Origin of the sequence: Lacticaseibacillus salsurae (assembly GCF_045862175.1) — a bacterium.
Classification (GTDB): domain Bacteria; phylum Bacillota; class Bacilli; order Lactobacillales; family Lactobacillaceae; genus Lacticaseibacillus; species Lacticaseibacillus salsurae.
Genome location: NZ_BAAFZI010000008.1, coordinates 1 through 56,899 on the forward strand (window position 1 = coordinate 1; position 56,899 = coordinate 56,899).

Annotated in this window: 58 protein-coding genes and 1 pseudogene; 12 read left to right on the forward strand and 47 right to left on the reverse strand. The window is 49.6% G+C overall.

The genetic code is table 11. From position 1 onward, the window contains the following. Positions 1–161 precede the first annotated feature (161 nt). From ACKTSG_RS04280 to ACKTSG_RS04325, 10 genes and pseudogenes are all read right to left on the reverse strand, one after another. A pseudogene (locus ACKTSG_RS04280) lies at positions 162–1,802 on the reverse strand (peptide ABC transporter substrate-binding protein). A 260-nt stretch (positions 1,803–2,062) separates the two neighbouring features. Continuing rightward, the gene (locus tag ACKTSG_RS04285; protein ID WP_407892287.1) at positions 2,063–4,117 is read right to left on the reverse strand and encodes an AAA family ATPase; all 2,055 of its coding nucleotides are present in this window, start codon (positions 4,115–4,117) and stop codon (positions 2,063–2,065) included. Between the two features lie 287 nt (positions 4,118–4,404). Beyond that, positions 4,405–4,905: a QueT transporter family protein gene (locus ACKTSG_RS04290; RefSeq protein ID WP_407892289.1), complete on the reverse strand. Its 501-nt coding sequence runs from the start codon at positions 4,903–4,905 to the stop codon at positions 4,405–4,407. Positions 4,906–4,993: 88 nt separating this feature from the next. Beyond that, entirely contained in the window at positions 4,994–5,701 is a 708-nt protein-coding gene (locus tag ACKTSG_RS04295; protein ID WP_407892291.1) for a 3-oxoacyl-ACP reductase, read from the reverse strand. Continuing rightward, on the reverse strand, positions 5,698–5,916 hold the full coding sequence (locus ACKTSG_RS04300; RefSeq protein ID WP_407892293.1) for a DUF2829 domain-containing protein: 219 nt from the start codon (positions 5,914–5,916) through the stop codon (positions 5,698–5,700). Before ACKTSG_RS04300 ends, ACKTSG_RS04295 begins: the two co-directional genes overlap by 4 nt. A gap of 81 nt (positions 5,917–5,997) precedes the next feature. After that, a complete protein-coding gene (locus ACKTSG_RS04305; RefSeq protein WP_407892295.1) occupies positions 5,998–6,801 on the reverse strand; it encodes an ABC transporter ATP-binding protein in 804 nt (267 codons plus the stop codon). A gap of 3 nt (positions 6,802–6,804) precedes the next feature. Next, positions 6,805–7,704: an ABC transporter permease gene (locus tag ACKTSG_RS04310; RefSeq protein WP_407892297.1), complete on the reverse strand. Its 900-nt coding sequence runs from the start codon at positions 7,702–7,704 to the stop codon at positions 6,805–6,807. A 27-nt stretch (positions 7,705–7,731) separates the two neighbouring features. Continuing rightward, on the reverse strand, positions 7,732–8,682 hold the full coding sequence (locus ACKTSG_RS04315) for an ABC transporter substrate binding protein (RefSeq protein WP_407892298.1): 951 nt from the start codon (positions 8,680–8,682) through the stop codon (positions 7,732–7,734). Positions 8,683–9,070: 388 nt separating this feature from the next. Beyond that, a complete protein-coding gene (locus tag ACKTSG_RS04320) occupies positions 9,071–10,036 on the reverse strand; it encodes an ABC transporter substrate binding protein (protein WP_407892425.1) in 966 nt (321 codons plus the stop codon). A 294-nt stretch (positions 10,037–10,330) separates the two neighbouring features. Then, positions 10,331–10,984 (reverse strand): histidine phosphatase family protein, encoded by a 654-nt coding sequence (locus ACKTSG_RS04325; RefSeq protein WP_407892300.1) that lies wholly within the window; start codon positions 10,982–10,984, stop codon positions 10,331–10,333. A gap of 57 nt (positions 10,985–11,041) precedes the next feature. Here ACKTSG_RS04325 and ACKTSG_RS04330 point away from each other — a divergent pair, with 57 nt between their 5' ends. After that, the gene (locus tag ACKTSG_RS04330; protein ID WP_407892302.1) at positions 11,042–11,791 is read left to right on the forward strand and encodes a sulfite exporter TauE/SafE family protein; all 750 of its coding nucleotides are present in this window, start codon (positions 11,042–11,044) and stop codon (positions 11,789–11,791) included. Between the two features lie 38 nt (positions 11,792–11,829). On the opposite strand, the gene nagE is transcribed toward ACKTSG_RS04330, so the two are convergent. From nagE to ACKTSG_RS04370, 8 genes are all read right to left on the reverse strand, one after another. Continuing rightward, positions 11,830–13,818, reverse strand: a complete 1,989-nt coding sequence (nagE, locus tag ACKTSG_RS04335) for an N-acetylglucosamine-specific PTS transporter subunit IIBC (RefSeq protein ID WP_407892304.1) — start codon at positions 13,816–13,818, stop codon at positions 11,830–11,832. A gap of 474 nt (positions 13,819–14,292) precedes the next feature. Then, on the reverse strand, positions 14,293–14,847 hold the full coding sequence (gene efp, locus ACKTSG_RS04340; RefSeq protein WP_407892306.1) for an elongation factor P: 555 nt from the start codon (positions 14,845–14,847) through the stop codon (positions 14,293–14,295). A gap of 127 nt (positions 14,848–14,974) precedes the next feature. Continuing rightward, positions 14,975–15,925, reverse strand: coding sequence for a serine hydrolase (locus ACKTSG_RS04345; RefSeq protein ID WP_407892308.1), 951 nt, complete (start codon positions 15,923–15,925; stop codon positions 14,975–14,977). A gap of 94 nt (positions 15,926–16,019) precedes the next feature. Next, a complete protein-coding gene (gene lpdD, locus ACKTSG_RS04350) occupies positions 16,020–16,415 on the reverse strand; it encodes a prenylated flavin chaperone LpdD (RefSeq protein WP_407892310.1) in 396 nt (131 codons plus the stop codon). Further along, positions 16,408–17,016, reverse strand: a complete 609-nt coding sequence (locus tag ACKTSG_RS04355; RefSeq protein WP_407892312.1) for a UbiX family flavin prenyltransferase — start codon at positions 17,014–17,016, stop codon at positions 16,408–16,410. The genes lpdD and ACKTSG_RS04355 overlap by 8 nt, the downstream gene beginning before the upstream one ends. Positions 17,017–17,042: 26 nt before the next feature. Then, the gene (locus tag ACKTSG_RS04360; RefSeq protein ID WP_407892314.1) at positions 17,043–18,521 is read right to left on the reverse strand and encodes a UbiD family decarboxylase; all 1,479 of its coding nucleotides are present in this window, start codon (positions 18,519–18,521) and stop codon (positions 17,043–17,045) included. 159 nt (positions 18,522–18,680) lie between these two features. Beyond that, positions 18,681–18,914 (reverse strand): cytochrome b5 domain-containing protein, encoded by a 234-nt coding sequence (locus tag ACKTSG_RS04365; protein WP_407892316.1) that lies wholly within the window; start codon positions 18,912–18,914, stop codon positions 18,681–18,683. A gap of 111 nt (positions 18,915–19,025) precedes the next feature. After that, positions 19,026–19,901, reverse strand: coding sequence for a LysR family transcriptional regulator (locus tag ACKTSG_RS04370; protein WP_407892318.1), 876 nt, complete (start codon positions 19,899–19,901; stop codon positions 19,026–19,028). A 149-nt stretch (positions 19,902–20,050) separates the two neighbouring features. On the opposite strand from ACKTSG_RS04370, the gene ACKTSG_RS04375 reads away from it, so the two are divergent. Beyond that, a complete protein-coding gene (locus tag ACKTSG_RS04375) occupies positions 20,051–20,782 on the forward strand; it encodes a DUF554 domain-containing protein (RefSeq protein ID WP_407892320.1) in 732 nt (243 codons plus the stop codon). A 115-nt stretch (positions 20,783–20,897) separates the two neighbouring features. On the opposite strand, the gene ACKTSG_RS04380 is transcribed toward ACKTSG_RS04375, so the two are convergent. The 6 genes from ACKTSG_RS04380 to ACKTSG_RS04405 form a co-directional block, all read right to left on the reverse strand. After that, positions 20,898–21,065, reverse strand: a complete 168-nt coding sequence (locus ACKTSG_RS04380) for a hypothetical protein (protein WP_407892322.1) — start codon at positions 21,063–21,065, stop codon at positions 20,898–20,900. A gap of 94 nt (positions 21,066–21,159) precedes the next feature. Beyond that, positions 21,160–21,465 carry a hypothetical protein gene (locus ACKTSG_RS04385; protein WP_056964496.1) on the reverse strand — a complete coding sequence of 102 codons (306 nt, stop codon included), beginning with the start codon at positions 21,463–21,465 and terminating at the stop codon, positions 21,160–21,162. A 66-nt stretch (positions 21,466–21,531) separates the two neighbouring features. Beyond that, positions 21,532–22,395 (reverse strand): L-serine ammonia-lyase, iron-sulfur-dependent, subunit alpha, encoded by an 864-nt coding sequence (gene sdaAA / locus ACKTSG_RS04390; RefSeq protein WP_407892324.1) that lies wholly within the window; start codon positions 22,393–22,395, stop codon positions 21,532–21,534. 11 nt (positions 22,396–22,406) lie between these two features. Continuing rightward, positions 22,407–23,072: an L-serine ammonia-lyase, iron-sulfur-dependent subunit beta gene (gene sdaAB / locus ACKTSG_RS04395; RefSeq protein ID WP_407892326.1), complete on the reverse strand. Its 666-nt coding sequence runs from the start codon at positions 23,070–23,072 to the stop codon at positions 22,407–22,409. 712 nt (positions 23,073–23,784) lie between these two features. After that, positions 23,785–25,191 (reverse strand): C69 family dipeptidase, encoded by a 1,407-nt coding sequence (locus ACKTSG_RS04400; protein WP_407892328.1) that lies wholly within the window; start codon positions 25,189–25,191, stop codon positions 23,785–23,787. A gap of 36 nt (positions 25,192–25,227) precedes the next feature. After that, a complete protein-coding gene (locus ACKTSG_RS04405; RefSeq protein ID WP_407892330.1) occupies positions 25,228–27,057 on the reverse strand; it encodes an OPT family oligopeptide transporter in 1,830 nt (609 codons plus the stop codon). A 273-nt stretch (positions 27,058–27,330) separates the two neighbouring features. Between ACKTSG_RS04405 and ACKTSG_RS04410 the strand changes: the two genes are divergently transcribed. The 5 genes from ACKTSG_RS04410 (at position 27,331) to ACKTSG_RS04430 (ending at position 30,620) form a co-directional block, all read left to right on the forward strand. Further along, positions 27,331–27,741, forward strand: a complete 411-nt coding sequence (locus ACKTSG_RS04410) for a peptide deformylase (RefSeq protein ID WP_407892332.1) — start codon at positions 27,331–27,333, stop codon at positions 27,739–27,741. 197 nt (positions 27,742–27,938) lie between these two features. After that, positions 27,939–28,934, forward strand: a complete 996-nt coding sequence (gene dhaK / locus ACKTSG_RS04415; protein WP_407892334.1) for a dihydroxyacetone kinase subunit DhaK — start codon at positions 27,939–27,941, stop codon at positions 28,932–28,934. A gap of 15 nt (positions 28,935–28,949) precedes the next feature. Further along, a complete protein-coding gene (gene dhaL / locus ACKTSG_RS04420) occupies positions 28,950–29,534 on the forward strand; it encodes a dihydroxyacetone kinase subunit DhaL (RefSeq protein ID WP_407892336.1) in 585 nt (194 codons plus the stop codon). Next, a complete protein-coding gene (gene dhaM, locus ACKTSG_RS04425) occupies positions 29,531–29,899 on the forward strand; it encodes a dihydroxyacetone kinase phosphoryl donor subunit DhaM (protein ID WP_407892338.1) in 369 nt (122 codons plus the stop codon). The genes dhaL and dhaM overlap by 4 nt, the downstream gene beginning before the upstream one ends. A gap of 13 nt (positions 29,900–29,912) precedes the next feature. Next, positions 29,913–30,620 (forward strand): MIP/aquaporin family protein, encoded by a 708-nt coding sequence (locus ACKTSG_RS04430; protein ID WP_407892340.1) that lies wholly within the window; start codon positions 29,913–29,915, stop codon positions 30,618–30,620. Positions 30,621–30,669: 49 nt separating this feature from the next. On the opposite strand, the gene ACKTSG_RS04435 is transcribed toward ACKTSG_RS04430, so the two are convergent. Then, complete coding sequence (locus ACKTSG_RS04435; RefSeq protein ID WP_407892342.1) at positions 30,670–31,143, reverse strand: GNAT family N-acetyltransferase; 474 nt, start codon at positions 31,141–31,143, stop codon at positions 30,670–30,672. Between the two features lie 119 nt (positions 31,144–31,262). Here ACKTSG_RS04435 and ACKTSG_RS04440 point away from each other — a divergent pair, with 119 nt between their 5' ends. Next, entirely contained in the window at positions 31,263–31,799 is a 537-nt protein-coding gene (locus ACKTSG_RS04440; RefSeq protein ID WP_407892344.1) for a GNAT family N-acetyltransferase, read from the forward strand. 85 nt (positions 31,800–31,884) lie between these two features. Here the strand turns inward: ACKTSG_RS04440 and ACKTSG_RS04445 are convergent, their stop codons facing one another. From ACKTSG_RS04445 to ACKTSG_RS04465, 5 genes are all read right to left on the reverse strand, one after another. Continuing rightward, positions 31,885–32,469: a Tim44 domain-containing protein gene (locus ACKTSG_RS04445; protein WP_407892346.1), complete on the reverse strand. Its 585-nt coding sequence runs from the start codon at positions 32,467–32,469 to the stop codon at positions 31,885–31,887. After that, on the reverse strand, positions 32,462–32,803 hold the full coding sequence (locus ACKTSG_RS04450) for a thioredoxin family protein (RefSeq protein ID WP_407892348.1): 342 nt from the start codon (positions 32,801–32,803) through the stop codon (positions 32,462–32,464). Before ACKTSG_RS04450 ends, ACKTSG_RS04445 begins: the two co-directional genes overlap by 8 nt. A 146-nt stretch (positions 32,804–32,949) precedes the next feature. Next, a complete protein-coding gene (locus ACKTSG_RS04455) occupies positions 32,950–33,621 on the reverse strand; it encodes a hypothetical protein (protein WP_407892350.1) in 672 nt (223 codons plus the stop codon). Positions 33,622–33,716: 95 nt separating this feature from the next. After that, positions 33,717–34,409, reverse strand: coding sequence for a 2,3-diphosphoglycerate-dependent phosphoglycerate mutase (locus ACKTSG_RS04460; RefSeq protein WP_407892352.1), 693 nt, complete (start codon positions 34,407–34,409; stop codon positions 33,717–33,719). Between the two features lie 283 nt (positions 34,410–34,692). Continuing rightward, complete coding sequence (locus ACKTSG_RS04465; protein ID WP_407892354.1) at positions 34,693–34,875, reverse strand: hypothetical protein; 183 nt, start codon at positions 34,873–34,875, stop codon at positions 34,693–34,695. A gap of 263 nt (positions 34,876–35,138) precedes the next feature. Between ACKTSG_RS04465 and ACKTSG_RS04470 the strand changes: the two genes are divergently transcribed. Further along, positions 35,139–35,342, forward strand: a complete 204-nt coding sequence (locus ACKTSG_RS04470) for a hypothetical protein (protein ID WP_407892356.1) — start codon at positions 35,139–35,141, stop codon at positions 35,340–35,342. Between the two features lie 154 nt (positions 35,343–35,496). Here ACKTSG_RS04470 and ACKTSG_RS04475 read toward each other — a convergent pair whose 3' ends face one another. From ACKTSG_RS04475 to ACKTSG_RS04540, 14 genes are all read right to left on the reverse strand, one after another. Next, positions 35,497–36,507, reverse strand: coding sequence for an AI-2E family transporter (locus ACKTSG_RS04475; RefSeq protein WP_407892358.1), 1,011 nt, complete (start codon positions 36,505–36,507; stop codon positions 35,497–35,499). 405 nt (positions 36,508–36,912) lie between these two features. After that, positions 36,913–37,608, reverse strand: coding sequence for a class A sortase (locus ACKTSG_RS04480; protein ID WP_407892360.1), 696 nt, complete (start codon positions 37,606–37,608; stop codon positions 36,913–36,915). Positions 37,609–37,641: 33 nt separating this feature from the next. Further along, positions 37,642–38,349 carry a sortase family protein gene (locus tag ACKTSG_RS04485; RefSeq protein ID WP_407892362.1) on the reverse strand — a complete coding sequence of 236 codons (708 nt, stop codon included), beginning with the start codon at positions 38,347–38,349 and terminating at the stop codon, positions 37,642–37,644. A 71-nt stretch (positions 38,350–38,420) separates the two neighbouring features. Further along, on the reverse strand, positions 38,421–39,146 hold the full coding sequence (sfsA, locus tag ACKTSG_RS04490; protein WP_407892364.1) for a DNA/RNA nuclease SfsA: 726 nt from the start codon (positions 39,144–39,146) through the stop codon (positions 38,421–38,423). Between the two features lie 106 nt (positions 39,147–39,252). After that, a complete protein-coding gene (locus ACKTSG_RS04495; RefSeq protein WP_407892366.1) occupies positions 39,253–39,714 on the reverse strand; it encodes a universal stress protein in 462 nt (153 codons plus the stop codon). 680 nt (positions 39,715–40,394) lie between these two features. Next, complete coding sequence (locus ACKTSG_RS04500) at positions 40,395–41,654, reverse strand: carboxylate--amine ligase (RefSeq protein ID WP_407892368.1); 1,260 nt, start codon at positions 41,652–41,654, stop codon at positions 40,395–40,397. Between the two features lie 826 nt (positions 41,655–42,480). Continuing rightward, the gene (locus ACKTSG_RS04505; RefSeq protein WP_407892370.1) at positions 42,481–43,572 is read right to left on the reverse strand and encodes a metallophosphoesterase family protein; all 1,092 of its coding nucleotides are present in this window, start codon (positions 43,570–43,572) and stop codon (positions 42,481–42,483) included. A gap of 14 nt (positions 43,573–43,586) precedes the next feature. Beyond that, positions 43,587–44,471 carry a 1,4-dihydroxy-2-naphthoate polyprenyltransferase gene (locus tag ACKTSG_RS04510; RefSeq protein ID WP_407892372.1) on the reverse strand — a complete coding sequence of 295 codons (885 nt, stop codon included), beginning with the start codon at positions 44,469–44,471 and terminating at the stop codon, positions 43,587–43,589. Between the two features lie 6 nt (positions 44,472–44,477). Beyond that, positions 44,478–45,377: a polyprenyl synthetase family protein gene (locus tag ACKTSG_RS04515; protein ID WP_407892374.1), complete on the reverse strand. Its 900-nt coding sequence runs from the start codon at positions 45,375–45,377 to the stop codon at positions 44,478–44,480. Continuing rightward, entirely contained in the window at positions 45,362–47,080 is a 1,719-nt protein-coding gene (gene cydC, locus ACKTSG_RS04520; RefSeq protein WP_407892376.1) for a thiol reductant ABC exporter subunit CydC, read from the reverse strand. The genes ACKTSG_RS04515 and cydC overlap by 16 nt, the downstream gene beginning before the upstream one ends. Beyond that, on the reverse strand, positions 47,067–48,791 hold the full coding sequence (gene cydD / locus ACKTSG_RS04525) for a thiol reductant ABC exporter subunit CydD (RefSeq protein ID WP_407892378.1): 1,725 nt from the start codon (positions 48,789–48,791) through the stop codon (positions 47,067–47,069). Before cydD ends, cydC begins: the two co-directional genes overlap by 14 nt. Before the next feature lie 27 nt (positions 48,792–48,818). Then, on the reverse strand, positions 48,819–49,820 hold the full coding sequence (gene cydB / locus ACKTSG_RS04530) for a cytochrome d ubiquinol oxidase subunit II (RefSeq protein ID WP_407892380.1): 1,002 nt from the start codon (positions 49,818–49,820) through the stop codon (positions 48,819–48,821). Then, on the reverse strand, positions 49,817–51,232 hold the full coding sequence (locus tag ACKTSG_RS04535; RefSeq protein WP_407892382.1) for a cytochrome ubiquinol oxidase subunit I: 1,416 nt from the start codon (positions 51,230–51,232) through the stop codon (positions 49,817–49,819). Before ACKTSG_RS04535 ends, cydB begins: the two co-directional genes overlap by 4 nt. A 153-nt stretch (positions 51,233–51,385) precedes the next feature. Further along, positions 51,386–52,687: a thymidine phosphorylase gene (locus tag ACKTSG_RS04540; RefSeq protein WP_407892385.1), complete on the reverse strand. Its 1,302-nt coding sequence runs from the start codon at positions 52,685–52,687 to the stop codon at positions 51,386–51,388. Positions 52,688–52,743: 56 nt separating this feature from the next. Here ACKTSG_RS04540 and add point away from each other — a divergent pair, with 56 nt between their 5' ends. Then, positions 52,744–53,754 carry an adenosine deaminase gene (gene add, locus ACKTSG_RS04545; protein WP_407892387.1) on the forward strand — a complete coding sequence of 337 codons (1,011 nt, stop codon included), beginning with the start codon at positions 52,744–52,746 and terminating at the stop codon, positions 53,752–53,754. 334 nt (positions 53,755–54,088) lie between these two features. Here the strand turns inward: add and ACKTSG_RS04550 are convergent, their stop codons facing one another. Beyond that, positions 54,089–55,255 carry a GNAT family N-acetyltransferase gene (locus ACKTSG_RS04550; protein WP_407892389.1) on the reverse strand — a complete coding sequence of 389 codons (1,167 nt, stop codon included), beginning with the start codon at positions 55,253–55,255 and terminating at the stop codon, positions 54,089–54,091. Between the two features lie 165 nt (positions 55,256–55,420). On the opposite strand from ACKTSG_RS04550, the gene ACKTSG_RS04555 reads away from it, so the two are divergent. Continuing rightward, positions 55,421–55,663 (forward strand): hypothetical protein, encoded by a 243-nt coding sequence (locus ACKTSG_RS04555; protein WP_407892391.1) that lies wholly within the window; start codon positions 55,421–55,423, stop codon positions 55,661–55,663. Here ACKTSG_RS04555 and ACKTSG_RS04560 read toward each other — a convergent pair. Further along, complete coding sequence (locus ACKTSG_RS04560) at positions 55,647–56,135, reverse strand: hypothetical protein (protein ID WP_407892393.1); 489 nt, start codon at positions 56,133–56,135, stop codon at positions 55,647–55,649. The two genes, ACKTSG_RS04555 and ACKTSG_RS04560, sit on opposite strands and share 17 nt — an antisense overlap. A gap of 127 nt (positions 56,136–56,262) precedes the next feature. On the opposite strand from ACKTSG_RS04560, the gene ACKTSG_RS04565 reads away from it, so the two are divergent. Beyond that, the gene (locus ACKTSG_RS04565) at positions 56,263–56,433 is read left to right on the forward strand and encodes a hypothetical protein (RefSeq protein ID WP_407892395.1); all 171 of its coding nucleotides are present in this window, start codon (positions 56,263–56,265) and stop codon (positions 56,431–56,433) included. On the opposite strand, the gene ACKTSG_RS04570 is transcribed toward ACKTSG_RS04565, so the two are convergent. After that, the gene (locus tag ACKTSG_RS04570; RefSeq protein WP_407892397.1) at positions 56,410–56,847 is read right to left on the reverse strand and encodes a hypothetical protein; all 438 of its coding nucleotides are present in this window, start codon (positions 56,845–56,847) and stop codon (positions 56,410–56,412) included. The two genes, ACKTSG_RS04565 and ACKTSG_RS04570, sit on opposite strands and share 24 nt — an antisense overlap. Positions 56,848–56,899 lie beyond the last annotated feature (52 nt).

Consider the following 56,899-nt stretch of genomic DNA (forward strand, 5'->3'; position numbering starts at 1 on the left):
TACCCTCAAACTCAAAAATCAGCAGTATGAACGGATGATTACTCTAATAACAAGAAATGTGATCCATCTAAACGTAAAAGAAAACGTGATTAAATCAACATTAGTGCTTGACTAATGGTAGAAAAAAAGCCGAAGTCTGCACGACTTCGACTTGATCAATGCTATTTTTTCAGTGAGGCGCCAACATAGTTATACGCACCAGATGGGGTGTAGGTCACGCCTTTGATCGTTGGCCGCGTCAAGTGAGAGGCGATCAGTTGATAAAGTGGCACGATCCCTTGTTCCTTCATCAAAAGCTTTTCTGCCTTTTGCAAGTCTTCGTAACGGGCAGTAGCATTGGTGGCATCTTTGCCTTTAGAATCTGCGATCAATTGATCGTATTGGGCATTGGACCAGGAACCGTCGTTATAAGAGCCACCAGTGGTAAAGAGATCCAAGAAGCTGATGGCATCTGGGAAATCAGCAGACCACCCGTTAAAGACGATATCAAAATCGCGGCTAGCCGCCCGCGCCAAGCGCGTCTTAAATGGTACCGATTGGATCGTTAATTTAAATCCTGGTAGCTTTTGTAAAGCGGCTTGCAAATATTCAGACGTGTTTTTGGCAGCGTCAGTATCGTCACCCATTAAGTTCAAAGACAACCCAGACAAGCCTTATTCTTTCAGCCCTTCCGCCCACAGCTTTTTGGCTTTGGTGAGATCATAAGTACTGTATGGCTTGGTTTCAGTCGCAGCGTCTTTGGCAAAATCTGTTGAACTATCATTGGGATCGGCGAACAGCCCTTCAGGCGTCAGTGTGTGTGCCGCCAAGGAACCATTCTTCAACACTGAGTTGATGTATTGTTTGCGGTTCAAGGCCAACGAAATGGCTTGACGGATCTTGGTGTTCTTAAAAGCTGGCACTTTCTTTTCGTTGAGTTCCAAGTAATAGGTGGCTGATTCTTTCAAGCCGCGATAATCTTTGTTGGATTTAGCTGCGGCGGCTTGTTCACCAGATAACGCCACATCATCGATCTTGCCAGACTTGTAAAGGTTAGCGGCAGTGGTGGCATCTTTGACCACTTGCGTCTTTAAGTTCTTGATGTGGACATTTTTGGCATTCCAGTACTTCGGGTTCTTGGTTTCAAGCCACGTGTTGCCAGTCCCGTTCCAACTCTTCAACGTATATGGGCCATTGGTCAAAATCGCGGTAGACTTGGTGCCATAAGCTTTGCCATATTTTTTAACTGTGGCTTGAGATTGCGGGAAGAAAACTGGGTTGACCATCATGGTGTTGAAATATGGCAACGCCTTTTCCAAAGTGACTTCCAGCGTGTCATCGCCAATTGCTTTGACGCCTAAGCTGCTAGCAGGCTTTTTGCCAGCCATGATCGCGTCAGCGTTTTTGATGCCGGAAAACAAGTAGGCATATTCAGACTTGGTTTTCGGATCGACAGTGCGCTTCCAGCCAAAAGCGAAATCTTTGGCGGTCACCGCTTTGCCATTCGACCAAGTCGACTTGCGTAAGTGGAAGGTGTAAGTTTTCCCGCCATTAGTCGGCTTGACCACAGATTTGGCGATGGCAGGTTGGAGCTTAGCGCCTTTATAGCGGTACAAACCTTCCATGGTGTCAGTCAACGCTTGCCCTGAAATCACATCAGTGTTCAGCGATGGATCCATGGTGTTGATCACATCCCCTTGCATCGTGGTCCAAGTATTGGCTTTGGTACTAGACTTGGCGCTTGATTTACTGCCACAAGCGGCCAACAACGCAGCTGACGCTAGCAAAACGGCACCAGCGGTAAAACCTTTCTTCATTCCCATAAAGTGACCCCCTATATCATGCAATTAAATGCTGATGGCGTAACTTTATGACTTTTTAATGAGCATTTCAAGCCTAAATGTGAGAATTTCCCAATATTTTTGCCACTGAGAACACATTTTATTATTTCATTTTCTTCTCATTAATACAAAAGGTAGTTGGAGATGCATGCACCAAAGTAACTTCTCAACGCAAAAACGCCTTTGCACCGCCGCATCCAATCAATGAATGCGAGGCACAAAGGCGCTGAAGCGTCAGCCGATCAAGCCGCGGTGATGGCAATGTCGTCATCCACCACATCGGCTTTCAAGGCTTTAACATCTTGATGTTCCAAATAAAAGTCAGTCACTTTGTCACGAACATGTTGGGCGATCACCCGCCGCAATGGCCGCGCACCCATGGCTTCATCATAACCGCGAGCGATCAACCAGGCTTTGGCTTGATCAGAAACTTGCAAGGTCAAGTGCTTCTTGGCTAAGGTGTCTGCCACATCTTGCAACAACAGATCCACGATCTTGCCTAAATCGGCTTTGGTCAAATGACTGAATTCGACGATGCCATCAAACCGATTCAGAAATTCTGGACGGAAGAATGGCGCCAACTTGTCATGCAAGGACTTGTCAGCAGTAGCGGCATTGCCAAACCCTGCGTTAGACGTGGCAATAATGATCGTATTCTTAAAGTTGACCACATTGCCTTGGCCATCTGTTAAGCGGCCGTCATCTAAGACTTGTAACAACAAGGTCAACACTTGCGGATCGGCTTTTTCGATTTCATCTAACAAAATGATCGCATAAGGGTTGCGGCGAACTTGTTCCGTCAACGTATTGCCGTTGTCGTCATAGCCGACATACCCAGCAGTGGTACCGATGAGCTTCGAAACCGCGGTGCGATCACTGTATTCAGACATATCCAAGCGAATGATCGCATCTTTTCTGCCAAACATATCCAACGCCAACTGCTTGGCTAATTCGGTTTTACCGACACCAGTAGGACCGACGAACAAGAAACTGCCGATCGGCCGCTCGCCGTCATCAAAGCCGGCGCGATTGCGGCGAATGGCCTTGGCGACCATATCCACCGCTTCATCTTGGCCGATCACTTTGCCCTTTAAGCGCTGAGCAATCCCTTGCAAGCGCTGGATATCACTGGCACCCAATTTGGCCACTGGAATGCCAGTCAAACGTTCCACTGCCGCCGCCACATCTTCAGGCTTGGCTGTTGGCGTTTGTTGCTTGGTATCACCACGGTCAAGTTGACCTTGCACGTTTTCAAGTTGCTTTTTCAAGCTAGCGGCTTTTTCAAAGTCTTCTGCTTTAGCTGCGGCTTCTTTTTGTTGGGTCAATTGTTCAACTTGTTGCTTTAACGCCACTTCATCCAAAACTGGGTGTTGCGCTGCCAAATGCGCGGCAGTCATATCCAATAAGTCGATGGCTTTGTCTGGTAAGCTGCGTTGTGGCAAATATTGCACCGAATAAGCCACACAAGCTTTCAACACGGCATCAGGCAACTTAACATGATGGTGTTGTTCGTACAACTTCCGCAAGCCTTGCAAGATCTTAAAGGTCGTGTCAGCGCTTGGTTCATTGACGGTGATGTCATTGAAGCGCCGAGCTAAGGCCGCATCTTTCATGATGGTGTTGCGGTATTCATCTTGGGTGGTGGCGCCGATCACTGTTAACTCACCACGAGACAATGCCGGTTTGATGATATCTGCCAAGCCTTTGCTGCCGCCTTCACCAGTGGCTCCGGCACCTAAGATCTGCTGGATCTCATCGAAAAACAAGATGACGTTGCCGCGCTTTTTGACGGCTTTGATCAGATCTTGGATATTTTGCTCGAAGCTGCCACGGTATTGGGTGCCTGCTTCCAAGTTTGACAAGTCGATGGCGATGATGGTTTTATTTTGGATCGCTGCTGGGACATTACCTTTGACGATCGCTTGGGCTAAGCCTTCAACCACTGCGGTTTTGCCGACGCCGGCATCCCCGACTAAAATCGGGTTATTTTTGGTGCGCCGACTCAACACTTCTGCCGCTTCTTGAATCTCTTTATCGCGGCCGATCACCGGATCCAACAAGCCGTTGCGCGCTTCTTGGGTGAGGTCACGCCCCATTTTGTCCAAAATGGACTTGGCTTGTGGCTTTTGTTTCGTCGCGACTGGCACATTGCCGGATTGGAGTTGTGCTGCCTCTTCAGGGGTCAATTCGTGTCCATTAACCACATATTTCGGCTGTTGCCCATCCATGCGATGCATCAATTGGTTGAAAAAGTCATCCATCCCATCGTTAAAAAATGGATCATTAAAGTTTGCCATACCGATTCCCTCCTCTAAGGCGGCGCAAAAACACCGCCGACAAGCAGCGGTGCCATCCACACTTATAGTCGGACCGCTGCGGTCTTCTTTTGTTTACATAATATACTATAACCTGTTTTAGCACTCTAGTCAATAGAGTGCTAAAACTTTCTCAAAAAAGTTTTACCTATGCGGTTTGTCTAGCATAAACACTGGTGCTTTTGAGAAATTCGCACCGATCAAGCCTCACTATTATGTCAACTACGTCATTAAAAAAACAGCCAGAATCGCTTCTGACTGTTTGGTGCTTAACGATCTAGCGGCAATACCACCAACACCGCACGCATGATCACTGCCCCGACGCCCATGGACAATGCTTCACCTAATGCGATCGACGCATAGCTAGGCCAAAATGGGATATGGTTGACGATTGCCAACTGGCCGGCCACCGTAAACATCGACGCCGTAAAGATCACGCCTAAGATCAAGAACTTCAGCCAACGCTTCTCAGTTTTGTTGGCCAACCAGCGCCCTAATAGCAAGAAGATCAAAGTACCGATCGTCCCCACTGGCACATCGATCAGCCAAGTCGGGCTAAAAAAGTTCGCAATTAAAACACCCAGTGTCACTGCCCAAACATAGCGCTTTTTAAACAAAGCGGTGTAATTGAGCATTTCTGAAAACCTGATCTGCACCACCCCGTAAGACAGCGGGGAAAATACCACCGTTAAAACGACATAAAGACTGGCGATAATGGCGATTTGGGTCAGGTGAAGCAGTGAACTGCGTGTTGTGGTTGTTTGTTGCATATTTAATTTCTCCTTTGTAACCAAAGTGGTTAGTGATAACGACAGCCAAAGGATGCTAAGTGCTGTCGTGCGCATGATGCGCGTCAATTTATTTGGCCAACCAGCCGCCATCGATCGGAATCACCGTACCGTGAATGTAATCGGCGGCAGGACTGGCTAAAAACAAGGTCAAGGCGGCGACTTCTTCAGGCTTAGCCCAGCGTTTTGCTGGCGTTTGGTCTGCCACCCATTGCGCCATGTGGCCGTCGCCGGCAAAATCTGTCGCATTCATCGGCGTGTCGATGGCGCCAGGCGCGATCGCATTGGCGCGAATGCCAACTGCGGCATAATCCAGGTCCAATTGCTTGGTCATGCCGATCACCGCATGCTTGGCAGCGGTATAAGCGATGCCACCACCGCCGCCAACTAGCCCGGCGATCGATGCCATATTCACAAAAACGCCGTGGTGTTGAATCAACATTTGCGGTAATACCGCTTTGACCAGGCGAAACTGGCTGGTGAGATCCACGTCTAATATGTGTTGCCACTGATCAATCGATGTCGCTTCGGCGGTGGCATACCCGTCTAAGACCCCAGCAGTATTGCATAAAATATCTGGGGCAAACCTTGCGACTTGCTTGGCAGTATCAGCTTGGGTGACGTCTGCGATCAATACTTGCACGTCAGCTAAGTCAAAGCGTTGCTGGTCGATGGCCAAAACCGTGGCGCCAGCTTGGCTGAACGCAATCGCTTGGGCGCGGCCGATTCCAGAAGCGGCACCGGTGACGACGACTTTTTGGCCGGTGAAGTCGCTCATACCAGCTGCCAATCGTCTGCCAACGCGTCACATCCTGTCGGCTCCCAAACGCTATAGCCTTCATGTAACACCTTGATCAAAAAATACGGCGTCACAGCAATGCCTTCATAGTTTTGACCAGAAACTAACACGATAAATTCTTCGCCACCACCCCAGTTGGCCCGCACCGCTTTGGCGCCGGCTTTAAGCTGAGGCAATACTTGTTCAAATGTCATGTGATCCCTCCTTTTGGGTGGTTTTAGAATACAACAAAACCCGACACCTGCATAGGCATCGGGTCAATAAAAGTCACCAGATCAACTTAATAATACCGCATCATCATTTAATTCTTTGCCTGATTGTTCCTTAAACATGCGCAATAAGTCTGGTACGGTCAGGCCTTTTTTCTGGTCGCCTTTGATATCAACGGCGATTTGACCATGATCGAGCATGATCAAGCGATTGCCGTACTTCAAAGCATCTTGCATATCATGGGTGATCATTAAGGTGGTGATGTGTTGGGCAGCGACTAATTGTTCTGTTAAGCCCATCACTGTTGCCGAAGTAGCTGGATCAAGCGCAGCAGTGTGTTCATCAAGCAGGAGCAGTTCTGGGGCTTTTAAGGTGGCCATCAACAAGGTGATGGCTTGGCGCTGACCACCAGATAACAACCCAATGGCAGTGCTCAAGCGCGTTTCCAAGCCCAGATTCAAGCTGGCGAGCTTATCTTGGAACAACTTACGGTCAGCGTGACGCACCCCAGCACTCCAGAAATTGCGCCAGGTACCACGTTGCATTGCCAGACTTAAATTTTCTTCAACCGTTAACATCGGCGCCGTGCCTGACAACGGATCTTGAAAGACCCGCGAGATCAGCTTGGCGCGCTTGGCAACAGATTGATAGGTGACGTCTTTGTTGGCGATTTTGATTTGGCCATGAGTGACTGGCAATGAGCCGGCGACAGAGTTCAGCAACGTGGACTTGCCAGCGCCGTTACCACCAATGATCGCCACGAAATCCCCTTCTTCAAGGGTCAAGTTGATGCCTTTTAAGGCGTGGTTTTCATTGACCGTCCCTTGGGCAAAATATTGATGCAGATCTTTAACTTCTAAGGCTGGCATAACCTAATCCCCCATTCGTTTCGAGTTTTCGCGGCGGGCAGTGATGGTTTTGTATTCTTTGGTGATCAATGGTAGCGACAAGAATACCACCAACATCAACGCGTAGAACAAGCGCAAGGCGTTAGGATCGACCCCTAACCACAACACGCCGGCAATGATCAAGCGGTAAATGATCGCCCCGACAATGATCGTCAACAAGCGCTGACCAAAACTCAAGTTGCGCAACAAGATCTCAGCGATAATGATCGCCGCCAACGCAATGACCAACGTCCCGATCCCCATGGAAATGTCGGCATAGCCGTTGGTTTGTGCCATGAGCGAACCAGACAACGCGATCAAACCGTTAGACACCATGTAAACAATGATCTTCATGTTGTCGTTGTTGATCCCGTTGGCTGCAGCCATCGCTTGGTTGTCCCCGACTGCACGGGCAGCCAGACCCATTTGGGTGTTGAAATATAACACCAACAACACGATCACGATCGCCAGCATCACTGCCCCAACGATGATGGTATCAGTCGTGGCATTGCCAGTGGAGAAAAGCGTGAACACCGTTTTGACATTGCTCAACAAGGATAAGTTGGCTTGGCCCATGATGAACAAGTTGACGGAATACAGCCCAGTCATCGTTAAAATACCAGTCAACAGATCTGGGATCTTTAACTTGGTATGTAAGATCCCGGAAACCAGCCCAGCCAACGCGCCAAAAATGAATCCATACAGCGTCGCTAAAATCGGGTTGGTGCCATGCACCAGCGAGTGGGCGGTGATGGCCGCACCTAAAGGAAAACTCCCTTCAGCGGTCATATCTGCGATGTCCAGAATTCTAAAAGTCAAGTAAACGCCAATGGCCATGATCGACCACAGTAAACCTTGTGAGATGCTTGAAGTTAAGATGCTCATGATTACTCCTTTGTGAACAGTAATGAATTATTGTTTGGTGTCGGCGTCGGTGATACCGAAGGCTTTCATCATTTTTGCGTTTTTAATGACGGTCACTTTAGCGGGTTTTTCAACGGCTAGATCTTTGACCTTCTTGCCTTTGATGATCTTGATCGCTAACTTGGCCGTTTGCTTGCCTAAGTCCGTATAGTTGATCCCGATGGTCGCGACCCCGCCATCTTTGACCATCGTCGCAGCTGCTGGTACGACTGGCACATGCTTGGCTAAAGAAACTTTACCCACTGTGCTCATGGCAGCGGCAACGGTGTTATCCGTTGGCACATAAATCACTTGGGCGGCTCCGGCTAAAGCTTCAGTGGCAGATTGGACGTCGTTGGTTGAAGCGACAGTGCGCTTGACCACTTTTAAGCCCAATTGCTTCGCGGCTTTAGTGGCAGCTTTGATCTGGACGATCGAGTTTTGTTCCGCGGCGTTGTACAACATGCCAACAGTTTTGGCTTTAGGGAACAAGTGGTGCATGTAGTTGATCTGATTGGCAATGTTGACCATATCCACAACGCCAGTGGCATTTTTGCTTGGCGCTGAGGTATTGTCAACGATACCAGCAGATTTGGGATCAGTCACCGCCGTGAACACCATTGGCGTGTCTGGGTCGCCTTTTTGCAACGCTTGGGCGGCTGGGGTGGCGATCGCCAAGTTGACGTCATTTTTGTCTTTGGCCAATTGTTCGCTCATGGTTTTCAAGTTGGCTTGGTCGCCTTGGGCATTGACGTAATCGATTTTGATCTTGTTGCCTTTGTAGCCTTGCGCTTTAAGTTCTTGGGTGAAGCCTTGGCGCGCATCAGTCAAGGCGGTTTGGTCGATCAATTGCAACACGCCGACTTTCACCGTTTGATCGTCTGCTTTGCTTTGTTGCCCACAAGCGGCTAGCCCTAACATTGCGGCGCCAACCAGTCCCAGTAATAATTGCTTCTTCATAAAAATATTCCCTCCAAAATGTTTTGCAGGTGCAAAACAAAAGCCAGTCACTACTCAAACTCCTCGCAGTGGCTGGCCATATTTTCATTCCGGAAAGAAAAAGGCCACATGGAGGAAATTTGATTTCATCCATGTGGCAGTTGATCGCACGTTAAGTGGTACCGGCCATCATGGATGCAAGCCGCGGCTTGCATCCATGATGCAAACCGCTATCCGAAAAAGCCGGTAAAAAAGACGTTATTCAGTTGTGTTGGTTGTAAGTGAGTCATACTCAACACCCCTTCTCAGGCATTTGCCCTATGCAAATGAGAATACTATGGGAAAACTGAACTGTCAAGTGAAAATTTTCACTGGATTTCGGCGGCAGGAATATGTTGATCAAATCAGACTACTTGATCGCTTTTTCAAGATCGGCTTGGGTCAAGTTGAACAGCTTCATGCGCTTGGCGTTAGAAACCAATTCCGTTTTGGCTGGTGACTCGATGGCAAGATCTTTGACTTTCTTGCCTTTAAGCACTTTGACCGCCATTTTGGCTGCTTGTTTACCGAGATCTTCGTAGTTGATCCCTTGTGTGGCCACGCCACCAGTTTTGATCATCGTCGCATCAGCGTTGATCACAGGGACCTTCTTGGCTTCAGAGACTTTGCCAATCGTCGGCATCGCGGCAGCGGCGGTATTGTCTGTAGGAATGTAGATGGCACCCACTTGGCTGGCTAAAGTTTCTGTGGCTTGTTGCACATCGTTAGTGGTAGCAGCAGTTTTAATGACCGCTTTTAAGCCTAATTTCTTGATCTCTTGTTTGGCCAGTTTGATTTGGAAAACTGAATTTTCTTCAGCGGCGTTGTATAACAAGCCGATCTTCTTGGCTTGTGGAAACAGCTTATGGGTGAAATCGATTTGGGCTTTGACGTCGACCATATCGGTGACCCCAGTGGCATTCTTATCTGGGTGAGTGGTGCTGGTGGTCAAGCCAGCCGATTTAGGATCAGTGATGGCCGTAAACAACATTGGCGTATCTGGATCGCCTTTTTGCAACGCTTGCGCAGCTGGCGTGGCAATGGCCAAGTTCAAATCATTGTGGTCGTTTTTCAGTTGTTCGCTCATGGACTTCAAGTTCGCTTGGTCGCCTTGGGCATTGACGTAATCGATTTTGATCTTGTCGCCTTTGTACCCTTGGGCTTTCAATTCTTCAGTAAACCCTTTGCGCGCAGCGTTCAGTGCAGATTGGTCGATCAATTGTAAAATGCCGACTTTCACAGTGCCGTTGTTGTTTGAGGACTTTTTGCCACAAGCGGCTAAACTCATCACAGCGGCGATGGTCGTCAAGCCGACCAAGATCTTCTTCATTTTCATCATAATTCCCTCCAAATTTAAAAACCGGCCACATGAGGATCCATGTGGCCGGTTTATCTTCCCTGGAAATAAAAAGCCACATGGATATCATTCATCCATGTGACGTGATTAGCATGTTAAAATGCTACGCCTATCATGGATGCAAACCTGCTACGCGGTTTACATCCAAAGATGCAAGCCGCTATCCGTAATAGCCGTAGTAATACGCGTTGTTCAACTGTGTTGGTTTCAATAATGTCATGATCAACACTCCTTATGGCTCGCTATGTCTATGAAGATACACTCATCAAATCCTCATGTCAACAGAATTTTGTTATTTTCAATTTCATCAGGGCGCAGATCCCATAATATTTTGGTGAAATGCACGCCATCTTGCGTGTTTAATTGCGAGATCGTCGCGTTGCGCAACATTTCAGGTTCACGCAACTGGGCAAAAGGCACGCCTAATAAACTGTTCAATAACAATTGAAACACGATTCCATGTGCCACCACTAAGACTTTACCGCTGGGATGCGCCGCATAAGTCGCGGCAATCACACTTTTGGCGCGGCGCAGCGTGTTGGCATAGCCTTCAATATGACGAGACGCCGCAAACTCTTGATCAAAGCGCACCGGGTCATGAAAATACACGTCTAAGGCCAGCGGATCGCCAACTTCTTCGACAGTTTTGCCATCCCAATCCCCCAGCCCCATTTCATGTAGCCCTGCTGCCAAAGACAGTGGCGTCGGGTAGGCATTGGCCTTTAAGATCAAGCGACTCGTGGTCACAGCACGCGGCATATCAGAACTGATGGCTTGGACGAAATGCACCTTGGCCAAAGCAAGACCACAAGCGATCGCCGCTTGCTGGCCAGAGGTTGTCAACGGTTCATCCACAGTGCCACCGTTAAAGGCATTGCGCAAGTTGACTTGCGTTTGGCCATGGCGCACAAAATAAAATTCAGTCATTTTCATCGTCCTCCAAGGTCTAGTATACTGAAACGCAAGACGTTAGGAGCGAAATACATGCAAATTTTAGCTACAGGTTTATATTTGATCGGCGCTGGCATTGTGGCAGGGCTGCTCAGCACCATCGCCGGAATGGCTTCATTGGTATCTTATCCGGTATTGTTGAGCTTAGGATTGCCGCCAGTCACCGCCAATGTGACCAATACCAGCGCGCAGATCTTTACTGGCATTGGGTCCACGTTAAGTTCTGCCAAACAATTACGTCGCGCCCGCCAAGCCACCTTGTTTGACACCGTGTGGGCGTTAGGCGGTAGCGTGTGTGGATGTATTTTGTTATTGGTGGCGCCAGCGGCTAGCTTTGAAAAAGCTGTGCCGGTATTGATCGCGTTTGCCGGTGGCTTGATGCTTTATTCGCTATTGGCTAAACCCACTGGCAAAGCGCGCCAGTGGCATCCATTGGTCAAAGGCGGCGCGTTATTTTTAGTTGGGATCTATATCGGGTATTTTGGCGCGTCAGCTGGCGTGATCACGCTGGCGATTTTGACGGTGGCAGAAGACTTGCCGTTTATCACCACCAACGCGATCAAAAACTTCGTCAGCTTTGCCGGCAACGCCTTGGCGATGCTGATCTATGCCTTCACCGCTGATGTCAGGTGGGTGATGGTGTTGACCATGGGCGCAGGCTTTTTGATCGGCGGGTGGTTGGGACCAAAAGTCGTCGACCACTTGCCGGTGCGGCCTTTGCGCTTTGCCATTGCGGCGGCGGCTTTTGGCTTAGCGATCTATTTGGCGATCACCACCTACTAAAAAGCACCTTCCCCGGCGCAGGAAGGTGCTTTTTTGATTTAATCGACGATCGCGTCTGCGGCTAATACCAATTCATCCGCTTTGATCGCGCCTAATGGGGTGCGGTTTTTCAAAGCCGCCACATGATCCATGTTGGTAAAGATCACCATGGTCGTCGCTGGTTTGCCAGCGGCTTTGATCGCGTCTAAGTCGGCTGAAACCAGCAGTTGCCCATGAGCCACGTGATCGCCGGCTGCGACATGCGCGGTAAACGGTTTACCGTCAAGCGTCACGGTATCGATACCGATATGGATCAACACTTCTAACCCTGCCGCGGTAGTAATGCCCACCGCGTGCTTAGTTGGAAATACTGCGGTGACGTCACCGGTGACTGGGGCGACGATTTGACCATCACGAGGTTCAACGGCAAAGCCATCACCCAGCATTTTTTGGGCAAACGTTGAATCTGCCACTTTGCTTAAGTCGACTAACTCGCCAGTTGCTGGGCTATAAGCTTGCTCGGTGCTGGTTTGCTTGGTCGCAGTAGTGGCCGGTTTTGCCACTGAAGGCACTGGCTTGATGTCGCCAGCCGTCAACGCACTTAATGGCGTTTTGGCTTCGACTAATGACTTCAAAGGATCGGCGACAAATTGAACATCGGTGCCGATCACGATTTGTAAGTTGCGCTGGTCGATGGCATTGACCCCAACGGCACCAGCGGCTTTGATCGCAGGTGCATCGATTTTTTTGGTGTCGGCTAATTGCAGCCGTAAACGCGTCGTGCAGTTATCCACGACTAACAAGTTATCATACCCGCCTAACGCCATGTAAATGCGCTTGGCTTTCAAGGAATATTTGTCATCGCCAACTGTTTGTGCCACGTCGGCAGTGGTCGTGGCCACATCAGCTTCACGTCCAGGCGTCATCAAGTTGAACTTTTTAATGGCAAAATCAAAGACGACGTAATAGATCACCGCCATCACCAATCCTTGTACCAGCAACATATAAGGCATGTTGGCGATAGGCATGCGTGAACTTAAAATAAAATCCACTAACCCAGCAGAAAATGTGAACCCCGCTGTCCAGTGCATGAACGCAGCAAAGGCTAAACTGAAGCCAGTCAGCACGGCATGGATCACATATAGCGGCCAAGCAACGAACATAAACGAAAATTCTAGCGGTTCCGTAACCCCGGTGAAGAAAGCGGCAAACGCACCAGCTAACATCAACGAACCGGTTTGGGCTTTCTTTTCCGGCTTAGCGTTGCGATAGATCGCCAACGCCCCAGCAGGTAAGCCAAACATCATCACTGGGAAAAACCCAGCCATATACATGCCAGTGACGCCTTTGGTCCCAGCGTTGGCCCAGAAATTGCCGATATCGTTGATGCCGGCAATGTTGAACCAAAAAACTGAGTTCAACGCTTGATGCAAACCAGTTGGGATCAATAGGCGGTTGAAGAAGCCATATAAGCCGGCCCCGACTGCCCCTAAGCTGACCATCATTTTACCAAAAGCTACTAAGGCGTTATAGATCGGCGGCCAGATCAGCAATAACAACAAGCTGACCACTAACATCACGCCAGCCGTTAAGATCGGCACACTGCGCTTGCCAGAAAAAAAGCTTAACGCCATCGGCAACTTGGTTTCAGAAAAACGGTTGTACAAAGCGGCGGCGATCAAGCCCCCTAATATCCCGATAAAGACATTACCGGAAATCGCGGAAAAAGCGGGATCTACAGCAGATTGCTTGATGCCTTCAAGCGTGGCGATGGAAGCTGGGGCCAACACGGCAACTGGTACCGAATAAGCCACCAAACCAGCAATGGCAGAGGCGCCATCTTGGTTTTTGGACATCCCACTGGCGAGTCCTAAGGCAAATAATAACGCCAGGATCCCTAAAACAGCATTGCCGCCAGCCATGAGAAATTGTGCCGCCGCCCATTTTTCAGGGAGCCAATGACCGATCCCGACCAAGAGTGCGGCAGCTGGTAAAACCGATACTGGCAGCTGAATCGAGCGCCCCATACGTTGCATGTAACTTTTCATTGTGACCACTTCTTTCATTGAGAATTAGACCAATTACAAAAATAATTTGATAACATGGCTAAGCTTAATGGAAATACCCGCAAGCGTCAAAGGATTCTGTGACATTACGTGACATCAGCCAAGCGCAGATTGGGACATACCAATTGTGATATTAGCTCTCATCGGTCAAATCCACCCAGCACTTACCGGTGGCGGTTTACACCAGTGAACCCGTTGAACGGATGTCAGGTTTCAGAAAATTGGTCTACGGAAATTGGTGAAAAAAAACAAAAAAATCGCGATCCAACCAGAAAATCGGCTGCATCGCGCAAACGCTTATGCCCTTGAACAAAGTGGGCCTCACATAGTCGCGAGACATTTTGCACCGCCAAGCCACACAAACGGCCCTGCACCGCGATTCAAAGTCCGAATCGTGGTGCAGAGCCGCTTGTGTGATTGGCTAAAACCGCTTGATGTCTCAGCCTTTTTTGTCAGTTAGGCACGCTTTTGGTATTCACCATTGGCTGTGTTGATCTGGACCACGTCGCCGGCATTGATGAATTCTGGCACGTTGATGACCAAGCCAGTTTCCATGGTGGCAGGCTTGCCGCCAGAAGTGACTGAGCCACCTTTGATGTTTGGTTGGGTCTCAGTGACTTTCAAGTTGACCGTGGATGGCAAGGTGATGCCGATCACTTCAGTCCCGTAGAACTCGATTTGGACCATGGCGTTTTCCAACAAGTATAAGCGTTCATGTTCGATGGATTCGTCAGGTAATTCGTATTGTTCATAGGTATCTGTGTCCATGAAAAAGCTCATGCCGTCTTGTTCATACAAGTATTGGGCTGACTTCTTTTCCACAATCGCTGGGGTCAACTTTTCAGTTGGGCGCATGGTGGTTTGCACCGTTGAGCCAGAGCGGACATCATATAACTTCAATTGCATCAAAGTGTTGCCTTTACCAGGCTTGTGGTGATTGGATTCGATCACTTTGATCAACTTACCGTCTTTTTCAAACGTCATCCCTGCACGTAATTCAATAGCTTCCATTGGTTATTATTCTCCTTGTGCGCTTAAGCGCGGGTTCTTACGACTGCCGACACCGACATTGGCGGCGGCAGTGGCATGATCAACGCATGCCTTGAATCGATAAAAAAGATAAACATGGGTCGCTCCTTTAAAGGTGGGTGTCGATCAGCGATTGAACATGAGCGGCGATCGCTTTGATCTGGGAAAAATCAAGCTGTGCGCGGCCAGTGGTCATGATCACCAGAATGTAGCGATGGCCGGCTTTGGTGGTGACGATGCCAGCATCATGATTGGTGTTTGGCAAAAAGCCGACTTTATCTTGGACTTTGGCTTGAGGATCCACCGACTTGACGCCAGCTGGGATCCCGTTGCGATAGATCTGCTTGCCCATATCGTTTAACAACCGGGCACGTAAGGTTTTATTTTTAAAAGGACCGCTACCAGCATCCAGCATGCGTAAGACTTTGACCAGATCATTGGCAGTGGTTTGCGCTACATTGCCGGCAAATGGTTGGCCTAAGCCGATCGTTTGTAAATATTGATCCACAGCTTTATTGCCATAGCGCGTCAATACCGTTTGCGCATAACCGTTTTCAGAATTGACGATCATCGCATCAAAGTTCTGCTTGTCTGTCAAAGTCCAAGTTTGTTGTTGCTGAGCCAAGCGATGAAACACATAAGCGGCGATATAAAGCTTATAAGTGGAGGCAGAAGGGACTTTGACATCCCCTTGGGCGTTAACGCTTTGTGTGCCTATGCCATCAATGGCGCCGCTGGGTTTCTTCGCTGCCGCAGAGCCAGGTTTAGGATCTAAGCTATATAAGCTTAATTGCACTTTGCCACTTGCGGCTTGTTGGGTGAAATAGGTTTGCAGTGCTTGTTTCAGCGCCGCTTGTTTTTCAGCTGGCGTTGGGCCGCTAGAGGACACGGCACTGGAAGTGGCACTGGAGCTGGCAGTTTTGCGATCATGTGCCGTTACCGCCACACCGCCGATCACTACCGCTAAAATCACCGCCAAAATTGCGATCAACGCCCAGCGTACTCGGCGTTTGAGCTTGTGAGTACGTAAGAATTGCCATAATTCGCGGATCGTTGCCATCATTTTCCTCCCAGGCGCGTGCATACATTAAAATTCTAACGTTAAAACGCCTACGATACAAGTACAATGATGTCCTTGCGTCATAGGCGTTAACTTATTTTGCGAAAGTTTCGCTGATTATTGCGACTGGATGAGCGACTAGCCACTCACGCGCTTGTTGGGCCAAGTGTTTGGTCATGGTAAAAGCCGCGTGCATTTGTTCAGCCGAAATATTGTTGACATGCATGCCGCCGGTGATCATCGCATTGCCTGGCAAAATTGGTTGCAAGCACTTGGCGATCGTTTCTGTCAGCACCCCTTCTTGGTGGACATGACCTGGACGACTGGGCAACGCGATGGTATGAAGGCCATCTTTGCCAACTGCCGTCACCACCCCAAAATGCGGCACATCCCCACCGGTCAAAGTCAACAAGACATCTTGGCTTTGGCGGCTGAGTGTCAATTGCATCTCAAAGCCTGCCAAAGCTTCCGTAAAGAGCTTCTCAGTCATGCTTTTTGGCCTCCCGCGCCGCCATTTTGGCTTGGGCCAAGCCTTGCCAACGCGGCGACAAGTTGTTTTCGATATGCAAATGATCCAACAACTTTTGCGTATTGTGATCGATCAAGTCATCGATGGTTTGGGGATGGTTATAAAACGCTGGGATCGGGGGAATGATCTCCACCCCCATTTGCGAAAGCTTCAGCATGTTTTCCAAGTGGATCTGGTTAAATGGTGATTCGCGCGGCACGATCAACAAGGGGCGACGTTCTTTTAACGTCACATCAGCGGCGCGACCGATCAGCGAATCGCCCATGCCAGTGGCGATGGCGGCAATGGTTTTCATGGAACTGGGCACGATCACCATGCCATCATGATGAAATGACCCAGAAGCGATCGCCGCGCCCATATTGCGCGCATCATAAACATGATCAGCCAAAGCATTCACTTGGCTTTCCATATACCCAGTGTTTTCAATGGCTAAGTTCTCTTTGGCCCAAGGGCTCATCACCAAATGTACTTCCACATCAGGGTTTGCATGTAGCGCTTCAAGCAAGCGGATCCCATAGATCGTGCCACTAGCGCCAGAAATAGCCACCACAATACGTTTCATAAGCCCTCCTTTTCACTGACTCAAGATCACTTTAAATAATCTTGCCAATTTGGCATTTCTTTAAATGGTGCGCGAACAAACTTATCTTTCATGTCATAAGGCACCGTGCCATCTAACACTAACTTCGATGACATGCCGCGTTGGCGAATCCGGGCTGGATCATATTCAGGCAATTCAGAAGGATCCAGTGGATGATTGCGTAAGCCTTCTAAGACCATGATGTCGCAATCCGCTTGAAAACGCGTGTTGATGGTCCACATCACATCGTTCCAATCGAAAATATCGACGTCTTCATCCACTAAGATCACGGTTTTCAATTCTTTAAACGCGGAAAATGCCAGCAAGGCCGCTTGGCGTTGGATGCCTTCATCATTGATATCATCTTTGTGGATCTGCATGATGGTCATTAATTTGCCGCCACCTGCAGGCGCGTTGTAAACATTGGTGACTTTGCCAGGGATCGCGCGATCCACCAAGTTTAAAATCGAGGCTTCTGTGGGGATGCCGGCCATGGACACATGTTCTTCAGAAGGGCCAATGGTGGTTTGAACGATCGGGCGATCAAGGCGGTGGGTCACGGCTTTGATCTTCACCACATTCACCGCTGGATTGGCGGTGCCGTTGTAGCCAGGAAATTCTGGCATGGCAAAACCGGAATTGGTGTTGATATCTTCTTGCATTTTGGTATTAGGCAAGATCTCAGCTTCAATGATCCACTCTGCGCGAGCGATCCCCATCGCATTGACCGTGGTGCCTTTGACCACTTGCACGGCTTCATGGCGCAAGGCACCGGCAACTTGTAATTCATTGTAGCCAAGTGGTGTTGTCGGTGGCTCAAACGTCGCCCCGATGGTGATCGCCGGATCCAAGCCAATGTTGATGGTGATCGGCATCGGTTCGTTGATGGCTTCATATTGTTTCAAAAAAGCGCCAATATGGCGGCCACCAGGCATGATGTACATGCCGATGGTGTCTTTGTCTTCTAACACCATGCGATGAATGGTGACGTCAGATTCTTGCCCATCGGTGCTGTGGCCATAAACCACCCCCATGGTGATATAAGGTCCCGCATCATCTGGCGTGTTCGTCGGCGCTGCCAGTAATTTGCGAATATCAAAATCTTGGTCTGTGGCTTTGTGCACCACTTCTTGGGCTGGGGCCTGGGCTTTGGTGACTTCAACGGGTTGGATCGGATGGGTCACCGCTTCGTTTAAGGCTTGGCCTAAATGCTTGTAGTCTTGATGTAAGATCGTGCCAACGCGTTTGCGCGACGCTTGTAAGCCGATCAAAACGCGCGAACCTGGGAAGCCTTTGACGTTGTTGAACATCATCGTCGGGCCTTCTTGTGTTGGCCGCTTGACAGTACCACCAGCGCCGATATAGCGATAAACCCCAGCTAAGTCAGCTTCAGGATCGATTTCTTTATCGGTTTCATGATAAAAACCGGGAATATCGCGAATTTCGTCGAGGACTTTGCGTAAATCATAAGGTGTATTTTCAGACATATGTGTTGCCTCCGTTGTTAGATTACAGTCTTGATTATCCGGCTGGGAGACGTCGGCAAACAATTCAGAATGTGCCGATCATATATTCGAAAATGGAATATTTTGCCTAAGCAGGCATGAAAAAAGCTAGGCTCTTGACAGCCTAGCTCAACGATCGCTTTATTTCGCTAATTCCCCAACTACTGGTAATTTTGCCAGCACGCCTTTGCCATGCGGTGAATGCGTGATGGCTTCAGTCATATCGCCACCAGCAGTGTTGCCGTGGTGCTTGCCACCAGCCCAAGGGCCAACGTTAGACACGTCATAAACCACGCCATCTACTGCCACATAAGCGGGATGACCATTTTGTCCATCATATTGTTTGAGTTCTTCTAACGTAAAGGTTTTTGCCATTTGTGCGACCTCCTTTGATTCCATCACAGCTGTCAACAAGATGTCCACATTCCCAAGACATCATTAATTTAATTGTAGTCAATTCAAATTAAAACTGCAAGCGGTTTCCGCCTAGGCGTGTTTTTCACAAAACGCCCAAAACAAATCACTGGCGACAGTGTGCTTGCCATGCAGGCGCATAAAAGCCAAATGACTGACCACTGTTGGCGTGATCGGCACCGCAACGACATTGGCATAATCATGCAAGTCAACTGAACGCGCCATCATGATCGCCACCCCCATGCCGCGATTGACCATGCCGGCGATCAAATCGATGCGCTGGCCGGTATACGTGATCTTAGGCGTCACCTTGGCGCGGTCGAGCATGTCGACGACTGGTTGATACAAGCCGGTGGATTCACTTAATAACAACAATTGATCATGCGCCAAAGCGGCAACTGGCACCGACTTGGCGGTGGCTAACGGATGATTTTTCGGCAATAGCGCCACAAAATGGTCTGATTCGCCGATGATCACATCATATCTGGATGTTTGCGGGGCAAATACCCGCGTGAAGATCACATCACTGTCACCATGTTCCAACCCTGGCAAAAGGGTCGCTGTTTCAGCTTCAGTAAATAACAAATCGACTTCTGGATGTTGTTTGGTAAACGCCGCGATGGTATTGAACCCTTTATAAGACGAAATCGAAGGCACCGCTCGGACCACCAGGCGCATTCCCAACTGGACAGCTTGTTGATGAAGTTGCGCGGTCATTTGCTTTTTGGCAGCGACGATTTGTTGGGCATAAGGCAATGCCAATTCACCGGCTGCCGTCAACTTGATGGCGCGATGTGAGCGGTCCACTAACACCGTGTCCAACTCCACTTCCAAGGATTTGATCTGCTTGGAGATCGTGGCTTGGGTGGTAAAAAGGCGGCTGGCGGTTTCGGTGTAATTTAACGTCGACGCCAGATCAACAAAAGTCGCAAGTTTGCGAATGTCCATGGTTACCTCCATTAAAGCGTTGTCTATTCGCTTTTGGAATAGTTTACCACAATAATGCGAATTGAACACGTGCCGGCGCTCAAATACACTGGAGAACGTCTTTTAATTCGCAACACTGCCCACGCAGCGTTCATAGCAGGAGGGCTATTATGCCGATCGGTATTATTATCAATGCATTGTCCGTACTTCTTGGTGGCATTTTTGGCGCATTAGGCGGCAAGCACATGTCAGAAGGCTTCAAAACTGGCTTGAACATGGTTTTTGGGGCGTGCTCCATGACCATGGGGATCTTCTCCATCGCGCCAATGAAAAACATGTCTGCCGTGATTTTCGCGATCATCTTAGGCACCGCGTTAGGCCTGTTGATTCACTTAGGTGATTTGATCAATAAAGGCGCCAAAATGATGCAAACGTTGATCACCAAATTCATCCCAAACACTTCAGAAGGCATGAGCGAAAAAGAATTCGATGCCACTTTGGTCACCGTGATCGTCTTGTTTTGTGCCAGCGGTACTGGGATCTATGGGGCCTTAACTGAAGGCATGAACGGCGACACGTCGATTTTGATCTCCAAGTCGATATTAGATTTCTTCACCGCTGCCATTTTTGCCGCAAACTTAGGTTACGTGGTGGCGCTGATCGCCATTCCTCAGTTTATTTTGTTTGTGATCTTGTTTTTCGCCGCTGGCTTCATTTACCCATTGACCACGCCAAACATGATCCTCGACTTCAAAGCTGCCGGCGGCGTGTTGATGTTAGCCACTGGTTTTCGAATGGTCCAAGTCAAAATGTTCCCCACTGCCGATATGATCCCTGCGATGGTGTTAGTCATGCCGCTATCGTGGTTATGGATGACGGTGATCATGCCGCTACTGGCGTAAGCTTGATCAATGGTTTCGTTATGATTGAATCCTCAGGTGCGCCGCAATCAAAAAAGTATCAACGCCAATGTCCACCCCTGGCGTTGATACTTTTTTTGATTCAATGACGCTTCATTTAACGTGGTTCGTCGGCGTGCATGCCACCAATAAAGGCCATTACCAGCGCGACAAAAGCAGCCACGTAAAGCCACACTGAAGCATGTGCCAAAACCAACACCACCACCATGACGATGCCTGCACACAAAAGTAAGGCATCGCCGAAATTCATCCTGATTCCGATCATGATCAGCTCTTTGCTCCATTTCTTCAAAGATCAACACTAATTGCCGGATGCATCGGACTGGCCAGGCATGAAAAAAGCCTGGCTCGTGCCAAGCTTAATCCATTACGCCTTTGAACATGCCTTCTTCAAGCCAAGCGCGCATCAACCGGACGGCAAAGCTTTGGGCTTGTTCGCCACCAAGTTCTGGTTTGGTGGCTTCGATCACCCGGCCCAACGCTTTGGTAGTAACGGTGTGATCCGCGATCATTTGGGTCATCATAAACTGGTTGAGCTCATCGATTTCGCTTTCGGTAAAGCCAAATTCGAGGTACAACAGCGAACTCGAATGGATATTTAATTTTTTGTTAATGCGACCTAACACGTCTAGGATCAAGATGCGGTCGTTGTCTTCTTCTCCCATACCTCAAAGCTCCTCATCAATTTCACATTAAGTATAGCATAGCCATGAGCGGCATGGAAAATAATCTCACCCGAAAATTTTGTGCTTCAACGCGACAGCTGTTGGCGTCGCCGCCAAGCCGCCTTCACCAGTTTCACGCAAGCTACTTGGCAACTGGACCCCGACGCGGCGGACCGCTTCGATCACTTCATCCGTTGGAATCACAGAGAGCATTCCCGCCAATGCCATGTCAGCGGAGATCATGGCTTGGCTGGCACCTAAGGCATTGCGTTTGACGCAAGGCACTTCCACCAAACCAGCCACTGGATCGCACACCAACCCCATCATATTTTGCAACGTGATGGCGACCGCGGCGCTGGCTTGTTCGACGCGACCACCTTTGGCGATCACCAAAGCCGCGGCTGCCATGGCTGCCGCTGAGCCGACTTCTTCTTGGCAGCCGCCTTCAGCCCCGGCGATACCGGCATTATTGGCGATCACCAAGCCGAATGCGCCAGCGGTGAACAAGAAATCGATTTGCTGATCACGGCTCATGCGTAAACGTTCTCGCACCGCCGTTAACACCCCCGCCAAAACCCCGGCAGACCCAGCAGTTGGTGTGGCACAGATCAGCCCCATTTTGGCATTGACTTCATTGACCGCCACGGCATTGCGCACGGCTTCTAAAATCGGGTGGCCCGACAAAAAGTCCCCAGCATCCAAATAAGCGTCCATTTTTTTGGCTTCGCCGCCAGTCAAGCCGGTCAGCGAATGCACGCCGGTCACGCCTTCTTTAACAGATTGCGCCATGACGTCGAGGTTGCGCCCCATCAATTGGCGAATCTGCTCACGACTGCGCGTGGTGTTGTCCATTTCTGTCGCGATCATCAATTCCGCTACTGACGGGTAATCATGGCTTTGTGCCACTAATTCTTCGATCGAATAAAACATGATTTCTCCTTTTACTCAAAAAACGTGACGTTGACCATATGCGGCAAAGCTTTTAACTGCGCCAAGATCTTTGGCTCATACGCGTCCACTTCAATGATCATGATCGCGCGTTTGCCTTTGGCTTCGCGGGTGACGGTCATGGTCCCGATATTGATCGTCGCTTGAGAAAAAATGTTGGTCACGGCAGCGATCATCCCAGGCACGTCATCATGGATGGTGATGTAAGTCGGCGTGCCCATGGACAACGAGATCTTAAAACCGTTAAGTTCGGTGATGCGAATATTGCCACCTCCGATGGATTCGCCTAGCACCGATAATTTGTGGTCACCTTTTTGCAAGACGATCCGCGCGGAATTGGGATGATCGACTTTGTCTGATTTAGGGATAAAGGATACTTTGATGCCAGCTTTATATGCCAACTTCAATGAATCTGGCAGTTGCGGGTCATCTGGCGCCATGCCTAACAACCCGCCAATGATGGCAACGTCGGTACCGTGGCCGCGGTAAGTTTTGGCAAAAGACTCGTACAAGTACACATCGATGCGCTCTGGGGCTTCACCGAAAATGTCCCGCACGACTTTGCCGATCCGCGACGCGCCGGCAGTATGTGAGGAACTCGGCCCCACCATCACTGGGCCGATAATATCAAAAACACTGTGAAATCGAATATCTGGCATGAATTTGCTCCATTATTTGTTTTGTGTGGTTTACGGACGTTTGAGTTTGGGACTCCGGTTGGTCGCGGTCGCCTTAGTGAGGGTCCTCAGCAAAGCTACGGGATGTGTCGCTACGCTCCCCACCCGCCGGATCTCGACTTGCGGAACGCTGTAGGCGATAAATCACCAACAACGTTCTCACGATGGCGACCGCGACCAACCTCCGTTCCAAACTCAAACGTCCTACGCTTCCGCCGCTTTCTGCGAATCAGCAGCGATTTAACGTGACTTGGCACTAGTATGCATGACCTACTAGTCGAATTTTTTTCGATCCAGTAGACGTTTCCGATCTGACGAAAAACTGCGAGCTCGGCTTATGAACCGATCGAACCACCGTAGAAAAGCTGTGGCCGCAGGGGAATTGGCATAACGAAAGAAAACTGGCCAATTGTCGTGATCGTGAAATCAAGGATGACGCTGAACTTTGGCGGCATGCGCAGATTTCACCGGCAGATTTTGAAACAGCGGGTTTTGCTGGTTCAAAATCTAGGCGCAAGAACATCGGCGGTTTTTGCCGATTTCTGAAGCCGGCCGCACGGCAACTTGGCCAGTTTTCCGCAGTGGCGCCAATTCCCGGAGTCCACAGCTTTTCGGCTGTCTGGAAATCATTACTTTCACACGGTAACACGTTTGGCGCATGAAAAAAAGCGGCATTGCGCCGCTTTTCGTCAACTTACAGATTTGGATCCATTTTGAAAGTGAGCTTGGACAACTCAGTACCTTGAGTCATCAACTCAAACAAGAAATCGCGCGTGGTGGTCATGTAGTGATCGACGATGCGTTGATTTTGTTGGGTCAAGTAAGCCGTTTGCGCCGCGCCGTCAAGCGTCAAGGCGTGAGTTTGAATCTCAGCAATCGCTTGGCGCGCCCATTGACTTAAATCCTTTTGATAAGCCAAGTCGGCTTCGATGAAGTCTTCATAATGACTTTCGACCACCATGGCCAACGCTTCAAACAGCCAGTAGGCCGAATCCAAAGACATTTTGGCCGGCACCTCGCTGTAGGCTTTGGCGATAGCGTCAGTGTTGGCAAACATTGGCACATGCGGGCAAAATGTTGGGATCCCAAAGCCGACCCATTGCACCGCCAAGTCGCCCATTTGCAAAATATGCGAGTTGGCGGTCCGTGACAAGGAAATCGCGCGATAAGTCAACTTATCATGCATCGAACCGTTGCCTAACGGGTCATATTGGGTCTCGTCAAAGTGGGACTTCAACACATATTGCACGTCTTCGATACTGAGCTTGCGGCTAGGTTTGCGGATAAATGGCAATTCTGCTGACTCAGGGTCTTGGGTGGTGTCTTCTGGGTTGAAGTACTTTTGGGCAAACCAAACGCGTGGCGTGTTGTAGTGATGATCTTTTTTGGTGTCAGTCCCAAAAATATGGCGGAAATTGAAGCCTTCTGGGTCTGGGTTCAAGTGATGCTTTTCCACAAAGTCTTGGATCTCTGGCGCCCATTGATAATTGGCTGGGTCGTTGAAATCGATTTGTTGGATCGCCACTTGATTGGCGGCAACGGCATAACAATCATCTGGAATGCGCACTGCGACCCATTGATGGCCGGTGACGATCTCCATGTACCACACTTCATCCGCGTCGATGAACTGGATGCCATTGCCTTCAGCGGAGCCATACTTGGCGACTAATTCGCCTAAATATTGCACGCCATGACGTGCAGAATCGATGAAAGGCAATACCAAAGTGGTCAATGCGTCTTCGGCTAGACCATTAGGCACAAAGGGATCATAAGCTAACACGCGTTCGTTGGCATATACCGATTCGGTGGCAGATTCGCCGACGTTCTTGCTGTTAAAGCCGTCTTCTTCATTTGGCCCAGCAGACTGATCCACATTTGGTGTGGCGGTATAGCGCAAGCCGCTGGCCGGCAGTGGGACAGTCAATTGGTTATAAGCCGAGACAAAAGTTTCTTGGCGGCCAGAAACTGCTGGTTGCACGATCACGGCTTTGGGATGGATCGCTTTAAGGCGGTCTTCATTGCGTGAAATATAAGTCGTGCCTTCCAGTGATGCCTTTTTCCCTACCATGATCGACGTACATGCAGAACGTTTGAATGTCATTGTGCTTCCTCCTATTCAAAAACCCAACCAATTATACTATTTCTCAGCGCGCAGACGCAAAAGCGGCCCCACCATCGCCAAACTCATCAATACCAACAACCCTGCGGCCAAACCGTTGCCAGTCGGTTGACCTGGCGTGAGGATGCCAGACACTTGCAACCCAATGCCGATCAACCCGATCAAAGACCCACCGGCGATCAAGCCACTGGCCAATGACACCCCAGAGTCGATGCGGCGCTTTTTTAAGGCGGCATCTTTAGACGCGTGTTCCACCAGCAAACGCAACAAAGCACCCACTAAAATCACGCTGGTGGTGGCCATTGGCAAGTAAAACCCTAACGCCACTGTCATGATTGGCAGCTTCAACAACCAGCACACGATACCAAGCACCGCGCCGACAATGATCATGATCCAAGGCAAGTGCCCAGACATGATGCCGGCAGTGAGCGTGGCGATCAAGTTGGCTTGCGGTAAACCAAATGGTGGGTTAGCACCAGTGACTGCCAGTTGCGGCGCCAACAAACTCATGGTGCCGATCACCACCACCACGCCGACTAAAGCGGCGATGACAAAATATTTTTGCATCCGCTGGCGATCGCCTTTGACCAAATAATTGACTTTTTGTGTTTGAGTGTAGGCCCCACCGACGGAAATCGCCGTGACGATAAAAACGCCAAACAACAAGAGCCATTGCGTGTGTTGGCCGTCACTCCAACCGCACAGCACAAACACCAACGTCATGATCACCAAACTGGCAATGGTCATCCCAGAAACCGGCGCATTGGAACAGCCGATCGTGCCAGCCATACGAGCGCTGACGATGACAAACAATAACGCCAAAACCAATGATAACAAACCGGATATCAGCACCAGCCACAAGTTATCAGCGACCAGCAAGCCGACGGCAAAGATGCCTACCGCCGCCACCGCCAAGCCGATCAATCCCAAGGTGTCTTTTTGCGAGGCGTCTTTGGCGTGCAAGGTTTGCTTTAAGGAAGTTTGGATCACCGGCAATAACTTCAACGCCCCGATCAAACCGCCACAAAGCATCATCCCCGCACCAATATATTTGGAATACGCGCCAGCTAATGCGTCCACACTTAAGGCGTTGACCGCCGCTTCGGCATTCCACACTGTGGCCGAGTCGCCTGCCATATGCGCAAAGTAAGCCACCAGCGGGGTGATGCCAAAGTTAGCGAGCAAACTACCGGCAAACATGGTCACCGACACTTCTAAACCCACCACAAAACCGATCCCAGCAAGCATCGGATTGACTTCTAACGCAAATTTCCACCGATAGCTCGCATTGCCAAAAAAAGTCATCGTGGTGTTGACCCAGCCTAACACTTGCGTCGATAACGCCGTCAAAATACCACCGACGCCAAAGCCCCAAGCCATTTTGGTCAAAGAATCGCGATTCCCGTCGCCAGCCGTCAAAGCCGTGGCGATGGCTTGAGATTCTGGGTAAGCCAATTGGCCATCTTGTTCCACTACCATATAATGTTCCACGATGCTAGCGACGCCAACGGCAAACAGCACCGCCAACGCCCCGACGGCAATGCCAACAAAGAAATTCACCTTGCCGCCGATCAAAATGATCGCTGGCACCACATAGATCATGCCACTGGCAATGGATTCGCCGCCGCTAGACATGCCTTGGATCAAGTTCTTGCCTCGCATCCCTTGGGCGTGGGCGAATGCTTTGACTAACCCAGAGCCGATGATCGCCCCAGGAATGCCGGCGGCCACAGTTAAGCCGGCTTTCATGCCGGAATATGCCGTGCTGGCGGCAAAAATGATCGCCAACACGATGCCGACGATCGTGACAAAAAGCGCGCCAGCAGGTTGTTGTGTCGATTGCTTCATGGTATCCTCCATTAGTCTTGTCTTTGTGGCAAGCCTAGCGGAATTTAAAAAGCAGGACAATAGTTGTGAGAGAAGCCTCACATTTTCGTGAATTAGTCGCACAAAATGGATATTAATCGGCCTTATTTTTATAAAATCGCTAAATTTCCGAACCATACGCTGGCGTTGTTTCCCCTGATCATTATTTTGATATTGGCTTTTCTGAGGAGCTTCTCGTTTTCTCATGGCTTTCACGTGTATAATCAAATCAATCAAACCATTGGAGGTACCTTCATGATTCGCCCTATCAACCACGACCCGCTAAGCTTAAGTCAACAAGCCAAGCCGGCCACACCAAAAGATCAAGCGCTGATCGCGGATCTGCATGACACGCTGGCGGCGCATCGCCAAGCGTGTGTCGGCATGGCCGCCAATATGATCGGCGTCAATCGCGCGATGATCATTGCCTCAATGGGCGTCGTCGACATGGTGTTGATCAATCCACGGATCATTGCAAAATCTGATCCGTTTGACACCACAGAAGGCTGCTTATCGTTAACTGGTGAGCGCGCGTGCACCCGCTATCGCGAGATCACGGTGCAATATTTAGATGAACAATGGCACCCCCAAACGCGCCAATTCAGCGATTTCTTTGCGCAGATCATCCAACATGAATGCGACCATTTGGCTGGGATCTTGATTTGACCCGCCGAACAATTGAAAATTGTGACAAAAACAAGCTCAACGGCTTGTTTTTTTAATTTCTCCAAATTCATTCAAAACGCCGGTAGCCTTTTCACCATGCCGTTTAAGGCATCATCACTCACTGCTTTGTGCTGGCAACGTTTGCAGGCAACGCGTTATAATTAAGGTGTTTCAAAATAGAAAGGAATGTGATACCGATGAAAAAAATCATCAATGATCCTGCAGCAGTAGTCCCAGAAATGGTCGACGGATTGGTGCGCGCATATCCTCAAATTCTTGAACAGATCCCTGACACCACCGCCGTTGTCCGGACGGATAAAGACTCAATGAAAGGCAAAGTTGCCGTCATTTCAGGAGGCGGCTCTGGCCACGAACCGACCCACGCTGGGTTTGTCGGCAAAGGCATGTTGTCTGCGGCAGTATGTGGGCAAGTCTTCACCTCGCCGACACCAGATCAGATCTATGCCGCCATTAAAGCCACCGACCAAGGCCGTGGGGTCTTTATGGTAGTCAAAAACTACTCTGGCGACGTGATGAACTTCGACATGGCCAAAGATATGGCGGAAATGGATGACATCAAAGTTGCCTCGATCGTCGTCGATGATGATATTGCGGTGGAAAATTCTCTGTATACGCAAGGTCGCCGCGGGGTGGCCGGAACGATCTTTATGCATAAGATCCTCGGCAACGCCGCCCAAAACGGGGCTAGCCTAGAAGACTTATCCAAACTCGCCAAAGCAGTTTTGCCACATATCAACACCATTGCCGTGGCTTTGTCTGCCGCCACCGTACCAGAAGCTGGTAAGCCTGGCTTTACATTAGCTGAAGATGAAATCGAATATGGCGTGGGCATTCATTCTGAACCTGGCTATCGCCGCGAAAAACTGCAACCAAGCAAAGCGCTAGTCGGAGAACTGCTGGCTAAGCTTGATGATTCCTTGCATTTAGACGCCAAGAAGCAATATGCCGTGTTAGTCAATGGCATGGGCGCCACACCTTTAATGGAACAATACATTTTCAGCCATGACTTGTTTAACGCTTTGGCTGAAAAAAATATCACCCCAGTATTTTCAAAAGTCGGCAACTTGATGACTTCCATCGACATGGCCGGCATCAGCTTGACCATTTTTGAATTGGCCGATCCGCAATGGCTCAAAGCCTTGCAAGCGCCAGTTGAAACGATCGCTTGGTAAGAAAGAAGGCATTATATGTTAACTCGTGAAACTGCTCGTTTGTGGTTGGAACACTTTGCGGCGTTGATCGACGCCAACAAAGCGCACTTATCTGATTTGGATACGCCGATCGGGGATGCCGATCACGGCAATAATATGGCCCGCGGCATGGATGCTATGACAGCAGCTTTAAAAGCCAAACCTGATTTGGACTTGGCTGGCGTCTTTAAAGCCACTGCCATGGCCTTGATCTCCAAAGTCGGCGGTGCCAGCGGCCCATTATATGGCACGGCGTTTTTGGAAATGGCCAAAGCGGCGATAAATTCTGCTGACTTGCCAACATTATTAGATGCGGCATTAGCTGGCGTGATCAAACGCGGCGGCGCGCAAGTTGGCGATAAAACCATGGTCGATGCCTGGACGCCTTTGGTCCAGGCCGTTCATGACGGCACCTTGAGCCAAAGCGTGATCGATGACGCCGTGGCCACGACTGAACCATTAGTTGCCAAAAAAGGCCGCGCTGCTTATCTTGGCGAACGCGGCATCGGCCACATTGACCCAGGCGCGCAAAGTACCGGGTATTTGTTCCAAGCCTTACTGGAAACGGAGGGCGCGCTATGAGTTATGGCATCGTGATCGTGTCTCATGTCCCAGAAATCGCCGCTGGATTGCCGAAATTGCTCAGCCAAGTGGCACCACATATCAGTATCACCCATGCTGGCGGCACAGATGACGGCGATATCGGCACCAGCATGGCCAAAATCACTGAAGCTTTTGAAGCCAATACGGCGGATGAACTGTTGGCCTTTTATGATCTGGGTTCTGCGAAAATGAACTTGGACATGGCCATTGAAATGGCAGAAAAGCCGGTGCACTTATATGATACTGCCTTGATCGAAGGCGCCTATACTGCCGCGACTTTACTTGAAGCCAGCGTCAGCTTGGCAGATGTGGAAAAGCAATTGAACCCTTTGGTGATCAAATAAGGAGGAGACCGTCATGAACGGATTTTTAGGTGAATTTCTCGGCACCATGGTGTTGATCGTTTTTGGGGTCGGCAGCGGGGCTGGCAACAGCCTTAAAGGCACCTACTCCAATAAACAAAACTGGACCTTTATTTCCTTGGCCTGGGGTTTGGCCGTGACTTTTGGGGTGTATGTTGCTGGCCAATTTGGCGCAGCAGGTCATTTGAACCCAGCCGTGACCTTGGGCTTTGCAGCATTTGGCTTTTTCCCATGGCATGAAGTGCTCCCTTATTTGCTAGGGCAATTCTTAGGCGCATTTGTCGGTGCGGTGATCGTCATGATTCAATATTACCCACATTTCAAAGCCGCCAAAACGCCGCAAGAAGGCAATAACGTGGGCATTTTTGCCACTGGACCGGCAATTGCTAATCCATTGTTCAACTTTTTAAGCGAAACCATTGCCACGTTCTTCTTTATCTTCACGTTGTTGAACCTAGGCGATTTCACCAAAGGGTTGAAGCCATTGATCGTCGGTTTGTTGATCACCGTCGTTGGCCAAACACTTGGTGGGACCACTGGGTTCGCCATCAACCCAGCGCGTGATTTTGCGCCAAGGTTGGCTTATTCGATTTTACCAGTGCCAAACAAGTCTGACGCCAATTGGGGTTACGCTTGGGTGCCGATTTGCGGGCCGATCGCCGGCGGGTTGTTAGCTGGCGCTTTGCAAGCCTTGTTAGTTTAAGCCTAGCCAAATGAAAAGTCGTCTCCGCTTGGAGGCGACTTTTTTTGCGTTACAGGGTTTTGACGAAGAAATGATCCATCGTGGTGTGCGGGCCAGCATGCATCGGACCAGCCAGCGGCGTCCAATGGGTATGGGTGTAAAGCTGGATCGCCGCTTGCAAATTGTGATGGGTCTCTAAATACAATTGGGTGTAGCCCGCTGCTTTAGCACCAGCTTCAACTTGGGCCATCAATTGATGGGCTGCGCCGTGTCCGCGCGTTTCCGGATTGACGTAGAGTTTTTGCAATTCAGCGGTGTCGCCTTGATATTCGGCAAACCCGCACCCCGCCAACACTTGATCCAAGTCGTCGACCAACACCCAATAGCCGCGCTTGGTATTGGCGGTGTAAAAGCCGTAAAGATCATCTAATTGCGGATCATAATACGCCGTGCCTGGCTGATCCAGCTCAGCGGCTTTCAAACAACTGCGGATCAACGCAGCAACGGCTTGATTATCTTTAGCTTCCATACGACGAATGGGCATGCAGTCACGAGCTTTCTGTGAAAATGTTTCACCAAATTTTAATTTCCATTCTCGCATAATGGTGTCAGATGTCAATGGCTATGCTACACTTAGCCTATCTTTCAAGAAGAAGGCTGACTATGTTTACTTACCGAATCGATGATGAAATATCTTTGGCACTCCCACAACCACACGTTGATGCTGCCCCGCTGTTTGCTTTGATCGATCAAGATCGGGAAACTTTAGGCGCATTCTTGCCTTGGGTCGCAAACGTTAACTGCATCGAAGATGAAACCGAAAACTTGACGGCAGACCTTAAACGCATTGCTTCAGGAGTAAGCTTGAACGCCGTGATCCATTATGGGGATGCCGTCGCTGGCATGATCAGCTTTAACCACTTGGATCATTTGAATCATCAAGCTGACATCGGCTACTGGCTCGGTACTGAATTTCAAGGCTTAAACGTCATGCACCGCGCAGTTTCTGGGATGTGTGCGTTAGGGTTTGTCGATTATGATCTGAATCGTTTAGTGATCCGCGCCGCCATCGACAATGTTCCTTCCAATCACGTCGCCCAAAAAGCTGGTTTCACCTTAGAAGCGCGTTTGCGCGAAGCAGCGTTGCTGGCAGATGGATATCATGATGAAAACCAATATGCCCGGCTTAAAAATGACTAACAAAATTCCAAACTGATGTCAAAAGACCTTTGCCAAGCAGCGCCTAGAAATTCTAGGGGCTACTCGACAAAGGTCTTTTATTTGCTCACCATGCCGAAATATCAGTCACCAACAAACGGCCATCTTCGGCATAAGCCAGCGACCACACTTCCGTAAAGCGCGTGATCAACGCATCATCGCGCGTGGCCGCATTTGCTCGCGGCGTCCGACTTTCGATTGTGAAATAGGTTTTGGATTGGGCAGTGACCACCACTTTTGGGTGTTCCGCGTCGCCTTGGCCACTTTGCGTATCGACGATCACCAAGCCGTCCATGTGCAATGTTTTGCCGGCATGCGCCCATTGCTCAAGTTGGTGTTGCAGGCGATGCAAGCAAGCGGCGGTGGCGTGTTGGGCTAAAGCGTCAAGGTCTTGATCCAAGCGCGCCGTTTGCACTTGATAAAATAGCGTCGAAAATTGTTCCGCCAACTGTTCATCGATCGGCGATACTGCGATCCCCCGCGCCGGTTTATCGCTGTTTTGAGCACTGCGCCGCCACCAAAGCCAAATCACCAATAAGATCACGACGACCAACACACCGCTGCCACCTAAGCTGCTAAAGCGACCGCGCATCAACATGCGCCGACCCATCATGCGGGTAATGCGTCCCATGCCCATTGCGATTTCAAACATTGGCCGCCACCTCCTGTTGAGCATGATCGAGCAACGCTTGCACGCGGCTAGCTGGTTGCGCTCCAAAAAAGTGGCCGATGATCTGTCCATTTTGCTTCACCAAAACAGTCGGCGCACTTTTGACGCCAATGGCTTCAGCGACTCGGAAATCTTGATTGATCGACAGCGCCACAAAGCGGATGGCGTGATTTTCTGGCAGCTGAGCTAAGTGCGTCAACACCGCATCCATGCGCTCACATCCAGGACAAAAATCCATCCGAAAATCGACCACTACGATCCCAGTAGCAGTTGCTTTGGCATAATCTTGATCATGGATCAGCTGAATTTTGGACATGGCAGTCGCTTCCTTCATCTTTTAGTTTACCCCGGAAAGAAGTGGTCTGCCAGTCAGCATGCGTAAACTTTCGTGCGTTTTTAAGTTTCTTAGGAATTGTTGCTAACTCAGTCAAAAAGCACCTGCCTCAGCAGATGCCTTCCCCCTTATTCATACCGTTCATACGCACAAAAAGCTTGATACCCTTTGGCTTGTGCTTGCGCCAAAGTCATCGCTTGGGCGCCGCCGTAACGTTGCAACCCACGGCAATTAGGATCTTTGTGATAGCGTCCAGGGATCGCGGCGCTGACGTAAACCGTTTCACTTTGGGCCGTATCTGGTACTGGCGCATAATCATAATGCGGCGTGCTTGGCGCTTGGGCTGGCCGTGGATCTGAATACGCGCCTGCTTGGTGAGTGGCTTCGACGCTGGCACTGGCGGCTTGGCTTTCAGATGCGGCGATGCGATCAGTTTCAGCTTGACTAGCTGATGACGCACTAGCAGCCGATTCACGACTAGCGACTGATTCGCTTTCGGCAATAGACTCACTTTCAGCGGATTCACTACTGGCAATTGAGTCGCTTTGGGCATCGGCGTCGCTATCGTCTATAAATTCATCATCAACGTCATCAGAATCATCATCTTGGGTGTCGTCAGCTAAACTTGAATCATCCGCATAACTCGCCGCGTCTGCTGCTTTGATCCCTAATACCATAAACAAACTCCCCAATAGCAAAATGATCACAGCGACTCGTTTCATTTTCCCTTGTTTGGTCACTAACAGCGGAATGCCAACGATGATGCAAACCGTCATCAACGCTAAATATAACAATGCCATGAACAATATTCCTCCAAGATTATATTCATAATTAAAAAAAACACGCCTGCAATTAAGCAGACGTGGCATCTGGCTCAAAGAGTCAAATTATTGAATTACTTGCCAAGCTTAGTCTTGTCTTGAACTTCCAACTTGTCGTTGAAAGTGTAGACAACAGGTTCGCCGGTAGCCATTTCCAAGTTGATGATATCTTCGTCAGAAATGTTTTCGATGTACTTAGTCAAAGCGCGCAAGGAGTTACCATGAGCGGCGATGATGACGTTCTTGCCGGCTAACAAGTCAGGGGCAATATGGTCTTCCCAGAAAGGAATAACGCGTTCGAGGGTAACTTTAAGGTTTTCACCACCTGGCACGATGCGTGGGTCCAAGTTGGCGTAACGACGGTCTTGGGCTGCAGAGCCTTCGTCGTCGGCGCTCAATAATGGTGGCAAAGTGTCGTAAGAACGACGCCAGATATGAACTTGTTCGTCGCCCCACTTTTTAGCAGCTTCAGCCTTGTTTTGGCCTTGTAAAGCGCCGTAGTGGCGTTCGTTCAAGCGCCAAGTCTTGGTTTCAGGAACCCAAAGTTGATCGGATTCTTCAAGTGCAAAATGCAACGTCTTGATCGCACGGGTCAAAACAGAAGTGTACGCTTGGTCGAATTCAAGGCCAGCTTCTTTGATCTTACGACCAGCTGCCTTTGCTTCTTCAACACCTTTGTCGCTTAAGTTAACGTCGACCCAGCCAGTGAACTGGTTAGACAAATTCCATTCACTTTGACCGTGACGGATAAGCACTAATTTAGCCATCTAGAGATTACCTCGCTTAATATTTTTAGTATCATCTTATGATACCGCATTTCTGAAAAAAAACATAGTTGAATGTCCCTCCTACGATGAGATGATTCAACTCGAAAATCCAGTGTTTCATGCGCTTGTGGTGCAATACTTCATCTTTAGAATTAAATTTCGTTCGGAAGATTTGGAGAGTTCTTATTTTTAACTTGGGTGGTTTCAGAGCTTTTTGGCCATCTTATTTGAAATCTTAGCTTCGTCCGTGCAAAAAAAATAAGCACTAGGCTTATTTTGAACTTTATTCTGCGGCCAAGAGTTCTACCGCTTTGCGAACTTGTTCATCTTTCAGGAGATTCTGAACAGCCTTTTTAGCTTGCGTTTGCTTTTCACGGATAGAAGTATGCTGGGCATCATTTATGGAAATTTCATCAATTTGGTTAAGCACACTTTGACTCCAATCCATCTTAATCTCTTGTGACATTATTTTGCCCTCCTAATCCGTATATTCACGAAATACTGCAATGCTCAAATCGTTAAATTGTTGCTGTTGATCCATTTCAAAAAACTTAACAAATCGGGTCACATTCATCTCGGCCCCTCCCGTGCAACGTATGTTCACTATAACATGCCACGTCTTGTCAGTCTAATCTCAACACACACAATAAAAAATTTGCTATGATGTAAGCGGACACGGTACAATATTTCGGATACCCGACGTAAATGTACCCATGTCAGGAGGTTGCTATGCGCAAGTTTTACATCGCGGTCACGACGATTTTCGTCCTCAGTGTCATTTACTTCATTGTTTACGTGAATTCCATGACCTTACAAACTTTAGTGGACACATCAACATTATGGGGCGGCATTCATATCGCCGCAGACTTTGGCCTGTTTGGCGGCGGGATCACGTTGATCTTGAAATTCGTCAGCATTTTACGCAAACACTAAGCTGATGCCTGGTGATGGTGAGTTTTTTGGTGCAACAACTCACAACTTTATCCACTTTTGCACCAAATGATGAAGATCTGGCGTTTCATTTCTGAAAGTTATCCCCAGATAAAACGAAAGCCTGCGTTATCCACAGTGGACAACGCAGGCTTTTTTAGTCGTCTTCGATTTTTTTGACGCCGATGATATCTAACAAGAAGGTGAAAATCGGGATCCCGACGATCAACCCCCAAGTCCCAAACAGCTCTTCGCCTAGCAACAGCACCACAAAAGTGAAAAATGCAGGCAACTTGGTACGACTGGACATGAATTTAGGATTAAGCACATATGCTTCCAACGCGTGGATCGCCAAGATCATGATGATGATGGTGATGACGCCTTGCATGCCATCGACTGTAAAGGCAATGATCGCCAGTGGGATCGTGGAAATAAACGCGCCAGCTACTGGGATCAGCGACAAGATGAACACCATCAACGCTAACGTGGGGATGTTCGGCATTTTCATAAAGATCAAGGTGATGGTCGTGATCGTGGTGTTCACAAAAGCGATCACGATCTGCGCTTCGATCACCACCCCGAAGGTATCGATGAATTTATCGGCAAAGAACTTCAGGTCGGCAAAATACCAGCCGAATGGCGAACGCAAGAACATGTTCCCAAATTTCTTTAAGGAATCGATTTCCACCGTGAAGAAGAAACTGAGTAGCAGCGACAACAAGAAGGTCACACCCATGGCACCGATGGAGCCGACATATTCCAAAATACCGCCGAGCCACTTTTGAATTTGCGTTTTCAAATTCATTTGGTCGATGGACTTGAGCACCCATTGGATCGTGGTGTTATGCTCAAAGCTCCCGGAATTGTAGAAGTCTAACACCGAATTAAATGAGCTAACTGATTGTTTGACGATTTCTGGCACGTACTGCACTGCCGCATAACTGACACCGGCAATGATCAACAGATACAACGGCGCAACGACCACCACCGCAGGGACATGGACGTATTTGCGCACCAAGTTGATCGCGCGCGTCACCAAGAAGGCAAAGATGAACGTCAACAAAATAGTGCTCATAATGCTGCGCGCCAACCACAACACCAACACCACCGTTGCCAATACTACCCCACGGCGTACCGGTGTGTTGCGCAGAAACTTTTCGTATGTCATCTGAACCCTCCTTATCGGATTTTATTATACCATTGACCGCGCTGATCCTGAAAAATCCAGCACCGTTGTCGCAATACCTGTTTCGAAGACCACAACTCAACAGCTTTAGCAGCGGTAGCAGCCTCTTGTATTTAGACACAAAAATAGCAATGCTCTGGCAGGAGCATCGCCATCTGTGCACCACTTAGGTGATCTTTTCTCTGTCTATATTTTACCACGCTTAAAAGCACTTGCAACGTCAACTGCTTAAGACGACAACACGGCGGCATATACGCTCCTCCCCCAACGTGAACCACCTTTCAAAATCATCTAACGAACTAAAAAAGGCTTCTGTCAAAGAGATCTCCGGTTTACGGGATCTGATTGACAAGAGCCTTTTACTCCGGCCTTTGATTCAACAATAGATCAGTCAAAGACTTTCAAAGCGGATTTGGTGGCATCCGTGGTTTGCGTTAAGTTGCCTTGCACAATGATCCGATTGGTTTCGCCTTCTGTTGGCGACGCACACGTGACCAAGGTGACCAGCTTTTTGCCGGCGACATCATTGATCCATTGGACTTGCGTTTCATCAACAGTGGTTTTGGTCGTGACCGTGTACGTGTAGACTTTTGACATATCGGTCAAATACAATTTGTCTCCGACTTGGACGTTTTTCAATGGCGAAAACAAAATGCCTTGGTTGGTCATGTAGTGTCCGGCTAAGGCGTAGTTGCCTTGACCCATCACTTGATCTGGCTTCATGGTGCCGCCGCCTGTGGACAAGTTCTCATTGGACAAGCCTTTTAGGATCGGCAAGCGCATGTTGACAGCTGGGATCGCGATCTTCCCAATGGCATTGCGGTAATTGGCTGTCGTGGCGGCTTTGGCGACGTGTTGGACGTCAAGGGCTTTAACCGACTTGAAATCAAAATTGCCTTCAGATTTCTCATTTTTTTTGACTGATTTCACGTCGATGGTTTGCATCGTGCGCTGGGATAAGTGATCGACCACAAATAACTTGATCTGTTCATTAAATACCAACGCCAATCCGACCAACAAGCCGATGGTCAATAACACGCGCACTAGCCACACGCGGCCTTTGTTTGCTTTATGCTTCGCCATATGAAACCTCCGAATAACCTTATTTTACCTGATTCAGTGCGCAAATACGATCAATTTATCGGTTGCATTCACGGAACTTTGTAACACGATGCGCTCCGTCGTACCACGCGCGGTGATGCTTGGATACAAGTCAACGCCAGCTTTGGTGTAGCCCAGCGGGTTCACCACTGCCAGTTTGTCCACATGGTAAACGAACGCGCGGTTGTTGGCGTCAGTTACTTTGATCGCACTGCCGATCTTCAAGAGCTTATTTTGGACGAAAACGCCTGGGTTATGCCCAATAAACTCAGTGTTTTGATGATCAGTCCCAGAAAAGATGACATTTCCGCCCCAAGTTTGCGCCGTGAGGGCTGGCGCTTTGGTGACAGCCATGCTGCCTTTAATATAAGGCACTGCCGATTGCAAAAAGTAGATCATATTGGCGCGTTGTTTCAACGCCGAATTCGCGACAACGTTCAACGTCAAAGTTTTCGTCGCCACTGATTTATCAGTCGCGGCAACTTTCACCCCGATGGTCAAGCGCTGTGGCGCCGCCAATACTGGCGCGGCAGTGGTCAACGTGACGGATTGGATCTTGTTACTGGCATAATTGGTTTTAACTAAGCTTTTCAAATTCAACGGGACATCGACTTTAGACGTAATGCTGGTGCTGGTGATCTTCACCGCCGCCGCAACTGGCCGCGCTTGAAAACCAACGATCCCCCCAATGATCAACATTAACCCCAAGATTACTTTCTTCATGGTGAACACTCCCTTATCACCACTTTGCCACCACTTACATTATACAAGTGGCAGCCAATGAAACGCAACTTTTAACCTGGGTCAATTTCTTTAAAAGACAGATTTTCATCAAACAAAATCGGCGCCGCCAAGTCGATATGTTCAGGCCCGACATCACAGCCGATGGCCAACACTTGCACACCCGCCGCTTTGGCATTCGTGATCGCCGGTGCCAGCTCAGCAAAGCGGTCTTTATAGATCGTCATGTCGGCAATTTTCGGCAGTTGCACCACAAAAATCAAGTAACTGGCAAACCCTGCTTGTTGTGCCAAGGTCAAGGTGTGCACATGTTTTAACCCGCGGGTAGTCGGGGCGTCTGGAAACGCCGCATGTGCGCCATTGGCTAGCGTCACCCCTTTGGTTTCGGCAAACCACTGCCGGCCATTAGCATCAACGCCGGCAAAATCTAGCCGCGAATCGCGCCAAGTGGTTTCTGGATGCACCACTAGCGGTTCTTGCAAGCCTGGTAACACCAAACTGCCATCCCGCAACGCGGCGTTGACCACCCGATTCGGCGCAAGGCTGTCGATATTGATCCAACGCCCATCGCGTGCCACCGCCAAAATGTCAAAAGGCGTTTTACGCTCAGGGTTGGCCGCTTTTTTGATGCTGATGTCATGGCCTGGCACCAACAATTCTTTATTGCGACCAGTGTTTGATAAATGCGCCAACACCGTTTCGCCATGTAGCGCCACTTCCACGGTGAAGCGACTGATGCGCTTGATCACTTGGCCGATCTCAACTTGTTGATACTGCATGCTTGCCTCCATTCCAAAAGCAAACGCCTTGGAACCGCGATCCAATAACGAATCGTGACCCCAAGGCGCCTTAAAATCGCTTGATGTCTTCGCTGGTTGATAACGATCAGCGGACGATGATGACGCTGGCTTCAGCTTCGCGGACGATTTCACCAGCAACATGGCCGATGTGTAACTTCCCGCGCCGAATGTGTGACCCTAAAATGATCAAATCCGGCTTGAATGCCGGCAAGATCTCGTCTAAGATCACATGCGCCGGTTTGCCTTCACCGATCAAAGGCTGCACATCTTGGGCGCCAAAGGCTTGGGCTTTTTCCACATAGGTATTTAAATGCGATGCAATATCGCTGCGCCGGCTACTTAACAAGTCAGGTGACAGAGATTGATAAATATTTAAGTCACCAGTTTCCAAAACCGACACAATGCCTAACGGGATCGCATAGATCTTGGCCAGCGTGCAAGCATAGTTGAATGCTTTGCGCGAGGAGTCGTCGTCATCGTCGTCGACCGCCAGCAATAAGCGGTTGTAGTGCATGGATTCAACTTCAAAGTCTTCTTCAGTCGCCATGGTGATGCCTCCTATTTTAGGTTGTCCTAACAAATATCATTATACCCGCCTGTACCACGAAAATGCAAGAGCTTACACCGCTGCGTCCAGGCGCTTCGAGTTGGGCGCCCGGGCGTTTGAATTTGGGACTCCGGTTGGTTGGGCCGACATGGTGAGGGTCCTCGGCAAAGCTAGCCGGGATGTCTCGCGACGCTCCCCACCCGCCGGATCTTTCCCTGCGGCTTGCCGTAAGCGATAAATCGCTAACGGCAATCTCACGATGTCGGCCCAACCAACCTCCGCTCCAAATTCAAACGCCCTACGATTCCGACGCCGCCTGCAACGTGACAGCACTGTGACGGGGGTCGTCACTAGTATGCATAACCTACTAGTGCAAATCAGCTCGATCAATGATAACTGCCCGCCCAGAAAAACTAAAAGCTTAAACTTCTCAAGTCGTAAAATATCCCGCGCTATCAACTACTACCACTAACGGAGAAAAGCTGCAGGCGGAGGCAAAAAGCGCGGAGGCGGGCTGGTCATCAGCCGTGGGGGTCTTAGCGGTTTACCGCTTAGAGCCCAGCGAGAAGGAGATCCACTCGCGGTTTTTGCGAGTTAGCTCCGACGAGCGCCATGGCGTTCCATGACCAGCCCGCCGGAGCGCTTTTTGCCGTAGCCCGCAGGTTTTCGTGCCGAGTCGATTAAGCGTCGCCTTTGTTTTCGGCGAAGAACTGCTTGTAGCGGCCGATGTAGTTGTGGAACATATACTTCATCAAAACCCAACGCTTCAAGGACATGTCCTTGTTGTAAAATACCGTCGTGCCATAGCGGCCGGCTTTTAACAACTGCAAAGCTTGTTGCTTGTATTCATTGTCCTTGGCGTAAGTCTTGAACACAGAGTTGGGTACGCCTAGCCACAACTGATGCTTGGTCGCATCTTGGTTGCCATAAACCGTTGGCGCGTCAGCGAGTTCACCAGTAATGTAGTCTTTAACTGGCCATTGTGCCAAGTTGTAGCCATTCAACGTGACAAAAAAGCTTGAGCGGCCTTGGCGAATGTTGATTTCAAATAACTTGAAGCTGTGATCGCGTTCATCGTACTTCATGTCAAAGTTGGCAAAACCGGTGAACTTGATGGCTTCCAAGAACTTTTGCATGCGGTCGTATAAATCTTGGTTATATTCTGGGATGATCGCCACATAATTGCCGATCGCAGCTGGTGTTGGGTCTTCCAATAACGGATGGCCCAAGCACATCATTTTGACTTTGTGGTTTTGATCCACATAGGCGTTTAACACGCGCATATGCGAGTCATCACCTGGCACGAAATCTTGCAAGATCAAATCGCTGGTGTAGCCATTGTCATAGATCTTGGCAATGATGGTGTTGAGTTCGACTTGTGAGTGAATGGTGAAGGCTTTCTTGCGGCCTTCAAAATGGATCAACAACCATTCCACTGAGTTGGTCGGCTTTAATGCCACTGGAAAAGCAAACGGCGTGGAGATCTGCGCGTCTGATTCATACATGGCTTTGGTAATGATCTTGGTTTTAGGATACGGCAGATCATATTCGTCACACACTTGATAAAAGCTTTCCTTAGAGTTCAGGCGCTTTAATAAGTCATAGTCCACATAAGGGCAGATGAAAGTTTTTTCCAATTCTGGTTTGTGCTTGGATACCAGTTCTGCATAGCCATCCCCACATGCGATCAAGATCACCTTACCGGCTTGATCTTGATACTGTTTGGCGATCTCATTCATGTGTTCGATGAAAGTGGGGTCGGAATCGAAATCCGGGATCAAATGCACATTTACGATTTTGGAAAAGCGCGTCGGTGCTAATTGCACTTTGGCATAAACATCGACAACTTGCCCAGTGAGCTCGTGAAACGAACGCGCCATTCCGTACACATTCATGTCACTGCCTAACAGCACTGGGGTAAAACTTTGATTCTCTGACATCTTTTCAGTCTCCTACTCATTTCGCCATATGACGGTTTCATGACGAATTATAACACAGCCAAGGTTTTGCTCAAAAAAACGCCGCAACTCACCGCGTTAGCGACGCATTCTTAACTTAAATTTTACTGATGGCAGTGATTTTCAGGCGCAGGCTTTCAGATCCTTGGAAGCCATTGATTGAAGTCACAAAAATAGGCTTCAAATCGTATACTTAACGATTCGAAGCCCTTAGGTTAAGGATGAATATGAAGTGACTGCGTTATTATCTAGAATGTTACTTTACCTTTGCTTTCTGAAGCTATTCACTTGTACGAAACCGACGAGTGTTTAGTTACTTGATGTGGCCATTTAACCTGGCTCAGTTTGGTGACAATTGGCACCTGAGAACATCTATTGGAAACTCATGGTTTCGCTTGGATCGTAAAGTCTTGTTATTAGACTTGCGCCTCCATGTTATTCAGATACTGTTACGATGGAACTGTGTTACTGACACGGAATCTACCTTTATGGTGCTTGGTGGAACTGTTCGTTACTGGTGGTGCTGAGTTAAGACCGTACTCTAATCGTTGTGTTGAACTGCATGTTGCACTTTCGAGCAGGTACATGGAACTTAATGCTGATACTTGGCTTTCATATCCCTTCCTTAACCTTGACTAAAGTATATCATCGTCCAAACGGTTTTGCAAGCGCTTCCTAGAAATTTATTTCGTTATTTTTTGACGCCGGCCTTTCTTCAGACAAACCCATGTGGGACAAGGCTTTGCGCATCAAAAAACCGCCGATAACGGACTCATCGACGGAAAAAAAGTTTGGGCTTAACGTTTTTTTAATAAGCAAAGACGCGTTTAGGTGTGGCGGCCCCATAACCGAAGATCCGCAAGCGCCGCGCGTTGGTATCCACAGAGATCACATACCCAGCATACTCACTAGGATCATTGATCCGGCGGTGCCACTTGCGGTTGTAACGCGTGGTCAAGCCGTGGCTCCAGCCCATCAGCGCCGAATTGTTCAACAAGCTGTAATGGATGCCGTTGACAGAAAAGTCTTCTTCCACATGCCAATGTCCAGCCACATAAGCGATGATCTTGCCAGCATTAGCGGAAAAATCAAAACTGACCAACCCGCCAAAATCTGGATGATTGCCACAATTCAACACGCCTTTAAGGCCTTCATTGAATGCCCGCAACAGTTCATGCAACGGCTTGGCGTTATAGCGCAAACCAGGTTTGTTGGGCCGCGTCATCGCCGGCGCATGGGCTAAGATCAAAACATCGCGATCATCGGCGCCTTTAAGCGCATCAGCCAATTCTTGCAGTTGCGCCGCGGTAACGGCGAGATTTTTCTTGATATCGTAATTCTTGCGCCCGGCAATCCATTTTACCGGCACATCTGACGTGTTTAACGTGATCACGCGCACGTTGCCATGATCAAAGACACTTAAGCCATGGCGAGACACACTAGGGCCGCCGACTTGCTGGGCCATTTTTTCCCAAACCAAGTCATGATAGACCCACGGATGAAACGATCCGGCAAAGCGGCGATTCTTCTCGGCATATTTGTCATTATCATCATGATTGCCGCGCGCGATCACAAATGGCACACTGTCAGCGGCATAATCATTGATCATGTTGCGCAAGCGCCACATCGTCAGCACTGCCGGTTCTGAGCCGTCGACCATGTCGCCTAAATGCACGCGCCAGTCGATAGGCAGTTCATTGGTGAGCCAATGCTGTTCTTGCACATGCCAATAACCGTTCGGACCATAAAAAGTGCGCGACAGCTGAGTGCGATCATGCGTATCAGTGATCACCGCCAAGTTTAAAGCTGCCCCAGTAATTTGTGGGCCAACGGTTTGGGCGAATTGTTCCAAATCGCGTTTAGCAAACCGTCGAATCGAGATATTGTGCAAATAATGCATGGAATCCTCCTATCTCACGCCACGATCACCCCGATGCCAAAACCAACCGTCAAGCTGAGCAAAATCAGCAACAAATTCGACACAATCAACTTGAAGGTTTTGGTTTTGACTGGCTGTTGGGCAAACGCACGCGTGTTACGCCATACTGGGATCGCTGCAGCCAGGCTGAGCAAACACGGCCAAGGCAACATTTTGAAAAGCACAGCGATCACGACCAGAATAAAGCCGCCTGCATATAACCCAAACAATCCGATCATCGCGCGGCGTCTGCCTAAATAATACACGATTGTGCGCCGCTTGAGGACAATATCTTCATCAAAATCCGCAATATTATTCGCCAACAGCAATGCGGCGATGGCACATTGCGCCAAGCCGCTGGCGATAAACACTGAAACTAGCGGCAATTGTTGCGCATTGATCCACACTGCGATCAGCCAGATCACAAACCCCATCGTGAAACCGGAGAAGAATTCACCAAACGGGGTACCGGAAATCGGACGCGGCCCGCCGGCATAACCATACCCCACTGCAAAACTGAATAACCCTAATACCATCACAGGCCAGCCGCAGCGGATCGTTAGCCATACCCCGATAGCCCCAGACACCACCATGAAGCTAACGATCAATTGCCAAATGAGGTGCGGATCCAAATGCCGTCTGCCAATGATATTGGTTTTTTGGCGGAAACTGTCAGAATCGCTGCGCTTGAAGTCTTGATAATTATCATTGGCATCCACCGCCATGTTAAACAACAACATTGCCACAAAAAAGCCTACCAGCGCCACCAGATCCAAGCGTTGCGTATGCCACCAAGCGTACAAGGTGCCAAGCAAACACGGAAATACCGACGCGGCTTTGGCTTTCAATTCAACTAATTCAATAAAATCTGCTCGACTCATCCTACTTCACCTGTTTCGCGTTAAGACCAATTCAGCGATCGCCGTTAAGTGATTTTTATTCGGACCACTGGGAAAAGCTTCCAAAGCCTTCATGGCCTGTTGTTGATACGTGATCGCCAATTGTTGTGCTGGCGGGACGCCAAGGCGCTTGATCTCAGCAAAAGCCTGGCTTCGCTGATCGCTTTGCGCAAGCATCGCGGCCAGTTGCTCATCACTTGCAGCCAACGCATAAATAATCGGCAACGAATACACACCATTTTTGAGATCTTGGTCGATCGGCTTTTGCAATTGGGCATTCGTGCCGGTGAAATCCAACACATCATCCACGATTTGAAAACTCATCCCCAAGTTGCGTCCAAATTCACCAGCAAGCTTGGGGTCCACTTGGCCTAACGTCGCCCCAACTTCTGTGGCCAAGCCAAATAATGCCGCGGACTTGCCAGTGATCTGACGCAAATAAGTGGCCACGTCAACGGCTTTAGGGGCAAAGTTTTGCGCCAGTTCGCCCATAAAAATCGCCTGCATCACTTGGGCTTGTGGCGTCAGCGAGAGAGCGGTTTCCGCCAGCAACTTAAAATACACGGCAAACATAAAATCGCCAGCATAAATCGCCGCACGATTGCCAGCAATTGGGGCAATGGTCGGCTCACTGCGACGCAACTTGGCGTCGTCAAGCACGTCATCATGCAACAAAGTCGCCAAATGCAAGGCCTCGATCGCCGCGGCAGCAGTGATCACTTGGGTCTCATTAGATTGGCCAAAGTCAGCAAAATCCAACAACAGCTGGGCGCGCAACATTTTACCGCCAGCTTGGATCTGGGCTTTGACCAAGGCTTCAACTGGTGGTGCTTCTAATTTCACATGCGCCAATAACTTGGCTTGAATCGCGCTTAATCGTGCATCCATGATGCCCACCCCGAATCTAAGTTGATCAGTGCTTGATAATCAGGATCTGTTGCCAGCAGCGTTTGCGGATTGCCTAGGCGTTTGACCTGGCCTGAAGCGATAAATACCACTTGGTCCATCGCTTGCACCCCTTGCAAATGATGCGTCACCCAAATCACTGTTTGCTTTTGTAATACGTCAAAAATCGTGGCCAACAAATCGCGTTCCAATACCGGATCTAGTCCCACTGTCGGTTCATCTAAAATCACCAGCGGCTGCTGTTGCACTAAAATTTGCGCGATGGCCACGCGCTGTTTTTCCCCACCAGACAAACTCAACCCTGCTTCTTGGATCGGCGTCTCAAGCCCTTGCGGCAAGTTGCGCACCAAATCAGCGAGTTTCACTTGAGTCAACACCTGCCACAATTCTTCGTCAGAAGCGTTGGGCTTGGCCAACAACAAATTGGCTTTGATCGACGTGTTGAACAAAAATGGCGCTTGTGGCAACACACTAAACGCTGGATGCTGTTGGTCTTGATAAGTCGAGATCGGCACGCCGTCAACAGTGATCTGGCCTTTCGTTGGCGTTAGTTGACCTTGCAACAGATCCAATAGCGTGGTTTTTCCCACGCCGCTGGTGCCTAAGATCGCCACTTTTTGCCCGCGCGTCACGTTAAAGGAAATGGATTTCAAAATCGCCTGCTCAGCTTTGGGATAAGTAAACCCAACGTGATCGATTTGCAACGTGTGAAACTCAGTCGGCCAAGGCTTCGTCGCGGTTTGTACCAGTGGCGTTTGGTCCAGCGCTTGCAGGCGCTCAAACTTGGCATCATCGCCGACCATAGACACCACCCCATCGCCGCCAGCCATCAAGGGCTCTGCCAGCGGAAAGATCACCAATACCACTGCGCCGACCCAGTTGGCTAAACTCGGCGCTTGGGTCAAGTGCGCGCTGGCCCATACCAATAACACCAGTGGCAATAACAAAAACCAAAGCTGGCTGAGCAACTGCCGCAACTGTGTTTGGCGCGTCAAGTGTGTATGCAAGCGTTGATAATCTTGCCAAGCGTTAGACGCAGTGGCGACAAAGCCAGCTTCTGAATGGCTCAACACCCAATCGCGTTGGCCTAAGATCGCATCATCGACGCCAACATAAGCTTGATGGAGCGCCTGATCGGCCGCGTGGATGGTGGCAGTCTGGCGCAATTTAAAGGCGATCGGCAAGCCCGCCAGTTGTCCCGCAGCCAATAACGCCATGACGAACACATCTTGCCAGGCAAAATACCCAGCCAGCAAACTCAAGATCACTGCCAAGACGCCAGCAACAATGGTCGGCAGTAAACTGCGCAAGAAATAGTTTTGCAGTTTGCCGACATCTTCAGCCAATAATGCCATGCCTTCGCCAACTGGCCGGGCACTTTTGACTTGGAGTTTGCGAAACAATTGTTGCCGCAACACGCTGGTATAATGCAAGACCCAGTTGTGGCTGACCAAGCGTTCTAAATATTGCGCCACTGGCCGGGTGATGCCAAATAGCCGCGTCAACACCACTGGCACATAGATCGCCGCAAATACCGGCATGCGCGCAGCAAAATCGATCAAATAGCCACTGGTAAACATCAACAATGCCGCGCTGATCGCTGTCAGTGTTGCCAAAGCGATCGCCAGCAGTGCTTGGCGGCGATATTGATGCATCGCCAAGCGGACCCAATTATTTTGGTGCATGAAGCTCACCTCCAAGCGTTTGGACCAATTGTTGAAAGGCCTGAGAGTGTTGCGCCAAGTCGCTTGGCGTGCCTGCTGCCACCAGCTGACCATGCGCCATCACCAACACCAGATCCATCACGGACAACCAGTGCAAGCGATGCGTCGCCATGATCACCAAATGCTGGTCGAACAACGGCGTCATGGTGTTTTTCAGGGCCAGTTCAGTTTCGATATCCAAATGCGCCGTGGGTTCATCAAATAACCACACTGCCCGCTTGGCATCGAGCAACGTGCGCGCTAAGGCGATGCGTTGCGCTTGCCCGCCTGAGATCCCGCGCCCACCCGCACCGATGCGCGTTTGTAAACCTTCTGGTAAGGTCGCCAAGAAATCTTGCAACCCCGCTTGATCCGCGGCTTGGGCCACTTGGTCGTCAGTGGCGTTTGGGTGATAAAACTTTAAATTTGCCGCAATGGTATCAGCAAAAATGTATGGCGTTTGGGGAATATAGCTGATCTGCTGTTGCCAATCGGCTTGGTTGAACGTTTCCAGCAACGTCCCATTTAAATCGATCATGCCGCTTTTTGGCGTCAAAAAGCCGGCTAACGTATTCAGCAAAGTGGTTTTGCCAGAACCGCTTGCGCCGATGATCGCGACTTTTTGAAAGCCAGAAAGCTTGAAAGTCACCTGCGACGAGGCTTGCTGGTCACCGTAATGGACCGTTAAGTCCTGCACCTGCATTTGGGCGTTGGCATTCCAAGGCAATACCGGTTGGCTTGCAACTTTAGGTTCTGGTTGCGCCAGTAGCGCCCAAGTCGCTTCAAAAGCAGTTTTACCATTTAACGTCGCGTGATAATCAGCACCAAATGCCCGGATCGGCATAAAGTATTCCGGCGCCAAGATCAAACTCAGCAGTGCCGGCAATAACGTGACGCGCCCGGCTAACAGATCCAGTCCTAAAAATACCGCCACCACCGCGATCGCTAACGTGGCAAAAAAATCCATCGCAAATCCAGACAACATCGCCACTTTTAACACACTCATGGTTTGTTTGCGAAAGCGTTCCGACACTGAATACACGCGCTGATCGTAATCTTTGACCCCTAACCCGTCTAAAGACGCCATGCCGCGCAAGGCATCTTGAAAGTGATTGGTCAACTTGGCAAAGCCGGCATATTGCACATTAGCGCGGTCTTTTGCGGCTAAACCTAAAATCACCATGAAGCCGATGATCACTGGAAACAATAACAACAAGGCGATGCCAGACTTCAACGACTGGATACTGACCGCGACAAATACCGCTATCGGGATCACCAATAGCGGTACTAATTTATTAAATGTCAGCGCCAAATACGCTTCGATCTCAGTACTGCCAGCTAAGAGTTGGGTGACTACCGAGCCGCTACCGATTTGGGCGACAGTTGACGGTCCTAAACGGAACAACTTGTGCAACAACTTGGTAAGCAGTTGGTCACTTTGGACTTGCGCAAACGCTTGGCTGAGGCTTTCGCGGGCAAAAGTGGTCACTTGCCGCACACCATAAGCCAACGCAAATACCAATACAAACGTTGCCACTTGCGCCAAGGCTTGGCCGTGCCACAACAACACGATCGCTTGCGCCAAACCAAATGCTTGGGCGATGATGGCCAAGGCTTCTAACACGGTCAACATGAACAATTGAAGTAATAATTTTTTGGCGCCTGATAGCGCCAATAATCGTCGATCAAACATTGGCAAGCTCCCCCTTGCACCAACAACTTACGACAGTTCTGGGACCCGCTTGTGAAAAACCACATACGCCCAGATGAAATACGCCAACGCGATCGGTAACAATACCACCGTTACGCCAGTCATGATCGTCAACGTCAGATTCGACGCCGACGCTTGGGTGATCAATAACGAATTGGCCGCATTTTTGGCGATCAAGACCCGCGGGAACAACCCGTTAAAAATCAAGCACACCACTAACGCCAACGCCGAGCCGCTGGCGATCAATGACAAGCCTTCACGATTTTTCATGATCGCCAAATGTTCCACCACGATCGCCAATACGATCAAGCCCACGATGAGGCCTGAACTGATCGGCCGCTTCGCAAAAAAGTCAGTGAAGAAAAATACCAAAATTGCAAATACCACCGCGCCAGCATATAACACCCAGATCAGCACCTGGTTATAAGCCAAAGCCCGCTTACGCAAGGCACCAGTGGTTTTTAAGCGGATGAAATTCAACCCGTGCATGAAACACATCAAAGTCACTGCCACGCCGCCAACTAAGGTCAATAAGTTGACTTGTTCGCCGAAGCTGGCATAAATATCCATATGCGCGTCGATGGTCAGCGGTTGAATGATCGCTGTAAAGATCATCCCCAGCAAAAACGGCGGCAACACGCTACCGATAAATAGCGCCCAGCGCCAAATATCGCGACCGGCTTGGCTTTGGGCATGCGCCGCAAATTCAAACGACACCCCGCGCAAGATCAACCCTACCAACACCAAGAAAAATAAAATGTAAAACCCCGAAAACAAGCTGGCATACCACAGCGGATAAGACGCAAACATCGCCCCGCCAGCGGTGATCAGCCACACTTCATTGCCATCCCAATGTGGACCGATGGTGGCGACCAATTGTTTGCGCTCGGCTTCATTTTTGGCTAACAGCCGTGTGGCCATGCCAACGCCAAAGTCAAACCCTTCTAAAACGAAAAAACCGATAAATAAGACTGCCAACAGCAGAAACCATAATAATTGTAATGGGCTCATGACAGCTTCCCCTCCAATGGCGTGATCTCATCGATACCGTAATTCAGCGTACCTGGTGCGTCTGGTCCCATGACCAAGTTCTGATGGCTGAAATACACCATCACCCCGCCCAGTAAGCTGAAAATCAACAAGTAAGCGATATTGGAAAACCATAGCTGACCTGCCGTTGTCGTTGGGCTGATGGCATCTTGAATGGTGTACAGCCCGTAGACGGTCCAAGGATAACGGCCTAATTCGGTGATCAACCAACCAGCAGTGTTAAGCAAAAACGGTACCCACAAGGCGATCCCAAGTAGCCACAAGACCCAGCGCTTGGCGATCAAGGTGTTATTTTTCTTGCGGCTGAACCATAAACCTAATGCCCCCACTAAGGCCAAGGCGACGCCGCCACCAGACATTACCCGAAATGACCAAAACAAGGTCTTCACTGGCACATAATAATTCTTGTCTTTGCCGTATTTGGCTTGTAGCTCGGCATTGGCTGAATCCATGCCTTTCACTTGGCCAGTGGTTTTATGATAAGACAGCAAACTCAGCAAGACAGGCACGTCAACAGCATGCGACACCTGATGATTTTTGCTGTCGATCAATTCCACCACCGTCCAAGCTGCTGGGTCGCCGGAATCTTTGTAGATCCCTTCAGTGGCGGCAAATTTCATCGGCTGATCTTTGATAATGAATTGCGTTTGCAAATCGCCGACACCGATCGCGCCGACGACCGCCACTAAGCCGACAATCAAGCCAACTCGCAGCGACTGTAAGTAAAAAGCTTCATGGTCGTGTTTCAACAAGCGCCATGCTGCCATGCCTGCCACCGCAAACCCAGCAGTGGTAAAGGCGCCAAAAATCACATGCGGAAATTCCACCCATAATTGCGGATTGGTGATCACCGCCCCAAAGTCCACTAACTTCACTCGGCCAGTGGTTTGATTGATCGCAAAACCGGTGGGATGTTGCATAAAGGAATTCGCGCTTAAGATCCAAATCGCCGAAAGCGTGGTGCCTAACCATACCAACCAGATCATTGCCGCATGCATTGCTGGCTTGAAGCGATCCCAGGTGAACATCCACAACCCGATAAACGTCGATTCCATGAAAAACGCCAACAGCGCTTCAATGGCCAATGGTGCGCCAAAAATATCCCCCATAAAGCGCGAATAATTCGACCAATTCATCCCAAATTGGAATTCTTGAATGATCCCAGTGACCACCCCAACGGCAAAACTCAACAAGAAGATCTTGCCCCAAAATAAGGTCATTTGTTTATATAATGGCTTTTTCGTGCGCACGAACATGGTTTCCATAATGGCTGTCACCAACGCCATGCCGATACTAAATGGGACAAAGAAAAAATGAAACACGGTGGTCATCGCAAATTGAAATCGTGCCAACTCCAACACCGTTGCACCCATACTGCCGCCCTCCTTTGCTTTGCCTATGCCGAAAGATCGTGACCAAACTCCCCCAAGCGTTGACGATTCTAGCCATAGACAATAAGCGTTTACATTTGACAGCATAATAATACCGCGGTTAAACAAGCTAACCGCGGCAAGATTCGTAAACATTTATTTGATAATCTGGTGGATCAATGGCGTTGGCGTCGGCTTTTCGGCGGTGATCGTATACGCTGATCGGACCGCATCGACGATCATGTGCGGATCGACTTCGCTGGCATACGCCACCGCTAAGGTATCGCCGACGGAAACCGGTGTCTCTAACTTCTTATGCAAAACCAACCCAGCAGTCAGATCAAGGGTGTCATCTTGTTGGGCGCGCCCGCCGCCGATCTGCATCACTGCCACACCCAAGGCTTTGGTATCGATAGCGCCGACAAATCCGGCACTTTCAGCTTTGATCGCCACTTTTTGGCTGGCTTGTGGCAAGCGTCTGGGGTCATCTAATACGCGCACATCCCCGCCTTGCGCTTGAACCAGTTGCTTGAATGCCCGCATCGCGCGGCCATCGCGCAAAGCGTCTTCAGCCATCCCGATGCCCAGTTCTAAGGTGTCGGCACGCTTTCCTAATACCAGCATATGTGCCGCTTGAGTCACTAACAGCTGATGAACATCTTGGGGGCCGCGACCTTTTAACACTGCGATAGATTCCGCGACTTCCAGCGAATTGCCAATGGTGATCCCTAAAGGCTGATTCATATCTGTGATCAAGGCATGCGCTTTAACGCCATTGGCTTTGGCGATGCTGATCAAGGCTTTGGCCAATTTCTCTGCGGCAGCATCATCTGGCATAAAGGCGCCATTGCCACTTTTGACATCAAACACTAAGGCATCCGTGCCACTGGCAAGTTTCTTGGACATGATCGACGCGGCGATCAAAGGCGTTGACGCGACCGTGCCAGTCACGTCGCGCAAAGCGTACAAGCGCTTGTCTGCTGGGGCCAAGTCAGTGCTAGCTTGAGTGATGGCTTGATGGATCGTCGCCACTTGGTCGATAAATTGTTTGGTGGTGAGCTGTACGTTGAAATTCGGGATACTTTCTAATTTATCCAAGGTGCCGCCGGTAAACCCAAGCCCGCGCCCAGAGATCATCGGCACCGGCACACCAAGGCTAGCCATTAATGGCAACAACGGAATGGTCAACTTATCGCCAACGCCGCCAGTAGAGTGTTTGTCGACTTTGACGCCAGCAATGGCACTTAGATCCAGCCGCTGGCCTGACGCCAACATCGCTTGAGCCAGCGTGGCTTGTTCTGAGTCGGTCATGCCGTTAAAATAGATCGCCATCAACATCGCGCTCATTTGATAATCTGGGATCTTTTCCGCGACGTAATGTTGGATCATCCAATTGATCTCTTCGGCTGTCATTTCGTGGTGATCGCGTTTTTTGGCGATCAAGTCGACCATTCGCATCTTATCGAAGCCTCCTATAAATTGTGCTACACTGATTGAAATTGGAGGGTTGCCCCATGACTTCATTGTATCACCACTTGCCTAAAGTTGAATTACATTGCCACTTGGACGGTTCTTTGTCGTTGGCTGCGATCCGCAAGTTAGCCCATATGGCAGACATTTCGCTACCAGCCAGCGACGCGGCATTGACCCAGCTGGTACAAGCGCCAAGAGATGCGGCCACATTGCTGGACTACTTGCGACCTTTTGACGTGATCCGGCCACTGCTACAAACGCAAGCGGCGTTAAAGTTGGCGGCTTATGACGTGGTCAAACAAGCCGCCCAAGAAAATGTCCGCTATATCGAGATCCGCTTTGCGCCAGAATTTTCCCTGGATCTTGGCTTATCCGTCGCGCAAACCATTGAAGCAGTCGTCGCCGGGTTACATCAAGCAATGGCCGAATTTGATGTGGTCGCTGCGTGTTTGGTGTGTGGGATGCGGCAATCTGACCCAGCGTTGAACGCCCAAATTTTTAAAGCGGCAGCTGAGAGCAAAGGCTTGGCAGGGTTTGATTTTGCTGGCAATGAAGCCGATTATCCCACGGCAGTGCTCACTGACACCATCGCTTATGCCAAAAGCTTAGGCGTGCCCTTGACCTTACATGCCGGCGAATGCCATTGCGTGCAAAATATTCGCGATGCCATCAACCAAGGCGTCCGCCGCATCGGCCACGCCACGGCGTTACAAGATCATCCAGACGCGATCGCCGAATTTGTCGACGCCAACGCGTTAGCGGAGCTGTGTTTGACCAGCAACTTGCAAACCAAAGCCGCCAAGCATTTCGCCGATTATCCATATCCTGCGTTAATGGCCGCCCACGCGCGCCTTTGCATCAATACCGACAACCGCACTGTATCCAACACCACGTTAACGCGCGAATACCAACTCTTTGCCGAACACTTCCAGACGAGGGTCGCCGACTTTCTGCGATTCAACCGCGAAGCTTGTGCCGGCAGCTTCCAATCAGACGCCGCCAAAAAAGCATTAGATCAACGCTTGCAACAAGAATATGCCCCGTATTTATAAGATCAGGCTGTAACATCAAGCGGGCTTAGCCCAACGCACAAGCGCCTTTGCGCCTCGCATTCGCTTTTTGAATGCGTGGTGTGAAGGTGTTTGTGTGTTGGGGCGTTGCTTGATGGCACGCGACTAGGTCAGGCTGTGACATCAAGCGGGCTTAGCCCAACGCACAAGCGTCTTTGCGCCTCGCATTCGCTTTTTGAATGCGCGGTGCGAAGGTGTTTGTGTGTTTGAGCGTTGCTTGATGGCACGCAACTAGATCAGGCTGTAACATCAAGCGCTTTTAGCCCAATACAACTAAAATCAGGCCAGCTCGCAAAATGTGAGCTGGCCTGATTGATTAGAAGTAATCGTAAAGTTGCGTTTGATGCGGGATAAAAATATCTGACAATACGCCAATGGCATAAGCATCCCCATCGACCAAACCTAAATTATACAAATCGCGTAGCCGCCGGACCCCAAAGGTCGCTTTGACAAGTTGTTGCTCAGACAAAGTGACCGCCGGCGTCCCTTTTTTGACAGGTTCAAAGCTGACGCGACCATCGTCAATGGCCAACTGCCACAAGCCACTATTTTCGGGGATGAAGTCATCATTGACTTGCAAGATCACTGGGGCCAAGTCGCTCACTTGGTACGGGTAGCGTTGCATGAAGTCTTGCAGATCCACGATCCGCGCCATCATGTATGCGGTAGCACTGCTTGTTAACACCAAAGGTTCTGGGAACAAGTCATGTAGCGGCGCCAAGTTGCCAGTGGTGTACACGAACTTGGCAAACGCTGAGCGATGCCCGCCGACAAACCGTCCTAACGCGATCAAGGCGTTGAGATCGTCATACATCAACTCGTGCAAGATAAACGTATCGCCGGCGCGCTCGTAGATCACATACCCTGTCGCCCGCTCGCCCATCATCGCCACTGCCACTTCACGTGCTGGATAATGATCGGCCAAGTTCAGCCACCACCAATCGGCACGCACCAAACCGCCGCGGGTGGAGACTTTATTGCGGTCATACACTTCTTGCATCGCGTTGATCGCCGCGGCAAAGCGCATCCGCTTCACTGACACCGCCGCATTAGGCCGCGGCAGTTTGGGAAAATCGCTGGCGTTTAATTCATGCGTCATTTGATCAAAGGCGCCTTCATACCCAAACCGCCGATAAAACGTCGCTGAAAATGGCGCTAGATACGACAGCGTTTCGCCATTTTCGCGCATTTTGGCAAAAGCTTCATGCATGATCGCGGTAATGCCGCCATTACCGCCTGCTTCTGGATAACTGGCGACATACCCAATGCCGCCCATTTTGTAAGTCACGCCGGCAAAATCCACCGCAAAATGGGTGTTTAACAACCCGCTTTGCAAAGGCGCGCCGATGCCCCAAGCATCTGAATGCGCGTATAAACTGGCAAACGCGGCATCGCGATGCGGCGATTGCGGCTTGTTGAACGCATACCGGGCCAACGCATAAAACTCTGCTTCTTGCCCTGCTGGTAGTAATTGAACGGTCATGTTTCTCCTCCTTGATCAAGCACTTTTACAATCAGTATAGACCAATTTTGCTCCTATTGCATCCTTTATGAAAACGCAAGCAAGTCTTCACGAAATCATCACGCCAACTTGAGAATTCCACCACATCCACCAAGTAAATTGAACCTATCGAAAGGATGAGTGCTGATGTTACGAAACGAATTAGAAGTCTTTACCGTTAAACTAGAAACCATCGATTATCCCAATATCCAAGCCCACACCGAAACTGGGGCAGAACTTGTGATCCACACCAATCAAAAACAGCGCGAAGACCCGGCCTTTTGGCAAAGTGTTCGCGCAATTTTAAAAGCTCATTTATGGGTGCCAGTAACCAGGTACCAGCATGAATTATCGGATTCTGATTGGTTGGCGCCTAAGCTTGCCATTTAGCAAACGTGTGCGCCGCCACGATCAACGTCACCATGGCATCTGGGGATAAGGCGTTGGATTCGGTTTCCAAATGGCCAGTCGTCGCCACTGCCCCGATGACTTCCAAGCCGAACTTAATGATGTTCAAGTCCTTTTTAGGTTGGTAGCCGCCTTCAAAAACTGGTTCGTGGTTGTAAGTGAAGTTGAGATGATCGTCAGTGATCGAGCCATCCACATGGTTGACCATCACCCGATCTTCAAGTTCAGCAAGTGGGGCTTTGTCTGCCAACAAGTTCAACTTGTGATCAGATTCATGGCGGTCATAGTGACCTTGCAGCGTATCTAAGTAAGCCGTGGCAGGGTGTTTCAACACCTTTAAATAATCCACAACGGCTTGCACTTTGGCTTCTGGAAATACGGCTGATTTTGCCAACAGCGCATCTGATTGGGCTTCCAGCCAGTCGGCTAATTCACTAATGCTATATTGCTCCATGGGGACCTCCAGTTAACTTTTCTGGTAACTATTGTATCATTATCCGCGCCAACTGTAACCCAGTGGTAACGTCAAAGCTTATGAAAACGGTTATACTAAAAGTAGAAAGACTGAGGAGGGATGCAAAATGACAACACCGACACATGAATTACCGATGTATGACGCCTTCGGGAAGCCGACGGAACTTAAGCCTAAGATCACCTACAAGTTGCGGGTCAAAAATGGCTACATCTTGGCGTTGTTGCCTGATCAGCATCAACGCCGGCTCCCGAATCTACTCGCGGATCATCATCGTTAAACTGTTGCGGTCAAGGCTGTGCCTTGGCCGTTTTTTCTTGCGTTGCGGTCCGAAAAGCTGGCGGCTACGGGGAATTGGCATCACTCCAGAAAACTGGCCAAGTTGCCGTGCGGCCGGCTTTAGAAATCGGCAAAACCCGCCGATGTTCTTACGCCTAAATATTGAACCAGCAAAACCCGCTGTTTCAATATTTGCCGGTGAAATCTGCGGATGCCACCAAAGCCCGGTGTCATCTTTGATTTCACTTTCACGGCAATTGGCCAGCTTTCTTCCGCGACACCAATTCCCCTTCGCCACCAACTTTTCTGCTGCGCAGTCGATGACGTACAGACAAAACCACCCCAGTCGGGCGCATTCACTGACACAGTGGTTTGCCGCTAGTAGGTTATACACACTAGTGCCAAACCATGTCAAAGTCACGCCTCTTGTAAATGATTAAAGGATCGCAGTCATTTGAATTTGGGAG

Bases quoted from the DNA above. Each gene is read 5' to 3' on its own strand.
- ACKTSG_RS04285 (WP_407892287.1), bottom strand. From the start codon at position 4,117: ATGGCAAACTTTAATGATCCATTTTTTAACGATGGGATGGATGACTTT.
- ACKTSG_RS04290 (WP_407892289.1), bottom strand. From the start codon at position 4,905: ATGCAACAAACAACCACAACACGCAGTTCACTGCTTCACCTGACCCAA.
- ACKTSG_RS04295 (WP_407892291.1), bottom strand. From the start codon at position 5,701: ATGAGCGACTTCACCGGCCAAAAAGTCGTCGTCACCGGTGCCGCTTCT.
- ACKTSG_RS04300 (WP_407892293.1), bottom strand. From the start codon at position 5,916: ATGACATTTGAACAAGTATTGCCTCAGCTTAAAGCCGGCGCCAAAGCG.
- ACKTSG_RS04305 (WP_407892295.1), bottom strand. From the start codon at position 6,801: ATGCCAGCCTTAGAAGTTAAAGATCTGCATCAATATTTTGCCCAAGGG.
- ACKTSG_RS04310 (WP_407892297.1), bottom strand. From the start codon at position 7,704: ATGAGCATCTTAACTTCAAGCATCTCACAAGGTTTACTGTGGTCGATC.
- ACKTSG_RS04315 (WP_407892298.1), bottom strand. From the start codon at position 8,682: ATGAAGAAGCAATTATTACTGGGACTGGTTGGCGCCGCAATGTTAGGG.
- ACKTSG_RS04320 (WP_407892425.1), bottom strand. From the start codon at position 10,036: ATGAAAATGAAGAAGATCTTGGTCGGCTTGACGACCATCGCCGCTGTG.
- ACKTSG_RS04325 (WP_407892300.1), bottom strand. From the start codon at position 10,984: ATGACTGAATTTTATTTTGTGCGCCATGGCCAAACGCAAGTCAACTTG.
- ACKTSG_RS04330 (WP_407892302.1), top strand. From the start codon at position 11,042: ATGCAAATTTTAGCTACAGGTTTATATTTGATCGGCGCTGGCATTGTG.
- nagE (WP_407892304.1), bottom strand. From the start codon at position 13,818: ATGAAAAGTTACATGCAACGTATGGGGCGCTCGATTCAGCTGCCAGTA.
- efp (WP_407892306.1), bottom strand. From the start codon at position 14,847: ATGGAAGCTATTGAATTACGTGCAGGGATGACGTTTGAAAAAGACGGT.
- ACKTSG_RS04345 (WP_407892308.1), bottom strand. From the start codon at position 15,925: ATGGCAACGATCCGCGAATTATGGCAATTCTTACGTACTCACAAGCTC.
- lpdD (WP_407892310.1), bottom strand. From the start codon at position 16,415: ATGACTGAGAAGCTCTTTACGGAAGCTTTGGCAGGCTTTGAGATGCAA.
- ACKTSG_RS04355 (WP_407892312.1), bottom strand. From the start codon at position 17,016: ATGAAACGTATTGTGGTGGCTATTTCTGGCGCTAGTGGCACGATCTAT.
- ACKTSG_RS04360 (WP_407892314.1), bottom strand. From the start codon at position 18,521: ATGTCTGAAAATACACCTTATGATTTACGCAAAGTCCTCGACGAAATT.
- ACKTSG_RS04365 (WP_407892316.1), bottom strand. From the start codon at position 18,914: ATGGCAAAAACCTTTACGTTAGAAGAACTCAAACAATATGATGGACAA.
- ACKTSG_RS04370 (WP_407892318.1), bottom strand. From the start codon at position 19,901: ATGGACATTCGCAAACTTGCGACTTTTGTTGATCTGGCGTCGACGTTA.
- ACKTSG_RS04375 (WP_407892320.1), top strand. From the start codon at position 20,051: ATGCCGATCGGTATTATTATCAATGCATTGTCCGTACTTCTTGGTGGC.
- ACKTSG_RS04380 (WP_407892322.1), bottom strand. From the start codon at position 21,065: ATGATCGGAATCAGGATGAATTTCGGCGATGCCTTACTTTTGTGTGCA.
- ACKTSG_RS04385 (WP_056964496.1), bottom strand. From the start codon at position 21,465: ATGGGAGAAGAAGACAACGACCGCATCTTGATCCTAGACGTGTTAGGT.
- sdaAA (WP_407892324.1), bottom strand. From the start codon at position 22,395: ATGTTTTATTCGATCGAAGAATTAGTGGCACAAAGCCATGATTACCCG.
- sdaAB (WP_407892326.1), bottom strand. From the start codon at position 23,072: ATGCCAGATATTCGATTTCACAGTGTTTTTGATATTATCGGCCCAGTG.
- ACKTSG_RS04400 (WP_407892328.1), bottom strand. From the start codon at position 25,191: ATGACATTCAAACGTTCTGCATGTACGTCGATCATGGTAGGGAAAAAG.
- ACKTSG_RS04405 (WP_407892330.1), bottom strand. From the start codon at position 27,057: ATGAAGCAATCGACACAACAACCTGCTGGCGCGCTTTTTGTCACGATC.
- ACKTSG_RS04410 (WP_407892332.1), top strand. From the start codon at position 27,331: ATGATTCGCCCTATCAACCACGACCCGCTAAGCTTAAGTCAACAAGCC.
- dhaK (WP_407892334.1), top strand. From the start codon at position 27,939: ATGAAAAAAATCATCAATGATCCTGCAGCAGTAGTCCCAGAAATGGTC.
- dhaL (WP_407892336.1), top strand. From the start codon at position 28,950: ATGTTAACTCGTGAAACTGCTCGTTTGTGGTTGGAACACTTTGCGGCG.
- dhaM (WP_407892338.1), top strand. From the start codon at position 29,531: ATGAGTTATGGCATCGTGATCGTGTCTCATGTCCCAGAAATCGCCGCT.
- ACKTSG_RS04430 (WP_407892340.1), top strand. From the start codon at position 29,913: ATGAACGGATTTTTAGGTGAATTTCTCGGCACCATGGTGTTGATCGTT.
- ACKTSG_RS04435 (WP_407892342.1), bottom strand. From the start codon at position 31,143: ATGCCCATTCGTCGTATGGAAGCTAAAGATAATCAAGCCGTTGCTGCG.
- ACKTSG_RS04440 (WP_407892344.1), top strand. From the start codon at position 31,263: ATGTTTACTTACCGAATCGATGATGAAATATCTTTGGCACTCCCACAA.
- ACKTSG_RS04445 (WP_407892346.1), bottom strand. From the start codon at position 32,469: ATGTTTGAAATCGCAATGGGCATGGGACGCATTACCCGCATGATGGGT.
- ACKTSG_RS04450 (WP_407892348.1), bottom strand. From the start codon at position 32,803: ATGTCCAAAATTCAGCTGATCCATGATCAAGATTATGCCAAAGCAACT.
- ACKTSG_RS04455 (WP_407892350.1), bottom strand. From the start codon at position 33,621: ATGGCATTGTTATATTTAGCGTTGATGACGGTTTGCATCATCGTTGGC.
- ACKTSG_RS04460 (WP_407892352.1), bottom strand. From the start codon at position 34,409: ATGGCTAAATTAGTGCTTATCCGTCACGGTCAAAGTGAATGGAATTTG.
- ACKTSG_RS04465 (WP_407892354.1), bottom strand. From the start codon at position 34,875: ATGTCACAAGAGATTAAGATGGATTGGAGTCAAAGTGTGCTTAACCAA.
- ACKTSG_RS04470 (WP_407892356.1), top strand. From the start codon at position 35,139: ATGCGCAAGTTTTACATCGCGGTCACGACGATTTTCGTCCTCAGTGTC.
- ACKTSG_RS04475 (WP_407892358.1), bottom strand. From the start codon at position 36,507: ATGACATACGAAAAGTTTCTGCGCAACACACCGGTACGCCGTGGGGTA.
- ACKTSG_RS04480 (WP_407892360.1), bottom strand. From the start codon at position 37,608: ATGGCGAAGCATAAAGCAAACAAAGGCCGCGTGTGGCTAGTGCGCGTG.
- ACKTSG_RS04485 (WP_407892362.1), bottom strand. From the start codon at position 38,349: ATGAAGAAAGTAATCTTGGGGTTAATGTTGATCATTGGGGGGATCGTT.
- sfsA (WP_407892364.1), bottom strand. From the start codon at position 39,146: ATGCAGTATCAACAAGTTGAGATCGGCCAAGTGATCAAGCGCATCAGT.
- ACKTSG_RS04495 (WP_407892366.1), bottom strand. From the start codon at position 39,714: ATGGCGACTGAAGAAGACTTTGAAGTTGAATCCATGCACTACAACCGC.
- ACKTSG_RS04500 (WP_407892368.1), bottom strand. From the start codon at position 41,654: ATGTCAGAGAATCAAAGTTTTACCCCAGTGCTGTTAGGCAGTGACATG.
- ACKTSG_RS04505 (WP_407892370.1), bottom strand. From the start codon at position 43,572: ATGCATTATTTGCACAATATCTCGATTCGACGGTTTGCTAAACGCGAT.
- ACKTSG_RS04510 (WP_407892372.1), bottom strand. From the start codon at position 44,471: ATGAGTCGAGCAGATTTTATTGAATTAGTTGAATTGAAAGCCAAAGCC.
- ACKTSG_RS04515 (WP_407892374.1), bottom strand. From the start codon at position 45,377: ATGGATGCACGATTAAGCGCGATTCAAGCCAAGTTATTGGCGCATGTG.
- cydC (WP_407892376.1), bottom strand. From the start codon at position 47,080: ATGCACCAAAATAATTGGGTCCGCTTGGCGATGCATCAATATCGCCGC.
- cydD (WP_407892378.1), bottom strand. From the start codon at position 48,791: ATGTTTGATCGACGATTATTGGCGCTATCAGGCGCCAAAAAATTATTA.
- cydB (WP_407892380.1), bottom strand. From the start codon at position 49,820: ATGAGCCCATTACAATTATTATGGTTTCTGCTGTTGGCAGTCTTATTT.
- ACKTSG_RS04535 (WP_407892382.1), bottom strand. From the start codon at position 51,232: ATGGGTGCAACGGTGTTGGAGTTGGCACGATTTCAATTTGCGATGACC.
- ACKTSG_RS04540 (WP_407892385.1), bottom strand. From the start codon at position 52,687: ATGCGAATGGTCGACTTGATCGCCAAAAAACGCGATCACCACGAAATG.
- add (WP_407892387.1), top strand. From the start codon at position 52,744: ATGACTTCATTGTATCACCACTTGCCTAAAGTTGAATTACATTGCCAC.
- ACKTSG_RS04550 (WP_407892389.1), bottom strand. From the start codon at position 55,255: ATGACCGTTCAATTACTACCAGCAGGGCAAGAAGCAGAGTTTTATGCG.
- ACKTSG_RS04555 (WP_407892391.1), top strand. From the start codon at position 55,421: ATGTTACGAAACGAATTAGAAGTCTTTACCGTTAAACTAGAAACCATC.
- ACKTSG_RS04560 (WP_407892393.1), bottom strand. From the start codon at position 56,135: ATGGAGCAATATAGCATTAGTGAATTAGCCGACTGGCTGGAAGCCCAA.
- ACKTSG_RS04565 (WP_407892395.1), top strand. From the start codon at position 56,263: ATGACAACACCGACACATGAATTACCGATGTATGACGCCTTCGGGAAG.